The organism is Pseudomonas bubulae, assembly GCF_900618535.1.
In the GTDB taxonomy this organism is placed as follows: Bacteria; Pseudomonadota; Gammaproteobacteria; order Pseudomonadales; family Pseudomonadaceae; genus Aquipseudomonas; species Aquipseudomonas bubulae.
In genome coordinates this window covers 575361-633031 of sequence record NZ_UYJA01000001.1, presented here as the reverse complement: position 1 = coordinate 633031, position 57671 = coordinate 575361, and the positions used below count along the sequence as shown (strand labels likewise).

Sequence of the window (57671 nt, the reverse complement as noted above, 5' to 3'; positions counted from 1 at the left end):
GTTGGTACAAAAGACATAAATTGGGCGCAACCTATGACCGCGCCTGGGGTCATACTGGCAGCGATGGCATGAATTAAGGTTTCCTATGAGTGAAGATGCGCAAGATGTTGTTTTGATTGTCGAAGACGATCCTTCAATCCTGATGGTCCTGAGCGCCTATCTGTCGGGCGAGGGCTACAGGGTCTTGCAGGCCGAAAACGGCGAACAGGCGTTCGAGATCCTGGCGAGCAAGCCGCATCTGGACCTTATGGTTACCGACTTCCGTTTGCCGGGGGGGATTTCCGGGGTACAGATCGCCGAGCCTGCGCTCAAGCTGCGCCCGGACCTGAAAGTCATTTTTATCAGCGGTTACCCGGCCGAGATCCGCGACACGGGCAGCCCCATTACCCTGACGGCGCCGATCCTGGCCAAGCCGTTCGACCTCGACACCTTGCAGGCGCAGATCCAGAAGCTGCTGGCCTGAGCATCTGATTCATGCCGAAACCTGTGGGAGCGGGCTTGCTCGCGATGGCATCACCCGCGCCCCTCAGACAGGCCGGCTTGCCTGCATTGCGAGCAAGCCCGCCACTGCAGGTTCAGTGCTTCACAAGCCCTGTTGCAACGCCGGGTCATCCGGGTTTTGCTGCTCCAGTTGCGCGAGCAGCACCTGCACATTCTGCAATTGCCCGGCCTCCTTCCAATAGCGAATCAACAACACGCGAGCCTTGCGATTGGCAGGCTGGCGTTGCAGCAGCTCTTCGAGCTGACGTTGCGCGGCTTCCAGTTGGTCGAGGTCGTGCAGGGCTGTGGCCAGTTTGTAACGGTAATCACTGTTGTCGGGCTCCAGCTCAACGGCCCTGGCCAGGCCAAGCAGGGCGTACTCGGTCTGGCCGTGATTGAGCAGCCAGATGCCCAGGGCATGCTGCAGATAGGCTGAGTCAGGATGGGCTTGAAGTTGTCTGGCCAGCAATTGCCGGGCCTGGTCGGCTTTACCGCGCTTGTCCAGCAGTTCGATTTGCGCAACGACGGCCTTGAGGTTGTCGGGGTCCAGGCGGGTGACTTGTTCCAGTGCAGCCTGGGCGTCGTCCAGCTGGCCTTCATGCAGGTACAGCCGGGCAAGTTGGCCTTGAGCCTGCGGATCATTGGGGCGGGTCTTGAGGTCGCGTTCGAACTCGTCGACCACTTGCTGCAAGGGGCCGAGGTACAGCCCCTGTTCATCTGGCGACAGACCAAGCAGGGCATTGGCAGCCGCAAAACGCACACTCTGTTCACTGTCATCGAGCAATGGTCCCAGCAATAGCGTGCGCTGGGCGTTGGGCACCAGCCCGACTATGCTCTGGATCGCGGCTTTGCGTACCAGGGGTGAAGGATTATGCAAATCGGCGTCGGCCAGCTTGAGCGCTTGCGGGCTCGGGTAGTTGGGCAGTTCGGCATGCAGGCCCGCGCGGCGGGTATCGGTCAAGTCGGTGCGAGCCAGTTGCTGGTAAAGCACGCGGGCGGCACCGGGTTTGCCGTTATGGGCCATATCCAGTGCGATGGAGTAGCGCTGGTTTACCGAAGGAGTAGGGGCGGCAGGATCAGGGCGCATCGAATACCAGAGGCCGCCGGCAACAAGTGCTGACACAAGGCTGATTACGAGGTAACGGCGGGGCTGGGTCATCCAATATCCAGAAACAGGCATGCATATGGGGTGCAAGAGTGGGTGACTCGGGAGCTTGAGTCAAATCGCCATGGCCACCCTCACCCTGAGGGCGAGGGTGCGGCTTTCACACATGCGGCGTGGCATGGCCCTTGACCTGCGGGCTGGCGTACTGCGGCTTGAGCAGGCCCTGGTTGTCCAGCAACCAGGCATCCATCACCTTGCGCACCACCGGGCCGGCCACCCGGCCACCGGCTTCGCCGTTCTCGATCATCACCGAAATCACGATCTGCGGATCTTCCGCCGGGGCAAAGCCAACAAACAGGGCGTTGTCCCGATTGCGCTCGGCGGTCTTGAGGCGGTTGTAACGCTCGCCCTGCTTGATTGCCACCACCTGCGCCGTACCGCTTTTGCCGGCAATCCGGTATTGCACGCCCTGGGCTGCTGCCCGGGCAATACCGCGCGGGTCGTGCATCACCAACTGCATGGCGTGATTGACCTGATCCCAGTCCCGCGGATCACGCAGCACCAGATTGGGGATCGGGTGTTCATCCACCGGCGGCGTACCGTCCACGGTCCTGGCCAGGTGCGGACGGTTCCATACGCCCTTGTTGGCAATCAGCGCGGTGGCCTGGGCCAGTTGCAGCGGGGTAACCTGCATATAACCCTGGCCGATGCCCAGGATCACTGTTTCGCCAGGGAACCATGCTTGACGGCGGGTGCTGCGCTTCCACTCGCGGGACGGCATCAGGCCAGATGACTCTTCAAACATGTCCAGCGAGACTTTTTGCCCCAGCCCGAATTCGGCCATGTAATCGTGCATGCGGTCAATGCCCAGCTTGGATGCCAGGTCGTAAAAGTAGGTGTCGTTGGAGCGCATGATCGCCGCGTTCAAATCCACCCAGCCGTCACCACTGTGGTTCCAGTTGCGGTATTTGTGGTCGACATTGGGCAACTGGAAATAGCCGGGGTCAAACACCCGGGTCGAGGCGGAAATTACGCCGCTGTCCAGCCCTGCAATCGCCACTTCGGGCTTGATGGTCGATCCCGGTGCATACAGCCCGCGCAGGGCCCGGTTGAACAGCGGTTTGTCGATGGAATCGCGCAAGCCCGAGTAGTCCCTGGAGCTGATACCGGTCACGAACAGGTTGGGGTCGAAACTCGGTTTGCTGACCATCGCCAGCACCTCGCCGGTTTTCGGGTCCAGGGCAATGATCGAGCCACGGCGGTCGCCCAGGGCATCCTCGGCGGCTTCCTGCAATTTGATATCCAGGCTCAGCACGATGTTCTTGCCCGCCACCGCATCGGTGTGGCGCAGCACGCGCATGACCCGGCCCTGTGCATTGGTTTCGACTTCTTCAAAACCGACCTGGCCGTGCAGTTCGTTCTCATAGAAGCGTTCGATGCCGGTTTTGCCGATCGATTGGGTGCCACGGTATTGAGTGGCATTCAGCTGCTTGGCTTCTTTCTCGTTGATGCGCCCGACATAACCGACTGAGTGGGCAAAGTGATCGCCCTGCGGATAGTGGCGTACAAATTGCGCCTCGACATCGATACCTGGCAGGCGGAACTGGTTGACGGCCAGCAGGGCGATCTGATCTTCCGTCAGCTCGTACAGCAGGGTTGAAGGGTCAAACGGGTGGCGCGCCTGTTTCATCGCCTTGGCAAATACGGCGCGATCTTCTTCGGGCAAGTGCAGGATGCTGATCACTGAATCCAGCACCTTGGCGGTATCGCCAGCCCGCTCGCGGGTGATGGTCATATTGAAGCTGGGCTGGTTATCGGCCAGCAGCACGCCGTTGCGGTCATAGATAAAACCGCGCTCCGGGGGGATGGGCAACACGTGCACCCGGTTGTTCTCTGAGACCGTGGAGTTGTAGTCGAACTCGGTGACTTGCAGAAAATACATGCGACCGATCAGGGCGCAGCTGATAGCCAGCACCAGCGCCGCACAGGCGATCAGTCTTTTATTGACCAGCCGTTTTTCGGAATCGTGATCTTTAAGAGGGATCGGCTCAGGCATATCCGGGGTGTCTCGCGTCAGAAAACAGATAGCAGCAGCCAGCAGGTCGTTAGCTGGCTACGAAATTCGGCGCACACCTTACCAAGAAGCCTGTGCTTGAGTCAGTTTATTGGCCGAAATGTGGATGAAAGCCGACGGGCAGTGGGCCTGCTGAGTGGCTTTGGACTCCGACCAAGAAAGCGTGTAGTCCTCTCCTCCCTTCGAGCGAAAAGGACTACAGCCAAGCCACGCTTAAGCTGGCGGGGATACACGTGCCCGCAGACTGTTAATACATTTATTGAAATGTATCAGCCACTGTAAACGGGATATCCAGTTGGGCACCCCAGGCAGGTAACTTCCAATCCCTTGCAGCGAGTTGAATACGGCCTCTTAGGTTGCCTTTAAGCCCAGGATTGTCTTGAGGGTGGTATTCGATGTTCCAATAGCTGTAACCCGGTTGAGCACAGCCAGTCGCGGAGTTTAAAGAGCGTTTTGCACAGCCCCCGTTGCTGCGTGTGCCCCGGAAAGTGAGGTAACTGATTTTATTTGATTGATCCCAGGCAGGCACGATCAGCTTCGTGTAGTTGGAGTCTGCCCATGTCAAGTCCACAGGGCCTTCATTGATGTTGTATGCGACGTATGCAATATTTTTTGCACTACCATCCTGCATCTGGCCATGTGTTGAACTTGCACTGTTTGCCGCGATAGCCCAGTTATTGCGGGTGTCAGCTCCTACAGGTTGTAAAGGTTGTGCCAGTTCCATGTTTGCGATGGTCTTGCTGGCTTCGGCTGAGTAAGCCACCCCCCATTTGTCGAAAAAGCTTCTTAGGTCACGGCCGGAAAAACGACTGGCATTGACAACGAACCAATCTTTTTTCTTGGCGTTGGTATTGAAAGCAGTCGCGTTGTCTGCATAGTTGAACTCTTTACGAAAAGCTTTTCCAAGTTGGGGGTAAAGGTTCTCATAGGAGGCCGCCAATTGGTTGAACATGACCGAGCGATTAAAGTCTCCTCCTTCAATTGCGCCGTCAAAGTTATAAGCCTTGCCTGATTTTAAATAGTTGCCCACGGATTCCCGATCCCAGGTTTTGTCCGAGTAGGCAGCGCCCGGATGACAGTCCTTCAATTGATACGACCCTTGAAGGCGACGGCAAGCGGCGACTGAGTAAAGGTTGACCGTAACTTCCGAGAGCCCCCCCCACGTCCATCCGACCTGATTCATGTGGCCGTATTCATGCCAGTAACCCCATGAGGTGGGAACGGCAGCTCCGCCAAAGTTGATCTTGATGAGTCCCTGGCCACCTGATGCACTGCAACATGCAGCATAAGAAGCATTGATCAAGCCTGGCGTGGGCAAGTCGAGCGGGGCCGCTATCGACTGACTGTCAAATCCATTGAGCCGGTCGTTTACCAGTGTCATGAGCAGGTGCTCGCGCATTAACCGCATAATGTCAATGTTCTTGTTGCGGTTAGCGACTTTAGCTGGCATGTAGAAGCGGGTCCGCCCGTCGAATAACAGCACCTCTCCTGATGGATTGGGCTGTTGGCTGAGGGTTGTTTTCCATTCTTCTTTTGTTGTTATGCCAAAAATAAACATCGGTACATGTTGTGCATTGCCCTTGTTGACGTGTAGGGGAATCATTTTTCCGGCGTTCTGCATGTCGCGTGTCGGGTCTTGGCACGAAAGCAGCAGAGTCCCATTTCTGGAGGCTGTGTAAGTGACCGTGTACTCGGTCGGGGCAGCAGGGAGCCTGAGCTCATCATGTAAACTTGAAGGCACATTGAAGTCTGGGATGGTCCAGGCACTGCAAGTTATATTGCTGTCGGATGGGGTTCTTGTGATTTCTACAGACTGTGAGGTGCTCAAAAATACAGGGGTAGTAAAAAAACCATGCCTGCCATGCATGCTTGTCCTGTTTCGTCCATTAGTATGACCTTCGGTTACAGGTACTTTGTAATTTCCTGAGGTGTCGCCAGTATATTGCTCTAGTGTTTTGCGGATCCAGTAGAGGGGTGTCAGAGGATCATTGCTGTCTGTGAGGGCCTTGTCGGGATCGCTGTTCAATAATTGTGGTGAAAGGTTGAATTCTGCCAGGGCTTCGACGAATCCGGGCTTTGACTCGTGACTTCTCCACCACAGTGTTTGCTCCTGCGCTAGAGCAGGGGTGAATGCACTCAAGGAACATAGGCTGCCAAGTAACATTGCGCTAATACAGTTGATGTTCATATCTTTCGGTCTTTTCATAGTTGTTTGTAGGGAAAGATACCGGCGTAGTCTGCCAGCTCCCTCAGATTGCATGAGCTTGGTCTTGGGAAATAGAGTTTTTTTCTTGTGATTTAGTAGGCATTTTAATGTTGTAGTCGTAAGTTGTAGGTAAAGTTAGCCAGGCTTGATATGTAAGCGGCCTGTATCAAAAAGCATGTTGAATACGGGGCAATGAAGTAAAATCCCTGTTTTTAGAGGAAATCGACCCTTAATGCTGTCTCTGATCGACTGGTACCCTCATGCACCTTTGCAGCCTTTAAACGTAGAGTGGCTGCAGCAGGCCGGGATCGAAGCAGCCGTATTGCGGCTGGACCTTATTGACCCGCTGATCAGCGGCAACAAGTGGTTCAAGCTCACTGACCATTTACGCAGGGCACGGGCAGCAGGGGCTGACGGGCTGATCAGCCTGGGCGGCGCCCATTCCAATCATTTGCATGCCCTGGCAGCTGCCGGCAAGCGTTTTGGCTTTGCCACCGTGGGGCTGTTGCGCGGTCACCCTCAACAAACCCCCACCACGCTCGACCTTGAGCGCTTTGGCATGCAACTGCACTGGCTGGGATTTGCCGGGTATCGGGCGCGGCATGAGCCGGACTTTTGGCAACCGTGGCACGCCCTGTACCCGAACCTGCATCAGGTGCCCGAGGGGGGCGGCGGGCTGGCGGGTGCCCTGGGTTGCATGCCGTTGGTAAGCAGGGTGCGCGAGCAATTGGCGACTATAGGTTGGCAAGATTACGACGCTTGGTGGCTGGCCGCGGGGACCGGCACCACCCTGGCCGGGCTGGTGCTGGGCGAGGAGGGTAGGCGTCGGGTATATGGCGCGCTGGCGGTTCCCGAGGACCACGGCGTGGCCCTGCAGGTTGAGGCCATTTTGCAGGCTGGCGGGCTGCAGGAGCGAAATTTTGAGCTGGTCGATGCCAGTCGTGGCGGTTTTGCCAAGGTGGACGACGCCTTGCTGGCGTTTATGCGGGCCAATGAAGTGGCCAGTGGCATGCCACTGGAGCCGCTTTACACGGCCAAGGCTTTGATGGCACTGGCCCAGGCGGTTGAAAAGGGGGTTATTACACGGGGAATGCGTGTGGTGTTTGTTCACACCGGCGGCCTGCAAGGCCGCCGGGGGGTTGACCTGGGGCTTTAAGAACGCCCGGGCAACATGCGCAGCAAAGTGTTGTCCTTGATCAGATAGTGATGCCCCAGACCGGCCACGGCATGCAGGCCGATCAGCCAGTAACCGATGGTACCGCCCAGTTCATGCCAGCTCTTGATCTGCTTGGCGAAGTCCGGGTCCTTGGCGGTCAGGGGCAGGATATCGAAACCATAAAAGTACACCGGCTTGTCGTTGTAGCTCAGCACCAGGTAACCCAGCACCGGCATGGCGATCATGAACAGGTACAACGCCCAGTGCATCAAAGTGGCCAGAGCGGTCTGCCAAGCGGGTGGTGTCGGGGTGATTTTCGGCGCAACGCCCAGGGTTCGGGCCAGCAGCCTTAGCCAGACCAGTGCAAACACCGTCAACCCGAGCATGAAGTGCGCATCCTTCATCAGGTTGCGCCCGTCGCTGTCCTTGGGGAAGATCCCGCGAAACTCGATCGAGGCGTAGATCAATATAAACAGCAGCACCATCAGCCAGTGCAGGGCGATGGACATCCGGCTGTAGTGATGGGCGGTGCTTTTCCAGGTCATGGTGGTTCCTCACGGTTCAGGTCTAAAGTCCCCGTTCTTGTTGACGGAGTTCCTTTACTCTAAGTGGCCTGAGCAATCTTGCACTTGAGATGTGTCAGTTTTCAGGGCTTCCCGGCACATTAGGCCAAAGATCGGAAACCAGAAACAGGCGTTCAGCCTCTTCCCAGTCGCCCTCATCGTTTTCAGTCAGGCGAACCAGCAGCTGCGCCGGTGCTTGCGGGTGCAGTTCTGCCAGCCAGATATCCAGCTGTTGTGCCGCCCATATCCCCTCAGGAGCATAGCGCGCCGGAGCCAGCCAGGCATGCCGGGGCAGGGGTTGCCAGCAACCGGTGGCGCTCTGGCGGATAAACGCCGGCCAGTCGCGCTGATGCAACCAGCGCCCGCGCAGGTGTTGCGGGTTGGCACCGGCTGGTGGTCGGGCCTGCCCTGGCCACGGATACAGCAGGTAGCCGCCAAGCCACAAATGAGCGCTGAACGCCTGCACATCCAGCCCGGCCAGCACTTCACGGCTTTCCGGGCGGCTGGACATGGGTAGCTGGTGCTGGCAGAAATGCTTGAGCTTGCGGTCCAGGCGGTCATTGCTGCCGGGGCCTAGCCATTGCGCAGGGTCTGCGCCATCACCGTCCTGGGGGCCGAGGTAGAGTTTGATCGCCAGTTCCAGATGATGCACGCCGTCGCGGTCTCGCAGCACTAAATCGAGCTCACCCAGGGTATGCCCGCCCAGGCGGATCGGCAGGTTCGCGGCAATCAGCTCGACGCCCGGGGCATGCTGCACTGCAAACTGCCACAAGCGCTCGTAATAGCGCCCCAGGCGTCGGGTGGTGGCCAGTTCGAGCCAGTGCAGGAGTGGTTGGCAGTTGCGGTCCAGCTCGCGCAGCCAGTGCTCCAGTTGCTCCGGCGCCTGGACCCAGTCGCTGCCTGCCAATGGATGGCGTTGGGGCCAGGGGGTGTGGGTCAGCATCGGTGGTGCGAGGATCACCCACGCCAGATCGCGCACCTCGGGGTGGCGCAATTGATGGGGCAGGTTGAGCAAGTCGGGGAAGAGGGTCATTGTGCGAGCATAGCCGTTCACGGGGCTGAAAGGGTTTTGTCTATCGTCGTCTTTCGCCCATAATCGTTATTTTCGCACGCATAGAATCCCGCAGGAGCCCCATGGAGCAATTTCGTAATATCGGCATCATAGGTCGTCTGGGCAGCTCGCAAGTGCTCGATACGGTTCGCCGACTGAAAAAATTCCTGCTCGAGCGGCATATGCACGTGATCCTTGAAGACACGATCGCCGAGGTGTTGCCCGGTCACGGCCTGCAAACTTCGTCACGCAAAATGCTTGGCGAAGTCTGCGACATGGTGATTGTGGTCGGCGGCGATGGCAGTTTGCTGGGCGCCGCCCGCGCGCTGGCCCGGCACAATGTACCGGTGCTGGGTATCAACCGTGGCAGTCTGGGCTTTCTGACCGATATCCGTCCCGATGAACTGGAAGTCAAAGTTGCTGAGGTGCTTGACGGCCACTACCTGGTTGAAAACCGTTTTCTGCTGCAGGCCGAAGTGCGCCGTCACGGCGAAGCCATCGGCCAGGGCGATGCCCTCAATGATGTGGTGCTGCACCCGGGCAAGTCCACGCGCATGATCGAGTTCGAACTGCATATCGATGGCCAGTTCGTCTGCAGCCAGAAGGCCGACGGCCTGATCGTGGCCACGCCCACGGGCTCAACGGCCTATGCCATGTCAGCGGGCGGCCCGATCATGCACCCCAAGCTCGACGCGATCGTGATTGTGCCCATGTACCCGCATACCCTGAGCAGCCGCCCGATCGTGGTCGATGGCAACAGTGAGTTGAAAATAGTGGTGGCCAAGGACATGCAGATCTACCCGCAGGTTTCGTGTGACGGTCAAAACCACTTCACCTGTGCGCCGGGCGACACCATCAACGTCAGCAAAAAAGCGCAAAAACTGCGCCTGATTCATCCTTTGGACCACAACTACTACGAAGTGTGTCGGACCAAGCTTGGCTGGGGTAGCCGACTGGGCGGCAGGGCTGACTGATGCTCGATCCAGCGCGCAGTTACGATCTGATCGGTGACGTGCATGGCTGTGCTCATACCCTTGAGCACCTGCTGGAGCGTCTGGGCTATCGAAAACTCGCCGGTATCTGGCGACACCCGCAACGGATGGCGGTGTTTCTGGGTGACATTATTGATCGCGGCCCGCGCATTCGCGAGTCGCTGCATATTGTCTACGACATGGTACGCAGCGGTCAGGCCCTGTGCCTGATGGGTAACCATGAATTCAACGCGCTGGGCTGGTGCACACCCGCGCCAGCCGGAAGTGGCAAGCAGTTTGTGCGCGAGCACACGCCGCGCCATGCCCGGTTGATCCACGAAACCCTCGAACAGTTCGACAAGTATCCCGCTGAATGGCGCGAGTTTGTGCAGTGGTTTTACGACATGCCGCTGTTTGTCGATGCCGGGCGCTTCCGGGTGGTACATGCCTGCTGGGACAGCGAAGTGATCGCCACCCTGCGTGCGCAATACCCCGACGGCTGCATTGACGAGGCCTTCTTGCAGGCCGCGGCGGTGTCGGACAGCTTTGCCAGCCTGAGCTTCAACCGCCTGTTGCGTGGCACTGACATGCGCCTGCCGGGGGGCATGACCCTGACCGGTGGCGACGGCCTGACGCGGGCATTCTTTCGCACCAAGTTCTGGGAAGACGACCCCAAGACCTACGGCGATATCGTTTTCCAGCCGGACGCGCTGCCTGAACGGGTGGCACAGCAGCCGCTGTCCTCCACTGAAAAAAGTGCCCTGTTACGTTACGGCATTGATGAACCGCTGTTGTTTGTCGGGCACTACTGGCGCAGCGGCCGGCCCGCGCCGATCCGTCCGAACCTGGCGTGCCTGGATTACAGCGCGGTGTTGTACGGCAAACTGGTGGCTTATCGCCTTGACCAGGAAACCCGGCTCGATCCGGACAAATTTGTATGGGTGAATGTAGATCGCCCTGAGGCCATTCAATGAGTGTTGTAGCGGTATTGCGTTTGCCGTTGTCTGTGGACCTGAGCGGTTTTGTTGCTTTGCTGCGGCGCATGCAGGTGCCCCATCGGGTCAGTGAAGAGGCAGGCGAGCAGGTGCTGTGGGCACCTGAGTCCATTGCCGATGACGTGCGCAGCCTGTACCAGCGTTTTCCGCTGGGTGACCCCGATCACGCCTTACCCGTTGTCGAACGGCCGCAGGCCATGGCCCGCCCGGGTTTTGCGCAGCAGCTGCGCGATAGCCCGGCCACAGCCATCGTGTTGCTGCTGTGCGTAATCGTGGCTGCGGTGACGCAACTGGGTGACAATTTGTCGGCCCTGAGGTTTTTCACGTTTCTGGACTTCAGCATTTATGGCCAGTACATCGACTTTGTCCCCTTGTCTGACAGCCTGGCGTCCGGGCAGTGGTGGCGACTGTTTACGCCGATGTTGATTCACTTCGGTTTCCTGCATATCGCCATGAACGGCATGTGGTACTGGGAGCTGGGGCGGCGCATTGAAATGCGCCAGGGCAGCGTCAACCTGATCGGCCTGAGCCTGTTGTTCAGCCTGGTGTCCAACTTCGCCCAGTACCTGGTGGGCGGCCCGAGCCTGTTTGGCGGGTTGTCGGGGGTGTTGTACGGGCTGTTGGGGCATGTCTGGATCTATCAGTTGATGGCGCCAAACCCCCTGTATAACCTGCCGCGCGGTGTGCTGGTGATGATGCTGGTGTGGCTGGCATTGTGCATGTCGGGGCTGGTGTCGATGATCGGCTTTGGCCAGATCGCCAATGCCGCCCATGTGGGCGGACTGGTCATCGGTTGCCTGACCGGCTTCCTGGGCGGGCTTTGGGCGCGGCGCAGGCAGGCTGTATAAAGTTTCGAATTGTCGCGTGGGAGCGGGCTTGCTCGCGATGGGTTCAACCCGTTGATTCAGATGCACCGAGTTGCCTGAATCGCGAGCAAGCCCGCTCCCACAGATAGAAATGCCATCTGATTTTTAAAGAGCGGAAACAGAACCATGTCCTCTTTCAACGAAATGATTCAAAACATCACCCCCGAGATCTACCAGAGCCTGAAACTGGCCGTGGAAATCGGTAAATGGGCGGACGGCAACAAACTCACTGCCGAACAGCGCGAGCTGTCGTTGCAGGCGATGATTGCCTGGGAAGTGCAGAACCTGCCTGAAGACCAGCGCACCGGTTATATGGGCCCGCAGGAATGCAGCTCGAAATCGGCGCCGGTGCCCAACATCCTGTTCAAGTCGGATGCCATCCATTGATTGAGATTGGTCGCGGTGCAATCAGCAAGATGTCGGCAAGCCTGGAAACGCCGACCGTTCAATATGCGTTCCGTTTGGGCGATACCGAGGTGCCGGTCAATCCCTTGATTGGCACTAAACTGCGTCTGGAATACCTGGGGGAGATCAACTGCTCTCACTGCGGGCGTAAAACCAAGAAGAGCTTCAGCCAGGGCTACTGCTACCCGTGCATGACCAAGCTGGCACAATGTGATGTGTGCATCATGAGCCCGGAGCGTTGCCATTATGACGCGGGCACTTGCCGTGATCCGTTGTGGGGCGAGCAGTTCTGCATGACCGATCATGTGGTGTATCTGGCCAACTCCTCCGGGGTCAAGGTGGGCATTACCCGTGCCACCCAGTTGCCGACCCGCTGGCTCGACCAGGGTGCCAGCCAGGCATTGCCGATCGTGCGCGTGGCGACCCGTCAGCAATCGGGGTTTGTCGAAGACCTGTTCCGCTCGCAAGTGGCTGACCGGACCAACTGGCGTGCACTGCTCAAGGGCGACGCAGCGCCGGTAGACCTCGCCGCAGTGCGTGCGCAACTGTTCGAGAGTTGCGCCGAAGGCCTGCACACCCTGCAGGAGCGTTTCGGCCTGCAAGCGGTACAGCCTTTGCATAGCGTCGAGCCCATCGAGATTTGCTACCCGGTCGAGCAGTATCCGACCAAGATTGTCAGCTTCAATCTGGATAAAGATCCGATCGTCGAAGGCACGCTGATGGGGATCAAGGGCCAATACCTGATCTTTGACACCGGCGTTATCAATATCCGCAAATACACGGCCTACCAGCTGGCCGTGCATCAGTAAAAGGACTCCAGCATGCGCACCGAACAACCGCAAATGATCTACCTGAAGGACTACCAGGCGCCCGATTACCTGATCGACGAGACGCACCTGACCTTCGAGTTGTTCGAGGATCACACCCTGGTTCATGCGCAACTGCTGATGCGCCGCAACCCGGCCCGTGGCGCCGGCCTGCCGGCTCTGGCGCTGGATGGCCAGCAGCTGGAGCTGCTGTCGGTCAGCCTCGACGATATCGAATTGACCGCCGAGGATTATCAGCTCAGCGACAGCCACCTGATCCTGCACCCGACCAGCGAACAGTTCGTGGTCGATACCAGCGTGCGCATCCACCCCGAATCCAACACCGCGCTGGAAGGCCTGTACAAGTCCGGCGGGATGTTCTGCACCCAGTGCGAGGCCGAAGGCTTTCGCAAGATTACCTATTACCTCGACCGCCCGGACGTGATGAGCAAGTTCACCACCACCGTGGTGGCCGAGCAGCACAGTTACCCGATTCTGCTGTCCAACGGCAACCCGATCGCCAGCGGCCCCGACGAAGACGGCCGGCACTGGGCAACCTGGGAAGACCCGTTCATGAAACCGGCGTACCTGTTTGCACTGGTGGCCGGTGACCTGTGGTGCGTCGAAGACACGTTCACCACCATGAGCGAGCGCAGCGTGGCGCTGCGCATTTATGTCGAGCCGGAAAACATCGACAAATGCCAGCACGCCATGACCAGCCTGAAAAAATCCATGCGCTGGGACGAAGAGACCTACGGTCGTGAATACGACCTGGACATCTTTATGATCGTGGCCGTCAACGACTTCAATATGGGCGCCATGGAGAACAAGGGTCTCAATATCTTCAACTCCAGCGCCGTACTGGCCCGCGCCGAAACCGCCACCGATGCCGCGCACCAGCGGGTCGAAGCCATCGTTGCCCACGAGTACTTCCACAACTGGTCGGGTAACCGCGTGACCTGTCGCGACTGGTTCCAGCTGTCGCTCAAGGAAGGCTTCACGGTGTTCCGTGATTCCGAGTTCTCGGCCGACATGAATTCGCGCACCGTCAAGCGCATCCAGGACGTGGCCTACCTGCGCACTCACCAGTTCGCCGAAGACGCCGGCCCCATGGCCCATGCCGTGCGCCCGGAGAGCTTTATCGAGATCTCCAACTTCTACACCCTGACCGTTTACGAGAAGGGTTCTGAGGTGGTGCGCATGATCCACACCCTGCTGGGCGCCGAGGGTTTTCGCAAAGGCAGTGACCTGTACTTCGAGCGTCATGATGGCCAGGCGGTGACCTGCGACGACTTTATCAAGGCCATGGAAGATGCCAATGGCGCCGACCTGAGCCAGTTCAAGCGCTGGTACAGCCAGGCAGGTACACCGCGGCTGGCCGTCAGCGAGCACTACGATGCGCAACAACACACCTATAGCCTGACTTTTGCGCAAAGCTGCCCGGCAACTCCGGACAAGATCGAAAAACTGCCGTTCGTTATTCCGGTCGAACTGGGCCTGCTGGACGCCGGGGGTAGTGAAATTGCCCTGCAACTGGCGGGCGAAGCTGCGGCCTCGGGCACCAGCCGCGTGCTGTCAGTGACTGAAGCCGAACAGACCTTCACCTTTGTCGGCATCAACGAAAAACCGCTGCCGTCCCTGTTGCGCGGGTTCTCGGCACCGGTGAAGCTGAGCTTCGATTACAGCCGTGACCAGTTGATGTTCCTGATGCAGCACGACAGCGACGGGTTCAACCGTTGGGATGCTGGTCAGCAACTGGCGGTACAGGTGCTGCAAGAGTTGATTGCGCAGCATCAGCGCGGTGAAGCACTGGTCATGGATCAGCGTCTGGTCGAGGCGTTGCGCACGGTGCTGGGCAATGAGCAACTGGATCAGGCAATGGTGGCAGAGATGCTCTCGCTGCCGGGCGAAGCCTATCTGACCGAAATCAGTGATGTGGCCGATGTCGAAGCCATCCACGTTGCCCGCGAGTTCGCTCGCAAGCAACTGGCAGACAGCCTGTTCGACGCCCTGTGGACGCGTTACCAGGCCAACCGCGAAGTGTCCAAAGCCACGCCTTATGTGGCTGAAGCCGAGCACTTTGCCCGTCGCGCACTGCAAAATATCGCGCTGTCCTACCTGATGCTCAGCGGCAAGCCGCAAGTGTTGGCGGCGGCGCTGGAGCAGTTCGAGCACAGCGACAACATGACCGAACGCCTGACGGCGCTGGCCGTGCTGGTCAACTCGCCCTACGAGGCGGAAAAAGCTGCGGCGTTGGCCAGTTTTGCCGAGCAATTCAAGGACAACCCGCTGGTCATGGATCAATGGTTCAGCGTGCAGGCGGGCAGCACCTTGCCCGGCGGTTTGCAGCGCGTGCGCGAGCTGATGCAACATCCGGCGTTCACCATCAAGAACCCGAACAAAGTGCGGGCCCTGGTGGGTGCCTTTGCCGGGCAAAACCTGATCAACTTCCATGCTGCGGACGGTTCGGGCTATCGTTTCCTGGCGGACCTGGTGATCGAACTGAATGGTTTCAACCCGCAGATTGCCTCTCGGCAACTGGCGCCGCTGACCCGCTGGCGCAAGTACGACGCTGCGCGACAGGCGCTGATGAAGGCAGAGCTTGAGCGCATCCGCAGCTCGGGCGAACTGTCCAGCGATGTGTTTGAAGTGGTCAGCAAAAGTCTGGCGTAACGCCTGGACGTAAAAAAGGCGCTGTCCGAGTGATCGGGCAGCGCTTTTTTTTATGGTTTTTTGTCGCCCAGAGTGATCAAGCGTGACACAGGCACTTTATCAATCACTGCCGTGTAATTGACTGGCCCTTTGAGTTCCTTGATGTCGTTGTCGATATAACCACGCCGGGAGTAGTCGACAGAGGCGATTTGCTTGCCATTGCGATAAATGTGCACGGGCTTGTCTGCGCTGCCATCGCCATTCCAGGTCAGATTCACCTGTGCCGCATCAGGCGCTAACCGGGCAGTGAATAGCCTTGCACCCAGAGGCCCGGTCAGGGGCAGACCGTCCATGGCATGCCGGGCAGGTACGGGCTCGATGCCAAAATGGGCCAGCAGGGTCGGAGTAATATCCGCCTGGCTGGCAAAGCCGTAGAGGTTGTCGTGGCCCGGATTGTCCGGATTGGTGATGGGGCGGGTAAGTTGCTCGTTGGCGGGTTTGTTGAGTGCGATAAACGTGGTTTTCTCGCTCAGGGTTTGGGCGCCATGATTACGCCCATCGGGCAGGCGCCGGCCATGATCAGTTGTCACCAGTACTAGCCAGTCTTCATCGGGGTTGCTTTGTTTACGGCGCTTGAGTGCCGACAGTAACTGGCCGACCTTGTCGTCGACGCCCTGGATTGCGGTCTGATAGCGGGTTGAAAAACCGTATCTATGGCCGACATTATCAGGCTCGTCGAAGTGCGCGAAAACCAGGTCCGAGCGACCATATTCAAGCTCATAGCTGGCCTTGTCGGCGACGCATTGATCGACGTCGGAGCATTTGATGGCAAGGTCGATAAAGCCTTGGGCAATATCATCGGCGAAGTTGTTGTTGATGGTATTCCAGCTGACAATGCTGCTCGTCTTGCGTTCAGGATCCGCCTGCTTGAGTTGCTTGAACAGGCTGGGCGCTTTGTTGCGCCATGCGTTGTTGTTGGAGGGGACTTTATGTCGGTCTACCCAGGTGCCGGTCAGTATTGTCGTCCAGCCCGGGCCGCTACCGGTAGTTTGCTCTGTCGCAGTTCCGTCAATCCCTCCGATGTAACTTTTGGCGGGGTTCAGGCCGGCAATATGGGGGGCCATATTATTTTGAATGGCTTGCTGAAGTTTTTCGTATTGCATGCCGTCGACACCAATCAACAAGGCCTTGTGGCTTTTGTAGTTTTGGGCGTCGGAGGTATCAGGGGGCGCGGCATGGGACAACATGACGGTGAATGTCAAACCCAGGCCGGTAGCGATAGATAAAGCAATATGGGTATGGCTCATGGCAGATCTCACTCAGTGAGTTGAACACGAGACGAATATGTAAGGGCTGTATGTCACTGACATTACGTTATTGCCAGCTTTAAATGCAGGATATTTCAGTACCCCGCACGTTCATACGCAGTTCATGTCGGGCCAGGGGAACTGGCCCGGCACTTCATCAGAACTTCCAGCTCACCGATGCCGTGACGTTGCGCGGGGAGCCGTAGTTGCTTTGCCCGTAACGTACGCTTTGCAGGTATTTCTCGTTGGTCAGGTTGTCGAGGTTGAGCTGGGTGCTCCAGTGCGGGTCGATATCATAGCTGGCCATCAGGCCCACCAGCATATAGGCAGCCTGGTTTGCTGCCGGGGTGTCGTCGTTCTCGACCTTGCTTTGCCACTTGAGGCTGCCGCCCACTTTTACCTGCGGTGCCATCGGCAGCTTGTAGGCCATGGAGGTGGTCAGGGCATTGCGCGGTATAAACTTGCGCCCGCGGTTGTTGTCGGCATCGGTGATATAGACGTAGGTATAGCCCCCGCTGATTTGCAGGCCCGGCGCCAGTTCGCCCGAAGCTTCCAGTTCTACACCGCTGCTCTTATACGACATGCCGTCATACAGGTAACCGCCCAGGGAAGGGTTGAAACCTGAGTAGGTGGCAACGTTATCCTGCTTGGTATGAAATACCGCTGCCGAAACGTCCAGTTTCTTGTCCAGCAGATGCCCCTTGATCCCGGCCTCGTAGCTCTTGCCTTCCAGCGGGTCGAGCACCTGGCCCTGGGTATTGAGGTAGTACTGCGGGTTGAAAATCTTGGTGTAGCTGGCATACAGCGAGTACTGCGGCGTCAGGTCATAGACTACGCCAGCGTACGGGGTGACTTTGCCATGAATGCTCACGTCCCGCCCCGAACCGTAGTTTTCACCGTCGCTGTCGGCACTGAGCATGCGCGCACCGACGATCAGGTGCAGGTCGTCGGTAAGGCTCAACCGTGTACCGGCGTAGAGACTCTTCTGGCGGTCGGTGTAATTGGAGGTCGCGTCGGCATTGGCCATGTTGTAAGCAGGCTTGGGGATGACGCCGTTGAGGGCATCTTCCAGCGACACCGGGGTGTAGTACGAGGAGGTGCCGTACAGCGAGGTTTCCTGGGTACGGGAACGGGCCACGTTGGCGCCGAAGGTCAACTGGTGCTCGCGGCCGCCCAGGCTGAAAGGCCCGCTGAACGAGAGGTCGCCATCCAGCTCGCGGGTCTTGCCTTTGTAGTTGGAGGCCAGCCCGGTATAGCCGGTGCTAGAGGCGCTGTTGGCATAGATGTAGAACATGTCGGTGTCTTCGCGATGCTCCATGGCGGTTACGGTCAGCGTGGACTTCCAGTCATTGGCGAAGTGGTGCTGCCACTCGGCGAAGGCGCGACTGGTGCGTACATCCCAGTACACCCAGGGCTGGGCAATGTTGGCACTGGTGCTGCTGTAGTGCAGGGCGTTGCCGCTGCTGTCGGTCAGCGGCAGGGAGCCCCAGCTGGCACCGTTGGCATTGCTTTTCTGGTCTTCATAACCGACGGTCAGCGTGTCGTCGTCACTCAGGTCGAAGGCGAGCATGCCACTGAAGATGTTCTTTTCCCGGGAATAACGATCCAGATAAGAGTTGCCCACTTCGTTGGCATAGATCACTCGCCCGCGCACATTGCCCGAATCGGTCAGCGGCCCGGAGACGTCGAGATCGACCCGGCGCTTGTCCCAGGAGCCGGCGCTGACGCTGACCTTGGCCTCAGGCTCATAGGTGGGGCGTTTGCGGATAAAGTTAACCGTGGCCGACGGGTTGCCAGTGCCGGTCATCAGGCCGTTGGCGCCGTGCAAGACATCAACCTGCTCGTAGGGTGCGGTGTCGATATCACCCACCAGCACGCCGCCGGTGAGCCCCATGCCCATGCCGTCGTACTGGAAGTTGGTGATGTCGAAACCGCGGGCAGTGAAGTAAGTCCGGTCGGTCTCGACCTTTTGCACGTTGACTCCGGGGGTACTGTCCAGCACATCGCGAATACTGTTGAGCTTGAAGTCGTCAAGTTGCTCGCGCTTGATGCTGGTGATGCCCTGGGGTGTTTGCCCGGCGGTGAGGTTCAATCGCGTCGTAGTGGCGGCGGGTTTGGCTTGATAGCCCGGTGGTGCATCTTCACTGTCGGCGGTGCCGGTGACGCTGGTGGAAGGCAGGTTCAAGGTGTATTCGTCGGCTGATGCCGAATTGAGCATGCCCAGTGCGACAAGTGTAAGGGCGGACGTCGGAAGGCTGAACAGTGAGCGCATGATCTGCGGATACTCCGGGCTGGAACTGCGTAAACGAGAATTAGTTACAAAGTTTTACATTTGTGCAAATGATAATCAATGCTCTTAACTATTCTTTACGCATTGTTGCAAAATCCTTGCTGCGGTCTTTTTATCGGGCACCTCGGCGCCTCGACCAAACGCCGCCTGCCGAGTATCTGCAAAATCTCGCCAACGGCTCTGCGTGAAGGCTATAAACTGTCAGCCTGTGTGGTTCCGGCTTGAAGCGTCGGAGCCGGTTCATCATCGATAGCGAGTAGTGCATTCATTAAATGAGCAACCCCACCTCTACCTCTAAAGCCAACTGGCAGCCTGTAATCGCGCTGGCGCTGGCCGCTTTTGTGTTCAATACCACCGAGTTTGTGCCGGTGGGGCTGCTGAGTGCGATTGGCGCAAGTTTTGACATGGCCACGGCCAGGGTCGGGCTGATGCTCACCATCTATGCCTGGGTGGTTTCGCTGGCTTCCTTGCCGATCATGCTGGTGACGCGCAACGTTGAGCGGCGCAAGTTACTGCTGGTGCTGTTCGGGTTGTTTATCGCCAGTCATGTACTGTCGAGTCTGGCGACCAGCTTCGGCATTTTGTTGCTTAGCCGGATCGGCGTGGCGCTGTCCCATGCGCTGTTCTGGTCGATAACAGCCTCTCTGGCGGTGCGTCTGGCGCCTGAGGGCAAGCAGGTGCAAGCGCTGGGGTTGCTGGCCACCGGTACTTCGCTGGCGATGGTGATGGGGGTGCCCCTGGGCCGTTTGCTGGGCGAGGCCATGGGCTGGCGTACCACTTTTCTGGTGATCGCAGCGCTGGCGGTGTTGCTGGTGCTGTGGTTGGCGCGCACTTTGCCGTTGCTGCCAAGCCAGAATTCCGGCTCGCTCAGAAGCTTGCCGGTGCTGTTCAAGCGCCCTGCACTGGTGGCTGTGTATCTGTTGACGGCGGTGGTGATCACGGCGCAATTTACCGCGTACAGCTATATCGAACCCTTTGTGCAGAACGTGGCGGGTATGAGCGGCGCTACCGTGACCCTGATCCTGCTGCTCTTCGGCGGTGCGGGGATTTTCGGTTCGCTGTGTTTTAGCTGGTTCCACAAATACAGCCCGCTGGGCTTCCTGCTGACCGCTGTGGGCCTGATCGCGCTGAGCCTGCTGTTGCTGTTGCCGGCCAGCAACTGGATTGAATCCCTGGGGGTGTTGAGCATCATTTGGGGGATGGCGATCATGGGCTTTGGCCTGGCGATGCAGTCCAAAGTACTGACCCTGGCGCCGGACGCGACGGATGTGGCGATGGCGATGTTTTCCGGTATCTACAATATCGGCATTGGCGGCGGGGCATTGCTGGGCAGTTCGGTGGGCAGCCATTTCGGTTTTGCCTGGATCGGGCTGGCAGGTGGTTCGCTGGCGGGGCTGGCGTTGGTGTTCTACGCCTGGACCATGTACCGGCTAAACCGCAGCGCCGCACAGGCCTGACATACCGGGGCTTTGGCGCAAGGCTAGAGCCCCGGCAGGTTTACACGATGATCAGCACCCTCCCGATCGCAGCCTCGTTCCACTCGTCAACGACTACAACATGGAGTAGGTGGCGAGGCAGAAGAGACAACCCCTGATCTCAGGATTCAAACCTTTGAATCCTGAGATCGGCAGAACCTGAACAAACACGCTGTCGAGATGCTCCAGGCCATAGAGTGCAGCCTGGAGTTACTTGTCAGCGGCCACAAAGTCCCGGTTTCAGGCTTGCACTTTGATTGGCACGGGTAATCACCGTGATGACCGCCAATGCCGCAATGACCAGTCCCGGTGAAGTCGCCAGCAGCACCCCGGTCGTTCCGGCCCCGGCGGCGAGGATCTGACCTGCTGCCAAGGGACCTGCAACCGAACCCAGGCGCCCGATAGCGACTGCAGCGCCGACGCCGGTTGCCCGTACGGCTGTCGGATACAGCGGCGGAGCCATTGCATAGAGCACCAACTGCGCCGCCATTACAAACAGGCCCACGGCAAAGCCTGCAGTGGCCACGGGCACAATCCCTACCGAAAAGCCGATCCCGGCCAGTGATGCGAGTAGCCCGGCATAGACGCCCAGAACCACCTTGATCGGGTTGCAGCGGTCCAGCAGCAGGCCACCGAGCAAGGAGCCCAAAGCACCGCCTATGTTGAACAGCATTTGCACCATGCCCGCTTGCGGCTTGGTGAAACCCTGGGCCAGCAGCAGTGTGGGCAGCCAGTTCAGCAACATGTACATCACGGTCAGGGTAAAGAAGTAACTGAGCCACAACGCCAGGGTCGAACGGCCACGACCTTCACCAAACAGTGCCTGACCCGTAGACACGCGCAAAGCCTGGCTGGCGTCCTGGCGGAAAACCCGGGACTCGGGCAGCAGGATGATCATCAGCGGCACGACAAGCAACGGGGCTAGCCCGCCGATGATAAAGGTGGTTTGCCAGTGGTCATGGGAGAACATCGCCACTACGGCTGCCATTGCGCCACCCAGTGGCACGCCGCAATACATGATGCTGATCGCTGTGCCACGACGGCGTTCGTCTACCGCTTCAGCACATAGGGCGATCAGGTTGGGCAAGGCAGCTCCCAGACCAAGGCCGGTCATGAATCGCACCAGCAGCAAGTGGTAGTAGCTGTCTACATAGGCGGTCAGCAGGGAGAAGACGCCAAACAGGATGACCGCGCCGATGAGGATCTTTTTACGGCCGACTCGATCGGCAATCCAGCCGCCGAAGAATGCACCGGGCAGCAGGCCGATGATCCCGACACTGAACACCCAGCCCATCATTTTCGGGTCCAGGTCAAAGGTTTGACGCAGGCCGGCGGCGGCAGTGCCCGCGGCTTGCAGGTCAAACCCTTCGATAAGCGCAACGATAAAGCACAAAGCGATTGTCAGCGTCGAACGATGCTGTGGAGTGTTCATGGACGAACCTCGTTATTGTTTTTGTAGGGGGGCTTTCAGCGAGCCAAATAAAGATTAACAAAGATAACTAAAAAAAGAAGCTGCGAAGGTATTTGCTAAAAAATCAGCTTAAACGTGTTTAAAACAGGCTTTTAGCCAGTGCGTGCCTGTAATTATCAAAAATAGATAAGAAACATAATGTTCGATTATCGATCATTTAAGATTGACGTTGCTTTGACTTGTTTCCATTCTCTGGCCCAGGAAACGCCATGAGAGCGTTCTGGTTCTGTCAAAAACAACAATAAATGGACATTCAATATGCATACGCTCAACCAAGGCGCCCTGCGCTTGTTCCCGCTTTCGTGCATTGCCCTGTGCCTGCTCAGTACCCCTGTTTGGGCCCAGGGATTTATCGAAGACAGTCACGCCACCCTGACCTTGCGCAACTACTACATGGACCGTGATTACAAGGACGATGGCGCCAAGACCGCAGCGCGGGAATGGGCCCAAGGCTTCATTGCCAACATGGAGTCGGGCTTTACCGAGGGCACGGTCGGTTTCGGGCTGGATGTGCGTGGTCTGCTGGGGGTCAAGCTGGACTCTTCGCCTGACCGCAGCGGCACCGAACTGCTGCCGGTCGATAGTGACAAACAGGCTGCGGATGAGTACTCGCGACTGGCCTTCACCGGCAAGCTGCGTTATAGCCAGACCACGCTCAGGACCGGTGATGTGTCGATTTTTCTGCCGTTTGCCTTTGCCAGCCCGTCGCGGCTGTTGCCCCAGACCTTTCGCGGGACCACCGTCAGCTCCAAAGAAATTGACGGCCTGAACTTCAACACCGGATATATCGACGCGATCAACAAACGTGACTCCACCAACTACCAGGCCATGACTATCGCGTCGCCCAATGGCCGATTCAAGGGCTCGGCTGAAACCTCGCACCTGGCTTACGGCGGTGGTGATTATCAGGTCAACAAGAACCTGAGCGTGCGCGCCTACCATGTCGAGGTGGCGGATTTGTACAAGCAAAGCACCCTGGCATTGCTGCACGATCTGCCCCTGGGTGATGGCGTGCTGACCACCGACCTGCGCAGTTTTTTCAGTGACGAGGCGGGCAGTGCCAAAGCAGGCAAGGTCGACAACATCAACGCATCGGCGCTGTTGGGGTATCGGCTGGGAGGGCATCGTTTAAGTGTGGGCTACATGCATTCCAGCGGTGATACGGCGACGCCTTACATCTCGGGTACAGAGTTGATGGGCATGAGCGAAATGACCATGAGTTCGGATTTTCTCAATGCCAAGGAGCGCACCTGGCAGGCCATTTACGACTACGACTTCACGGCGGTGGGGGTAGTGGGATTGAAAGGGCGGTTGCGTTATGTGCGCGGTGACAATATCGAACTGGTGTCCTTGAATGCGGATGATCGCAAGGAGCGCGAGTTTCAGATGGAGCTGGGGTACGTGATACAGAGCGGGCCGCTGAAAAACCTGGGCCTTTTGGCGAGGAAGTCTATTTACCGCAATGACTTCCCGGCAGGTGCGGCCTTTCGCGACGAAAACCAGACCCGCTTCCTGGCCATCTATACCTTGCCGATCTGGTAGGGCCAATTGTCTATTTGCTGGAGAGCCGTGCGAGGCCCTGCGCGTGTTGCGGTTTTGCGACCGCTTCACGCTCGAACGTAGCCTCGTTCTACTCGTCAACTGCTACGCAGTGGCATGAGTTGTGAAAATCGTAGCAGCTGCCGAGCCGTGCGAGGCTGCGTTCGGCTGCGCAGCAGTCGTGAAATCAGCTTTCACTATTGATCAGGCACTGCGCATGTTGCGGATTTGGTAGCTACAGCGCTGGGCTATTCCTGATACACCTTTTTCAGCAGGCGCAGCAGTTCTTCACGCTCGGCGCTATCCAGCGCCGAGGTCGCGTCGATGTCGCTTTGCGCAGCAATAGCCTTAAGCTCTTTGAGCAGGGCTTCGCCGGTCTTGCTCAGGAATATGCCGTAGGAGCGTTTGTCGGGTTTGCAACGAACCCGTACCGCCAACGCCCGACTCTCCAGCTTGTTCAACAATGGCACCACTTGCGGGGGCTCAATCGCCAGCGCCCGGGCCAGGTCCGCCTGCATCAGCCCGGGATGCTGGTCAATGATCGCCATTGCCGAAAACTGCGCCGGACGCAGGTCGTGGGTCGACAGCCGGCTGATCAGGTTCTGGAAAAGCTTGAGCTGGGCGCGGCGCATGGCATAGCCGATCAGTTCGTCCAGCGCGGTGTCCAGAGGAGCCTGTACGTCCGGGCTTTCAGGCATGGCCTCTTGGGCGACGACAGGGGTGGCTGGCTTGGCCATAAATAGAGGGGTCCTTGCTCGAATGAAGTTAATAAACGTATCTAGTTTGCCGCGGTTGCTGGTTGATAGCCATCGCTGCGTTATTTTACGAGCGTTTGCCGCAAAAAAAATTGGTTAATTTAATTAATGGTTAATTGACATAACTAATTATGCCGGTTAGTTTTCACTCATCTTCAAGCGAACAACAAGAGAGCAATCGCTATGAGCCAATACGAAGGCCGCTGGAAAACCGTCAAAGTCGAAATCGAAGACAGCATCGCCTGGGTGATACTCAATCGTCCGGAAAAACGCAATGCCATGAGCCCGACCCTGAACCGTGAAATGATCGACGTGCTGGAAACCCTCGAGCAGGACCCGCAGGCGGGTGTTTTGGTGTTGACCGGCGCGGGCGATGCCTGGACGGCGGGCATGGACTTGAAGGAGTACTTTCGCGAAGTGGACGCCGGTCCCGAGATTCTTCAGGAGAAAATCCGCCGTGAAGCGTCGCAGTGGCAATGGAAGTTGCTGCGCATGTACGCCAAGCCAACGATTGCCATGGTCAATGGCTGGTGCTTTGGTGGTGGTTTCAGCCCGCTGGTGGCGTGCGACCTGGCCATCTGCGCTGACGAGGCAACGTTCGGCCTGTCGGAAATCAACTGGGGCATTCCACCGGGCAACCTGGTCAGCAAGGCTATGGCAGACACCGTAGGCCATCGCCAGTCGCTGTACTACATCATGACCGGCAAGACCTTCGACGGGCGTAAAGCCGCCGAGATGGGCCTGGTCAATGAGAGCGTACCGCTGGCGCAGTTGCGTGAAGTCACCATTGAGCTGGCGCGCAATCTGCTGGAGAAAAACCCGGTTGTACTGCGTGCGGCCAAGCATGGCTTCAAGCGTTGCCGCGAACTGACCTGGGAGCAGAACGAAGATTATCTGTACGCCAAGCTCGACCAGTCGCGACTGCTGGATACCGAAGGCGGGCGTGAGCAGGGCATGAAGCAGTTCCTCGATGACAAGAGCATCAAGCCAGGCCTGCAAGCCTACAAGCGCTAATCTCGCTGTTCAGGGTGCGCCGGGCGCACCCTGTAAATGAATTCCCGATAACGACAATAAAGAGGAATCACCATGTTGGACGTGCCCCTGCTCATTGGCGGAAAGTCGTGCCCGGCCCGTGATGGTCGAACGTTCGAACGCTGCAACCCGGTGACGGGTGAGGTGGTGTCACGCGTGGCCGCCGCCACCCTGGAAGATGCCGATGCCGCAGTTGCCGCGGCTCAGGCTGCTTTTCCCGTGTGGGCCGCGTTGGCGCCCAATGAACGGCGTACCCGGTTGCTCGCTGCTGCCGAGTTGATGCAGGCACGGGCGAGCGAGTTTATCGAGGCAGCGGGTGAAACCGGGGCTATGGCCAACTGGTACGGGTTCAACGTCAAGCTGGCGGCCGGCATGCTTCGTGAGGCCGCCTCCATGACCACCCAGATCAACGGCGAAGTAATCCCCTCCGATGTGCCCGGCAGTTTTGCGATGGCCTTGCGCCAACCCTGTGGCGTCATCCTGGGCATCGCGCCCTGGAATGCCCCGGTGATTCTGGCAACCCGTGCTCTGGCCATGCCGCTGGCGTGCGGCAACACCGTGGTGCTCAAGGCTTCCGAGCTGAGCCCGGCAGTTCACCGGCTGATTGGCCAGGTATTGCAGGACGCGGGACTGGGCGATGGCGTGGTCAACGTGATCAGCAATGCTCCGGTAGATGCGCCCGCGATTGTAGAGCGACTGATCGCCAATCCGGCGGTGCGTCGGGTCAACTTTACCGGCTCAACCCACGTGGGGCGCATTGTTGCCGAGCTGGCAGCCCGTCACCTCAAGCCGGCCCTTCTTGAGCTGGGGGGCAAGGCGCCGTTTCTGGTACTGGATGACGCTGACCTTGACGCCGCAGTCGACGCCGCAGCCTTTGGCGCTTACTTCAATCAGGGCCAGATCTGCATGTCCACCGAGAGGCTGATCGTGGACAGCAAGGTGGCGGATGCCTTTATCGACAAGCTGGCAGCCAAGATTGCCACCTTGCGCGCCGGTCATCCCCAGGCGGACGACTCGGTACTCGGTTCGCTGGTGGACGCCAGCGCCGGTGTGCGGATCAAGGCGCTGATCGACGATGCGGTCGGTAAAGGCGCGCGGCTGGTGGTGGGTGGTCAGGTCGAAGACAGCATCATGCAACCAACGTTGCTCGATGGTGTGACCCCGAGTATGCGCCTGTACCGCGAAGAGTCTTTTGGCCCGGTTGCCGTGCTACTGCGCGGGGACGGCGATGAGGCCTTGCTGAGTCTGGCCAACGATTCGGAGTTCGGTTTGTCGGCGGCGATTTTCAGTCGGGACACCGGGCGTGCCCTGGCACTGGCCCAGCGGGTCGAATCGGGCATTTGCCATATCAACGGCCCTACGGTCCACGATGAAGCGCAAATGCCCTTTGGTGGGGTCAAGTCCAGCGGTTACGGCAGTTTTGGCGGCAAGGCGTCGATCGAGCAATTCACCCAGTTGCGCTGGATCACCTTGCAGAACGGGCCGCGCCACTACCCGATCTGATTGTCTGCACAAGGCATAACAATAATAAGGAGTCATGCCTGCGCCATGCCGCTTAAGTGTCGGACGGGCCGCGCATGCCTTGTTGGAGGAGCATGACGTGAGTATCGAATTCAAATCCCCGGCCAAGTCCCCTACGTCCCCGGCACGTTATCGCGAGGTGGCCATCGGTCACCCGGCGGTCGAAGTGCTTGAGGTCGGCGGCATCTTGCACATGCGCTCCCTGGAAACCCTGGAGCCGATGCCCGAACGCTTGCTTGATCGCCTGGTGCACTGGGCGCAGGTCCGGCCCGAGCACACCTTTATCGCTGCACGGGACAGTGATGGCGAGTGGCGTCGCATCAGCTATGCCCAAATGCTGGAGGACGTTCGCGCCATTGCGCAAAGCCTGCTGGTGTATGGTCTGGGGGCAGAGCGTCCGCTGGCAATCCTGTCAGGCAACGATATTGAGCATTTGCAGATGGCGTTGGGGGCGATGTACGCCGGTATTCCTTACTGCCCGGTTTCACCTGCCTATTCGTTGCTGTCCCAGGATTTTGCCAAGTTGCGCCATGTCTGCGACCTGTTGCAGCCAGGCCTGATCTTTGTCAGTGATGCGGCGGTCTATCAACGTGCCGTGCACGCAGTATTGCCCGCAGGGACGCCATTGGTAGCGGTACGTGGCGAGATGGCGGGGCGGCCCCAGGTGAGCTTTGCCAGCTTGCTGGAGCAGGCGGGCGGCGCCGAGGCCCAGGCTGCGTTCATGGCGTCAGGCCCGGACACCATCGCCAAATTCCTCTTCACTTCAGGCTCTACCAAACTGCCCAAAGCGGTGATTACCACCCAACGCATGCTCTGTGCCAATCAGCAAATGCTGTTGCAGACCTTTCCGGTATTTGCCGAAGAGCCCCCGGTGCTGGTGGACTGGCTGCCCTGGAACCATACGTTTGGCGGCAGTCATAACCTCGGTATCGTTCTGTACAACGGCGGTACGCTGTACCTGGATGGCGGTAAACCAACGGCTCAGGGCTTTGCCGAAACCCTGCGCAATCTCAAGGAAATCTCGCCGACTGCCTACCTCACCGTGCCTAAGGGCTGGGAAGAGCTGGTCACTGCGCTGGAAACTGACAGCGACTTGCGGGCACGATTTTTTGCCCGCATCAAACTGTTCTTTTTCGCCGCAGCGGGCCTTTCGCAAAGTATCTGGGACCGGCTCGACCGGGTTGCCGAGCAACACTGTGGCGAGCGCATCCGCATGATGGCCGGGCTGGGCATGACCGAGGCTTCGCCTTCATGCACCTTCACCACCGGGCCGTTGTCGATGGCCGGTTATATCGGTCTGCCGGCGCCGGGCTGTGAGGTCCGGCTGGTGCCGGTGGACGGCAAGCTGGAGGGGCGCTTTCGCGGCCCGCACATCATGCCCGGTTACTGGCGCGCCCCCGAGCAGAGTGCCGAGGCGTTTGACGATGAAGGCTTTTACCGCTCAGGTGATGCCATCAAGCTGGCCGATCCTTGCAACCCGCAATGGGGGTTGATGTTCGATGGACGACTGGCCGAGGACTTCAAATTGTCCTCCGGGGTATTTGTCAGCGTGGGGCCGCTGCGAAACCGGGCCGTGCTCGAGGGTTCGCCCTATGTTCAGGATCTGGTGATCGCAGCGCCGGATCGCGAGTGTCTTGGTGCGTTGGTATTTGCCCGTCTGTACGAGTGCCGACAGTTGTCGGGCTTGCCTGCGGACGCCAGCGATGCGCAGGTGTTGGCCAGTGAACCGGTACGCCAGTGGTTTGCTGACTGGTTGCAGCGGCTCAATCTCCAGGCCAGTGGCAATGCCAGTCGCCTGGAATGGATCGCGCTGCAGGATGAGGCCGCGTCGATCGATCGCGGTGAAATCACCGACAAGGGTTCGATCAATCAGCGTGCAGTGCTGCAATGGCGAGCGGCGCATGTGGAAGCACTTTATCGCGGGCAGGCGCCTTCGATCCTGCGTGCAGGCAAGCCGTCGTGAGCCCTGGAGGGCAGTACTCGGCATTCACCGATGTCGCCATTCTTGAGGCGGTTCGTACACCATGGGTCGACCTGGGTGGGGCATTGGCCCAGGTTTCACCGATTGATATGGGAATCAAGGTCGCCCGTGAAGTGCTGGCCCGTGCCGGGCTGGGCGGGCAGGCAGTGGACTCGGTACTGGCGGGTTCAATGGCTCAGGCCAGTTTTGATGCGTACATGTTGCCGCGTCATATCGGCCTCTACAGCGGTGTGGCACAACAGGTGCCTGCCCTGGCGGTGCAGCGTATTTGCGCCACAGGGTTTGAACTGTTGCGCCAGGCTGCCGGGCAGTTGCATGACGGCATGGAACTGGCGCTGTGTGTGGGCACCGAGTCCATGTCCCGCAACCCGATTGCCGCCTACACCCATCGTGGTGGATTCCGCCTGGGGGCGCCGGTCGAGTTCAAGGATTTTCTCTGGGAAGCGCTGTACGACCCGGCTCCCGGCGTGGACATGATCGCCACGGCGGAAAACCTGGCCAAGGATTATGGCCTGAGCCGTGAGGCAGTGGACGGCTATGCCCTCAATAGTCACCAGCAGGCACTTCGCGCCCAGGCCAGCGGCTGGCTGGGGGATGAAATCGTCACCCTGCGCAATGAAGTGTTTGAACTGGAGGGCTGTCAGCCGCGTGGTATCAGCCTGCCGCGTCGATGTGAGTCTGTCAGCCTCGACAGTCATCCGCGTGCCACCGACGCCGTGGTCCTTGCCAGGCTGGGAGCCATTCACCCTGATGGTGTGCAAACGGCGGGTAACAGTTGCGCAGTGGTGGATGGCGCCGCTGCCGCGCTGGTCGCCCGTGCATCGGCGGGGCAGCCGGGCCTGGCAAATTTGCTGGCGACGGCGGTGGTCGGTGTTGCGCCACAACGGATGGGTATCGGCCCGGTACCTGCGATCCAGTTGCTGCTCAAGCGCAGCGGTTTGGCGCTGGACGCGATTGATCTGTTTGAAATCAACGAGGCGCAGGGCGCACAGATTCTGGCAGTGGCACAGGCACTGGAACTGGACCGGCAAAAACTCAACTGCCGTGGCGGCTCCATTGCTCTGGGGCATCCCCTGGCTGCCACCGGCCTGCGCCTGGTGCTGACCCTGGCGCGGCAGCTGCGCGAGCAGAATCTGCGTTATGGCATTGCCGCTGCGTGTGTCGGGGGTGGGCAGGGCATGGCGGTACTGATCGAGAATCCGCATTTTTCCAAGATTTGAGGTTTTCCCATGTGGCAATACCAGGCACCGCTGCGCGACATGCAATTTGTCATTGAACACTGGCTCGAGGCCCCGCAGGCCTGGGCACAAACAGAGCGATTCCAGGATCTCGATCTGGCGCTGGCCCGCCAGGTGCTTGAAGAAGCCGGGCGGTTCAGCTCCCAGGTGCTTGCGCCGATCAACAGCAGTGGCGACCGCCAGGGGTGCAGCTTCGAAGCGGGCCGGGTGACAACGCCAGCTGGCTTTGTCGAGGCGTATGTTGCCTACACCGAAGGCGGGTGGTCAGCCCTGGCCTGCGATGAGGCCTACGGCGGTCAGGGCTTGCCACAGCTACTCGACGCGGCGCTGCAGGAGATGCTCTATGCCAGCAACCATGGCTGGGCCATGTACACCGGCATCGCCCACGGTGCCTATCTGTGCCTCAAGGCCCATGCCCCGCAGTGGATCAAGGCGCGTTATTTGCCGCAGATTGTCAGCGGTGAAGTCTTGCCCACCATGTGCCTGACCGAACCGCAGGCAGGCAGCGACGTCGGCCTGCTGCGCTGTCGTGCCGAACCGCAAGACGACGGCAGTTATCGGGTAAGCGGCAGCAAGCTGTTTATCTCTGGTGGCGATCATGACCTGAGCGCAAATATCCTGCATCTGGTGCTGGCACGATTGCCCGGTGCGCCTGCTGGCAGTCGGGGCATTTCGCTGTTTCTGGTGCCCAAGCTGCTGGACCACCATCAGGTCAACAGCGTGCGTTGCGACGGTATCGAACACAAGATGGGGATCAAGGGCAGCGCGACCTGTTCGCTGGTGTTCGAGCAGGCACAAGGCTGGCTGATTGGTGAGGCCAACCGAGGCTTGGCGGCGATGTTCGTGATGATGAACTCGGCGCGGCTGCATGTGGGGCTGCAGGGGTTGGGGCACGCCGAAGCGGCGTGGCAGAACGCTCGCGACTATGCCCTGGAGCGCAAGCAGATGCGTGCGCCGGTTCGGCCTGCCGGGATCAGTGCTGACGCCGCCGACCCGATCCATTTTCACCCGGCCATGCGTCGTACCTTGCTGGAGTTGCGCGCCTGTACCGAGGGCATGCGGGCCGTGGGCTATTGGGTGGCGCATCTGCTCGATGAGGCAGAGCACCTAGGGAGCCAGGCTGACCGTCAGCACGCCCTGCAGCTGGCAGAAATGCTGACGCCAGTGATCAAGGCGTTTTTCACGGATCAGGGGTTTCGCCAGGCCAGCAACGCTTTGCAGGTGTTCGGCGGCTACGGCTATGTCAGCGAATTCGCTATCGAGCAAACCCTGCGCGACAGCCGTATTGCGATGATTTATGAGGGCAGCAACGAGATCCAGGCCAATGACTTGCTGTTGCGCAAAGTGCTGGGCGATGACGGTCGGGCGTTTGCCGCGTTGCTGGCGGTGATGCGCCAGGAGTCCGCGCTGGCCCTGGACGCCTCGGAGTGTGCCGGTTTTGCCGCTGAGCTGGAGCGACTGTGCGACAAGCTTGAAGCGGTGGTGGCTGCAGTTCGTGAGCGCGCTGGCGAGGACGTCGAGTATCCCTATCGGGTTGCCGGGGACTTTCTGCGGTTGTGCGGGGTGGCCCTGCTGGGGTTTGCCTGGGTACGAGGGGCGCGTGTGTCCCGTTTGCTGCCCGACAGCGACCCGGTACGGGCCAGTAAACTACAGACTGCGCAGTTCTTTTTTGCTTATGTATTGCCAGAAGCCGACTACCGCATTGCCTCCATCCGTGGCGCAATGGCGAGGCTGGCGTTTGTCGAGTGATACCCGGAACGCATGGCCTCAGTGGATCCAATAAGCGGTTTTTAGAGTGAGTAATAATGGGTTTCTGGCCAGAGAAGATTTCTGGCCACGAGATTGGTCGATAATCGCACCCTAAAGTTTAGCTGGTCCTGATTCGCTAACACATTGAATTCAAAAGATAAAAACAATTTATATGTGTTGGTTTCTGTATCTGATGGACCGAATTATTGAGATTCTGACAAACCCTCATATTGCCTGTGGATCCATTAACGGGTTGACTAGCGCCCTGGCGTTGGCTGGATTTCTTCCTGACCGTCGCCCATAAAAATTACAAAAAAGGGTCTCGTCATGAAAGGCTTATCCAGAGCACAGAACTGTCACAGTTCTGTCCGCTTTATGTCTGCGCGTACTGCCGTGTTTTGCGCTTGCCTTGCCCGGGTTGCTTGCGACAGGCAGGTGCAATGATGGATATCAATCTGAAAGCTCGCGTTGATAACGGTCCGATGGTGCGATTTCAATGGCTCGCCATCGGGATCTGCATTGTTTTGAACATGATCGATGGCTTTGATGTGCTGGTGATGGCGTTCACGGCGGCTTCGGTGTCGGCCGAGTGGGGCCTGAGTGGAGCGCAGATCGGCATGTTGCTCAGTGCCGGGTTGTTTGGCATGGCGGCGGGTTCACTGTTTCTCGCCCCCTGGGCGGATCGCATTGGTCGACGCCCATTGATCCTGTTGTGCCTGGCGGTCAGCGGCACGGGCATGCTGCTTTCGGCATTGAGCCAGACACCGGTGCAGTTGGCGTTTCTGCGCGGGCTTACGGGGCTGGGGATTGGCGGGATTCTGGCCAGCAGCAACGTGATTGCCAGCGAGTATGCCAGCAAGCGCTGGCGTGGCCTGGCAGTGAGTCTGCAATCCACCGGCTATGCCCTGGGCGCAACGCTGGGGGGGTGCTGGCAGTCTGGTTGTTGACCCATTGGGGCTGGCGTTCGGTGTTTGTTTTCGGCGGGGTTGTGACCTTTGCGGTGATCCCGCTGGTGCTGTTGTGGCTGCCCGAGTCGCTGGACTTTTTGCTTGCGCGCCGCCCGGCCACGGCCTTGCAGCGTATCAATAGCCTGGCCCGGCGCCTGGGGCAGCCAGTCTTGAGCCAGATGCCTGCTGCAGTGGTGAATCCGGCGGGTCACAGTACCGGCCTGAGCAAACTTCTGGCGCCTGCCTTGCGCCGCACTACGCTGCTGATCTGGCTGTTGTTCTTCCTGGTAATGTTCGGCTTTTACTTTGTGATGAGCTGGACGCCAAAACTGCTGGTCTCGGCCGGGCTTTCGGCGCAACAGGGCATTACCGGTGGCGTGCTGTTGAGCGTTGGGGGGATCTTTGGCGCGGCGCTGATCGGCGGCTTGTCATCGCGCTGGCCGCTGACCCGGGTATTGTCGCTGTTCATGCTGATTACCGCGGGCTTGCTGGTGCTGTTTGTCGGCTCGGGGTCTTCGGTCATGGCCGCGTTGGGGCTTGGGTTGCTGATCGGGCTGTTTTCCAACGGCTGCGTTGCCGGGCTCTATGCATTGTCGCCAGTAGTGTATGACGCATCCGTACGAGCGACGGGGGTGGGCTGGGGGATCGGCATTGGTCGTATCGGCGCTATCCTGTCGCCCATTGTGGCCGGTTTTCTGCTGGATGCCGGCTGGCAGCCCCTGCACCTGTATGGCGTGTTTGCAATCGTCTTCGTGATCGCGGCCGGTTGCTTGCTGCTGCTCAAGCCGTCTACTTCGCAGGCCCAACCGGCGCTGGCGCAGGCCTGATTCAACCTTCTGATCAAAGCCCGGCCTGGCCGGGCGCATTCCCATGTCTATCTATCTGTCTGGGCGGGCTGTGTCCGCTGCGGGGAGCGGCTGCGCCCAAAATTCGGAGAACAATAATAATGAAGATGCTTACAGGTGTGCTGTCGTTGTCTGTTTGTGCCTCGGCAATGGCCGAGGGTGAAGGTTTTTTTGACGGTGCGAAAGCAGATTTGATGTTGCGCAACTACTACTTCAATCGAGATTTTCGTGACCATAGCGCAGGCAAAAGCAAGGTGGATGAATGGGCGCAGGGCTTTATCCTGAAATTCAGCTCCGGTTACACCCCAGGGCCTGTGGGTTTTGGCCTGGAAGGGATTGCCATGCTTGGGATCAAGCTCGACAGCAGTCGCGTGGCCAGGGGTTCAGAACTGCTGCCGGTGAACAGCGATGGTCGCGCGGCCGATAACTTTGGCCGGGCAGGGCTGGCGGCCAAGGCGCGTTTTTCGCAAACGGAAATGAAGGTTGGCGAACTGCTGCCGGATGTTCCGGTGTTGCGTTACGACGATGGGCGACTGCTGCCGCAGACCTTCCGTGGCGCCATGCTGGTGTCCAGGGAGATTGAAGGCCTGGGGCTGCAGGCAGGGCAATACCGGGCCGTGAGTTTGCGCAATTCTTCGGACATGCAGGATCTCGCGGCGTGGGCTGCGCCGGGTGTGACCTCGGACCGATTCAACTACGCGGGGGCTGAGTACCGTTTCAATGAACAGCGTACCCAGGTGGGGGCGTGGCATTCGCAGTTGGCGGATATTTATCAGCAGAGCTATTTCAATCTGCTGCACAAACAGCCGGTGGGTGACTGGGTGCTGGGCGCCAATCTGGGGTACTTCATTGATAAGGACGATGGCAGCGCGCGTATCGGTCGGGTCAGCAGTCGCACAGCGTACGGATTGTTCTCGGCGGCTACGGGCGGACACACGTTGTACCTGGGGTTGCAGAGGGGCAGCGGGGATAGCGGCTGGATGTCGGTGTACGGCAGTAGCGGGCGCACGCTAGGCAACGACATGTTCAACGGCAACTTCAGCAATGCCGACGAGCGCTCCTGGCAAGCGCGTTACGACTACAACTTTGCCGCGCTCGGGGTGCCCGGGTTGCTGGCGATGGTTCGCTATGGTCATGGCGACAACGCCACCACCAAACAGGGGGCTAACGGCAAGGAGTGGGAGCGCGATACCGAGGTTGGCTATACAGTCCAGAGCGGCACGCTGAAGAACCTCAGCTTGCGCGTCAACAACGCCACCAACCGTCGCAGCTTCAACAGCGACTTCGACCAGACCCGTGTGATCGTGAGTTATCCGTTGTCGATGTAGGGGGGGCTGCGATGCAGGCAGCTCGGAATGTCTGCCGAATTGCGTCGATGCCCTCGCGAGCAAGCCCGCTCCCACAATGAGGTGTGCCAGGCAGTAGGTTTTGAGAGCGGCGCACTGCCTGTGGGAGCGGGCTTGCCTGCGATGGCGTGCTCGCCAGGGCCGATTTGTGCGCCGCTCAATCTCTATAGCTGCTCATGCGTTACTATGGCCGCTCATGTTTTCTGGATGCTGCCTGGATGAGCAAACCCGGTCAATTGGTGCTGATTGCACTGCGCAAGATGATTGCCTCAGGCGAGCTTGCCGCTGGCGAACGCCTCATGGAAATTCCCACTGCCGAGTTGTTCGGCGTCTCCCGCATGCCGGTACGCATGGCCTTTCGCACGCTTGAGCAGGAAGGCTTGCTGGTGCGTTTCGGCGGGCGCGGTTTTCAGGTGCGTTCGGTCAGTGCCAATGATATCGCCGGTGCGGTGGAGGTACGCGGGGTGCTTGAAGGTCTGGCGGCACGTTTGACGGCTGAGCGCGGGCTGTCGGGAGATGCGCGGGCCGCCCTGGAGTTGTGCCTGCTGCAGGGGGATGAGCTGTTCGATAAAGGCTTCGTCACCGAGGACGATCTTGAGATCTATCACGACCTCAATATGCGTTTTCATCAGGTTATCGTTGAGGGCAGTCACAACCCGGCCATAGCCGATGCCCTGGCACGCAATGATCATTTGCCGTTTGCATCAGTGACGGCGCTGGCGGTTGATCGCAAAGACATGGTCCGTGAATACCGTCGCTTCAACTATGCCCATATGCAGCATCATTCGGTGTTCGATGCGCTGGTCAGTCGTCAGGGCGCTCGCGCCGAAGCCATCATGCGCGAGCACGCCAACGCGACGTTGCGTTATGCCGAAATCTTCGGTTCGGCCACCGCCAATGAGCGGATGAAAGTGATCCACCGCTCCGATTGACGCTTAGATATCCAGCACCAGCAGGGGCGATTTCGAGCGCGAACAGCACGGAGTGAACTGATCGTTGCAGGCTTGCTCATCTTCGGTAAGGTACATGTCGCGATGATCCGGAACGCCTTCCAGCACGCGAGTCAGGCACGTGCCGCACACCCCTTGCTCGCACGACATGGGTATATCGATGCCATGACTTTCCAGGACCTGGACCACGGTTTTGTCCGCCGGTATATCGAAGACCTGACCGGTGCTGCCCACCTTGACCGAAAAGCTGCCATCGTTGCTGCTGTCAATCGGGGCGGCGGCGAAGTACTCCCGGTGCAGGGCGTGCTCCTGCCAATCCTGGGCGCGCGCACTGTCGAGAACATGTTGCATGAAACCACCGGGGCCGCACACGTACAAATGGGTGCCGGGCTGCGGGTTGGCCAGTACCTGGGCTGCATTCATGGCGGTCTCAGGCTGCTCGTCGAAGTGCATAAACACCCGGTCAGCAAAAGACGAGTTGCGCAGGCGTTCGACAAAGGCCGCTCGCTCGCCGGACCGTGCGCAGTAATGCAGTTCGAAATCTGCGCCGTTGTGGGCCAGACGCTCCGCCATGCACAAAATCGGGGTGATCCCTATGCCCCCTGCAAACAGCAAACTGCGCCGGGCTTCGTGGGCCAGCGGAAACAGGTTGCGCGGTTCACTGATGCGCAGGCAATCGCCACTATTGATCTGTTCATGCAGGCTTTGCGAGCCGCCCCGTGAGGCTGGATCCTTGAGCACGCCGATCAGGTAGCGATGCTGTTCGTCAGGATGGTTACACAGGGAGTATTGGCGAATCAGTCCGCCGGGCAGGTGCACATCAATGTGCGAGCCTGCACTGAAAGCGGGCAGGGCGCTGCCATCGGTGCTGGCCAATTCATAGGTGCAAATGCCCTGCGCTTCGTTGTTGCGAGATACCACCACCACATCAATCATGCTGCTTCCTCAAAGCGTTGCCATTGAGGGGGCTGGCCCAAGTGTGCTCGCCCCCGTGCGGAAATTACTGCGCAGTGGCGATCAGTTGTGATTCGGGCGTGCGTTCGCTGGCGATGATGCGGTCCAGGACGCGGCGTGACTGCACGCCACCCGAGTCGATATTGAGCTTGAGCAGTGCGCGTTGCGGGTGGTCCAGCAGGTTTTGTTGCTGTTGTTCGAGCATCTCCAGGTCTTCGCTGAAGATTTTGCCCTGGCCCTCGCGGATGGTCGCGGTAAGCGCATGATCCTGCGGGTTGAAGTTGCGTGCCATCCCCCAGAAGTACCAGATCGAGGTGTCTGTTTCGGGGGTGATGAAGTCGACCACGATGCTCGATGCCTTGAACTCGGGAGCTGCGTGATAGCCGCCTTTGCCCGCGTGAGCGACCCCGACTTCGATCAGGACGTGGCTGGGTGCAGAAAAGCGGCATATCTGCCAGCGGTCTACCGGCACATCGTCAGCCAGATTATTGCCGCGCAATGCCATGCGCCAGAACGGCGGAGCCATGATGTTTTCCATGTGCCGCGCCGTGATGACTTCGTTGCCTTCAACCGTGGTGTTCGGTGCGACTTCGTCGATTTCCTTCTGGCCAATGCTGGAGGCGTGTACGTAGGTTTCGTGGGTCAGGTCCATCAGGTTGTCGATCATCAGGCGATAGTCGCAGCCGATATGAAACAAGCCGCCGCCATAGGCCCATTCATCGCTCACCGCCCACTCCAGGTGGTGGATCAATGCAGGATCGGCTTGATCCTGATCACCGGGCCATACCCAGATAAAGCCGTAGCGTTCGACTACGGCATAGGTTTTGTTGCACGGGAAACCGCGTACCCGTTGTCCGGGCATCTCGACGGTTTTGCCGTCGCAGCCCATGACCAGGCCGTGATAGCCGCACACCAGGTTGCCGTTTTCGACATAGCCCAATGACAGAGGGGCGCCGCGGTGCGGACAAAAGTTCTCGACAGCGGCGACCTTGTTTTCATGGCCGCGATAAAAAACCATTTTCTCGCCGCAAATCTGCCGGCCTAAAGGCTTGTCGGTGATTTCATCGGGGGTGCATGCGACATACCAGGTGTTTTTTGGGTACATGACCAATCTCCAGATCAGGTGTTATTGCTCTTATGGATCCATTAGGCGGTATAGGGATCTTTCAAGTCAATTTTGCTCTGGAGTAATATCGGGTTTTAATAGGGTTTTTGGCGATTACCGAACACAAAATGCAAAGGTGGTTGCTGATAGTGGATCCATTAAAGGTTTTGATGGCGTGCATGATGCCTGCGGCGCTATATGGGTGACCGCCAGAATTCAGAAGGAGTGTTGTGAGGGCTTGTCTTCAAGTTTGTCTTCATCGGGCTTCACCCCGTTGTAGATCATGGACAGGCCCAGGTCCAACAGGTGCAGGAAAGGTAAAAGGGTATATTTTTCACTGCTGGTTCGTACCCCTTCGGCAGCAGCTACGGGGGATTGTCAGGCCGATGTGCTGACCATCGACCCCGAACTGCCACTGCCCTGGGCCGTCAATGCTTGCAGCAAGGCTGCCGTCGCCGCCTGCAGCGCTGCTGCTGTCGCAGTCACCTGGGCCTGGGCTCCGGCCACGGCGGCGGCTTTACTGGCTTCGTTCTGGTCGCTGGCCTGGATGCTTTGCAGGGCCTGCATCTGCTGCTGAAGCTGCTTTTGCAGCTGTGCGATCTGTTTTTTCAGCTGCTTGACCGTGTCCGAACTGTCGTCATCACTGTCAGCCGCAGGCGCCGCATTAGCGTCTCGGGCCGCCCGTGGCTTGACCTGCTCGGTGGCCGTCGCGCCGGCATCACTCACGGCTGTGCTGTCCGTGGCCTTGCTGGCCGTGGCGGCGGGGGTGCTCTGAATATTCAGGCTCGATGCCAGGGGATTGATGCTGCCAACCATGTCGATGCGTCCTTTAGACTCGTTGTCCTACAGGACATCGGCAGGTTGCGCTGGCTCTTTAATAGCGCGGCGGAAAAAAGCCGGGCAAGCGCTCATATGCTTATGCAATAAAAGTATTTAAATTTAATTTCTTATATCTATAAAGTCATACCCCTGCGTACAGGTCGACCAATCGACGCGCCGCACGAAATGAACCAGCACGGGTCCACCGTGAGTTTCTGATCGATCTGCGCGCCATTGGGCGTGCCCTGCGTGGGAGTGATTTATGTCTGCACCGTCTGCCTCTGGGATTGCCGCGAGCATCGCGCCTCAAGCCTTTGAAATCCTTCCTTTCAGCGGCGCCGTGGGTGCCGAAATCATGGGTCTGGATCTGGCTTTGCCGGTCAATGACCAGGACTTTGCGCGTATCCATCGTGCTCATCTGCAGCATCACGTGGTGGTGTTTCGTGATCAGTGCATTACCCCGCAGCAACAGATCGACTTCAGCCGTCGCTTCGGCATCTTGCAGATCCATGTGCTCAAGCAATTTCTGCTGACCGGTCACCCGGAAATCCTTATCGTCTCCAACATCATCGAAAACGGCCAGTCCATTGGTCTGGGCGATGCAGGCAAGTTCTGGCATTCGGACCTGTCCTATAAAGAGCTGCCAAGCCTGGGCTCGATGCTGCATGCCCAGGAGCTGCCTGCCGAGGGCGGCGACACTCTGTTCGCCGATATGCACAAGGCCTGGGATGGCCTGCCTCAGGCCTTGCGCAAGGCGGTTGAAGGGCGTTCGGCTGCACATTCCTATACGGCGCGCTACAGCGAAAGCAAATTCGAGGGTAACTGGCGTCCGACCCTGACCCCGGAGCAACTGGCACAGGTGAACGAGGTGGTGCATCCAGTGGTGCGTACCCATCCGGAAAACGGCCGCAAGGCGCTGTTTGTCAGTGAGGGCTTTACCACTCGCATTGTCGGCCTGCCCGAGGACGAGAGCCGGCAGTTACTGGCCGAGCTTTACGCCCATAGCGTGCAGGAGCAGAACATCTATCGCCATCAGTGGCAGCCCCATGACCTGGTGTTCTGGGACAACCGTTCGCTGATCCATCTCGCCGCCGGATGCCCAAGCCATCTGCGCCGCAAGCTGTATCGCACCACCATCCAGGGCAACGCGCCTTTCTGATTGACTCATTTCAAGGAGCATTGCCATGCCCGCATCCATCAAAACCGTGGCCGCAAGTCTGGGCCTGAGCCTTAGTCTGCTTGCCGGCAGCCTTGTGGCACCGAACGTCGCCCATGCCGAAGGCGAAATCCGTATCGCCGAGCAGTTCGGCATTGTTTACCTGTTGCTCAACGTGGTGCGCGATCAAAACCTGATCGAGAAGCACGGTAAGGAGGAGGGCATCGATATCAAGGTCGACTGGACTCAGTTGTCAGGTGGCGCGGCAGTCAATGATGCCTTGTTGTCCGGCTCCATCGATATTGCCGGGGCCGGAGTCGGCCCGCTGTTAACCATCTGGGACCGCACTCATGGCAGGCAGAACGTCAAGGCCGTGGCCTCGCTGGGCAACTTCCCGTACTACCTGCTGAGCAATAACCCGCAGGTCAAAACCATCGCCGACTTCACCGAAAAAGACCGTATCGCGGTACCGGCCGTGGGCGTTTCAGTGCAGTCGCGCTTCCTGCAATACGCCGCTGCCAAACAGTGGGGCGACAAGGACTTCAACCGTCTGGACAAGTACACCATCGCCGTCCCGCATCCGGATGCCACCGCTGCGCTGATCGCAGGTGGTACGGAGCTGAGCGGGCATTTTTCCAACCCGCCGTTCCAGGATCAGGCGCTAAAAAATCCAAATGTGCATGTGGTGCTCAACACCTACGACTTGCTCGGCCCCAATTCCCCAACGGTGCTGTTTGCCACCGAGAAGTTCCGTAGCGACAACCCGAAAACCTACAAGGCCTTTATCGAGGCCCTGGCTGAAGCCGCCGAGTTTGCCCAGAACGACAAGGGCGCGGCCGCTGACACTTATATCCGCGTGACCAAGGCCAATATCGACCGCGCCGAGTTGCTTAAAATCATCGACAACCCGCAGTACGAGTTCAGCGTAACGCCGAAAAATACCTATCCGCTGGCCGAGTTCTTGTACCGCGTGGGTGCGATCAAAAATAAACCTGACTCCTGGAAGGATTACTTCTTCCAGGACGCAAAACCGTTGCAGGGGAGCTGACAATAATGAATGCCTCGGTGCAAGGCCACACGGCCAGCCACTTGAATGCAACAGGGCCAGCCCTGTTGTCGGTCGACCAGGTCAGCCTTGAATACCGCACGCCGCAGCGTGTGGTGCGGGCGACTCATCAGGTCAGCTTTGAAATTGATCCGGCCGACCGTTTCATCCTGCTTGGACCTTCGGGATGCGGCAAGTCGACCTTGCTCAAGGCTGTGGCCGGTTTTCATGCCCCCTGTGAAGGGCAGATCCGCCTGCAGGGCCAACCCGTCACCGCCCCGGGGCCAGACCGCATGGTGGTGTTCCAGGAGTTCGACCAGCTGCCATCCTGGAAAACGCTCAAGCAAAACGTGATGTTCCCGTTGCTGGCGTCGAAAACCTTGCCTCGGCGCGAGGCCGAGGAGCGGGCCCTGCATTATCTGGACAAGGTCGGTCTGGCGGCATTTGCCGATGCTTACCCGCACACCTTGTCCGGTGGCATGAAGGCCCGGGTGGCGATTGCCCGTGCCCTGGCCATGCAGCCGAAAATCCTGTTGATGGACGAACCCTTTGCAGCTCTCGACGCCCTGACCCGACGCAAGATGCAGGAAGAATTGCTGCTGCTCTGGGAGGAGGTGCGCTTTACCTTGCTGTTTGTCACCCACTCGATCGAAGAGGCACTGGTGGTCGGCAACCGTATCCTGCTGCTGTCGCCGCATCCGGGGCGGGTGCGGGCCGAGATCAACAGCCATCAGTACAACCTGCACAGCCTTGGCGGTGCGCAATTTCAGCACGCGGCGCAGCGCATCCATCGGCTGCTGTTTGATGAAGCGCACGCCGGTACCGACGAACAACCGCTGAATTTCGCCGATATCCGTATCGCTTATTGAGCTGTGGAGGATTGTCCGATGAATCAATCATCATCTGTACGCCAGGAATATGAAGTGGTCCTGGAGCCGCTGCTAAGTGTGCCGCTGGAGCGCCAATTGCCGTTGAGCCAGCGTCTGTGGCAGCAGGGCTGGTTACGTAAAAGTCTGATCCTGATTGTGCTGGCTGTGCTTTGGCAACTGGTGGCGCGCTATCAGGACAACGACCTGCTGCTGCCGACGTTTTTGCAAACAGCCAGTGCGCTGTATGACGGCCTGATCAGCGGCGAGTTGCTGAGCAAGGTGGGTATTTCCCTGGTGGTACTGCTCAAGGGCTATCTGATCGGCATCGTGCTGGCGTTTGCCCTGACCACGCTGGCGGTTTCGACTCAGTTGGGCCGTGATCTGCTGAGTACCCTGACTTCGATGTTCAACCCGCTGCCGGCGATTGCCCTTTTGCCGCTGGCGCTGCTGTGGTTCGGCCTGGGGCAGAACAGCCTGATTTTCGTGCTGGTGCATTCGGTGCTCTGGGCCCTGGCCCTGAACACCTATGCCGGGTTTCTCGGGGTGTCGGAGACCCTGCGCATGGCCGGGCGCAATTACGGGCTGAAGGGAATTCGCTTTGTGCTGTTTATTCTTATTCCGGCGGCGCTGCCTTCGATCCTTGCCGGTCTGAAAATCGGCTGGGCCTTTGCCTGGCGCACGCTGATCGCCGCCGAGCTGGTGTTTGGTGCCACCAGCGGCAAGGGCGGCCTGGGCTGGTATATCTTCCAGAACCGCAACGAGCTGTACACCGACAAGGTGTTCGCCGGGCTGGCGGTGGTGATTCTGATCGGCCTGCTGGTGGAGAACCTGGTGTTCGATACCCTGGAGCGCGTCACGGTCAAGCGCTGGGGCATGCAACGCTGACCAGCAAAACCGAGTGGGAGCGAGCCTGCTCGCGAACGACCTTCGCGAGCAGGCTCGCTCCTACAGGAGGGCCTGATCGTCAACCGAGTTTCTACAGGCTCAGCCCCACCCCGCGCAATATTACCGAGGTGATGGTCTGTACCGCCTGATGGTATTGCTGGTCGGACAGCGGCTGATGGCCGTTGAGTGCGCAGACCTGATAGTCGAAGTCGGCATAGTGCTGGGTCGAGGCCCAGATCATGTACAACAACGCTGAAGGCTCCACCGGGTTGATGCGTTTTTCGTCCACCCACTGGCGTATTTTCTGCTCCATGAGTTTGGCGCCCTTGGCCATATGCTCATCGAGCATGTCCTGGAACATCGGTGCACCGCGCATGATTTCGTTGGCCCACAGTTTGGATCCGTGAGGCCGGGTACGCGAATGGTTCATCTTTTCCATGATGTAGCTGGTGAGCACCACCCGCGGGTCGTCGAACTTTTCGAAACAGGCACCTTCCAGCCCCCAGGTGTCCAGCAGGTTGACCAGAACTTCGCGGTACAGCTCGTCCTTGGTGGAAAAGTAGTAGTGCAGGTTGGAGCGCGGCAGTGCGGCTTGCAGGGCGATATCGGCCATCTTGGTCCCGGCATAGCCTTGTTCGGCGAAGACTTTCTCTGCGGCCAAAAGGATTTTTTCGACGTTTTTGCGGCGGATCTTTACTTTCGGGTTGCTCATCGAGTACCTGATTTATCACGACAGGAGAGGGCTGCGGCTGACGACACAGCATAGGTCAATTGCCAGGGGGCGCTGTGCGGAAAATCTCGGCGTACAACGGCCAGTGATCCGATACGCCCTGGGCATGACGGGCGCCATCGAAGCGTGCCGGGGTGCCCCAGCGGTTGACCTGATAAGGGCTGCTGTACACCAGGCGAATGCTCTGCGGATCAACCTGCCAGCCATTGAAACCGCTGGCAGCGGTCATCTGTGGCGGGAACAGAAGCATGTCGAAGAACGACCACTCGCGTTTGCTGTGGTAGTAGTAACTGCCTTTGCAGCCCGCGCAGCCGATGAACTGGGACACCGCCCAGGTGCTGGCCAGGTCTTTGGCGATATAGCCGTGCTGCTGTTCTTCGCCGGCATTGATATTGAAGTCGCCGCCGACAATGGGCAGTACATCGTCCGGCAGTTCGCGCTTGAGCCGGGCCAGGTAGGCGACGGCCTGCTGGCGCAGGTAGCCCGGGGCACCGCCTGAGGGCAGGTGCAGGGAGAAAATCGCCGCTTTCTGGCCATCAGGCAACAACAGGCGAACTTCGAGAATGCCCCGGGTTTTGCTCACCCGTGCCGGGTCATCATTCCCCAGCGCCTGGTAGGGCACTGGATGCAGGCGGGCGGTGTCCCATTGAGGCAAACGGCTGAGTACTGCGGTGTCGATACCGCGCTCGTCCCAGCCCTCGATCAGTACGCGGGTCTGGTAGCCGGACGTGTTCAGGCGGGCATTGAGTAGCTCGACAACCTTGATGTTCTCAACTTCGTTGAGCATCAGGATATCCGGCCCGCGGCCTTGATTGATCTGTTTGATCACGGCGCTGAGGCGCTTGAGCTTTTCATCGAGCAAAGTCGGGGTCCAGTCGTTTTCTTCACACTCCTTGCGCCACGCCGGGACTTCGATTTTTGTGCAGCTGGCCAGGTACTCCGGGTGCGCGCGCTTGACGCTCAGGGGCAGGTAGGCGAAGTCGTCCTTGCCGTTGTCGTGCTCGGTGTCGAACAGGTTTTCGACGTTCCAGGTCATTAGCGAGACCCGGCCAGCTTCAGGCTCGACATGATTGGCGCAGGCGGTCAGCAGCAGGGTGCAGACGACGATCAGTAAATGGGTACGCAGCAGTTTCATTGGCAGTCTATCCAGGCATAAAGGTCTGTGAGGGGGGATGCAGGCTTGTTTATGGGGGCGGGCTTCACAGGGAAATAAACACCCCCGCCAACGCAGCACTCATCAGATTGGACAGGGTTCCGGCAATTACTGCGCGCAGGCCCAGGCGGGCGATATCCTGACGCCGCGAGGGCGCCATGACGCCCAGGCTGCCGAGCAGGATGCCGATCGACGACAGGTTGGCAAAACCGCACAGGGCAAAGGTTACGATCACCTGGGTGGGCCCCGACAGTACCTGGATGCCTTTGGCAGCGGCTTGGACCGGGTCAAGATAGGCCGCGAAATCGACATAGGCGACGAACTCGTTGAGCACCAGTTTTTCGCCGATAAAACTGCCTGCCGTCATGGCCTCGCTCCACGGTACGCCGAGGACAAAAGCCAGTGGCGCAAACACATGGCCAAGAATCAGTTGCAGGCTCAGGTGGGCAAAACCGAACCAGTTGCCCACCCAGCCCAGGATGCCGTTGAGCATGGCTATCAGGGCAATAAAGGCCAGCAGCATCGCGCCCACATTAAGGGCCAGTTGCAGGCCGTTACTGACCCCCAGTGCGGCGGCGTCGATGACATTCGCCGGTTTATCGTCGGGGTATACCTCGATGTCACTGAAGTTGTCGCGCGGTTCAGCGGTTTGCGGCTCCATCAGCTTGGCCATCAGCAAACCGCCGGGGGCAGCCATAAAACTGGCGGCAATCAGGTATTTAAGCTCCACGCCCAGGCTGGCATAGCCGATCAGCACCGAACCTGCGACCGAAGCCATGCCGCCGACCATCACCGCGAACAGTTCAGAGCGGGTCATACCGTCCAGAAACGGGCGCACCACAATGGGCGCTTCGGACTGGCTGACAAAAATATTCGCCGTGGCCGACATCGACTCGGTACGGCTGGTGCCCAGCACCCGCTGCAAGCCGCCGCCAATCACGCGGATCACCACACTCATGATGCCCAGGTAGTAAAGGATGGCGATAAAGCTGCTGAAAAACACAATCAGCGGCAGCACCTTGATCGCAAAAACAAAGCCCTGGCTGCCAAACACTTCGCTCATTTTGCTACCTGCCAGAGGGCCGAAAACAAAGCTGATGCCTTCATTGCCATAGTCTTGCAGCAGGGCAACCGAATCGCTGATCGCAGCCAGCGTTGCCTGGCCCCATGGCACATAGAGGGCGAAGGCACCCAGGCCTGCCTGCAATACAAATGCCCCGACTACGGTCTGCAACTTGATTGCCCGGCGGTTGCTGGACAGCAGCACCGCCAGGAGAATCAATACCACCACTCCAACGAAACTCATTGACCAGATTTCCGTATGTCACGCATCAAGATCGCACCGGTTCAGAAACCGAAGGCACCGGGCAGCAATTGCTCGACCGTCCACTCGCGGGCGGCCGCCGCTTCGTGGCCGACGCAATACACCACGCAGTGAGGGCTCATCAGATCGTGCATGACCTGACGGCAGGCGCCGCGCGGGGAGATCAGCGCCACGTTCGGGGCATACACCAGCATCGCCTTGAAGCTGGCAGGTGCATGGCCCTGGGCAATGGCGCTGAACAGGGCGCCGCGTTCGGCACAGTTGGTCAGGCCGTATGAGGCGTTCTCGACGTTGCAGCCGCGAATGATCCGGTCATCGGCGGTGAGCAGCGCCGCACCCACCGGGAAGTTCGAGTGCGGACACCAGGCCGCTTTCGCTGCGGCGATCGCTTCAGGTAACAGGCGCTCGTACTGCGCCTGAGCTTCGGGGCTGCGGTTCATGGGGCGTTGCTCGCGGTGACGTCAGCCAGGGGCTGGGCAACTTTTTCAATCCGTTGTTGTGGCGTGCTTGCTCCCGCTGGCTGCCCGGCGCGGTCCTGGGCTTGCAGATGATCGACCAGTGCCTGGAGATCGTTGAGGCCGGTATCCACCCGCTGGCTGGCTTGGTTGAGTACGCTGAAGTTGTCACCGCCCCCGGCCATAAACGAGTTGACCGTGATCCGGTAGCTCTGCTCGGGCAGCACCGGTTTGCCATCGATTTTCAGGCTGTCGGCGATGATCCGCTGGCCCTGGGGCCTGCTGGCATCCCAGCGATAGCTGAGGGTGGCCGATGGCTGCAGGGGATAAAAACCGAAGCCGTTGTTCTGCCATTGCTGCTCCAGCAATTGCTTGAGCTGGGCACCGCTGAGGGTAAGGATGTTCAGGGTGTTGTTGAACGGTTGTACGGAGGCTACCTGGCCATAGGTCAGGTGCTGCTGGCCGGGTTCGAGCATCAGGTCGGTGCGGATGCCGCCCAGGTTGGTCAGTGCCACCTCGGCGCCCAGGGCGCGGGTGGCGTGCAGTTGTGCATCGGCGATCAGGTCGCCCATGGCCGATTCTCCAGCGTCGTTGAGGGTGCGGTTGATTTCGCGGGTGGCGATACGGGCCACGGGTTTGTTCAGGTGTTCGTTGCTGCGCGCTTCAATATCGGCCTGCAGCGCGGCAATTTCTGGCAGCGGCGTGTAGCGCGCGGGGTCAACCACGATGTTTTGTGCCTTAGCATCGAGCAGTTGGTGGTTGACCGGGTCCACGGTGAGGGTGATATGGGTCAGCAGGCGGCCGAACGAGCTGCCCTGGGTGATCAGCTTGTCGCCCAGGCGGCACAGGTAGCCCTGGTGGGTGTGGGCGGTGACCACCACTTTGATTTGCGGGTCCAGACGCTCGGCCACATCGACGATATCGCCCTTGAGCTGGCTGCAATCCTGCTGGTCGAAGCGTTCGGTGGTTTCACCGCCCTGGTGGATCACCGCGACCACGGCATCCACCCCTTGTTTGCGCAGTTCGGGCAGTTGCGCGTTGATCGCCTCGGCCTCGTCAATGGTGTACAGACCGTCCATGCTCTGCTGGCTTACATAGGCCGGGAGGTCGCGCAACACCGCGCCGACAAAGGCGATTTTGGCGCCGTTGGCCTGCTCGATACGGTAAGCAGGCAGCAGTGGTTTGCCGGTTTGCGCGTCGATCAGGTTGGCCGCCATATAGGGGAAGCGCGTGCCGCTGTAGTTGTTGTCAAACTGGCAGGCCTTGTCCGGGCGCGGCGACACGCAGCCGCCATTGATCTGGCGTTGCAACTCCAGTTTGCCCAGATCCAGTTCATGGTTGCCAACCACACTGAACTTCAGCCCCAGTTCGCCGAGGGCTTCGAGCGTCGGCTCATCGGCCCACATCGAAGACATCGGCGGGCTGCCGCCGATCATGTCGCCCGCGCCAATCAATAGTAGTTGCGGGTCCTGTTTGCGCAGTTCGCCAACCACGCCGCTCAGGGCGTTGATACCCCCCGCCTTGAGCGACACTTTGCCAGCCGGTGCCGTGGCATCGGTGTAGGTGAACGGGGTGGCGGCCAGATTGCCGTGAAAATCGTTGATCGCGGCAATATTGATAGCGACCGGCTTGACCGGTTGCTGGCAGGCGGCCAGCACCAATGCTGCCGGGATGACCATACTGGCACTGCGCAGACGCGAGAGAAGATTCGACATGCAAGCTCCTTGGTGCCGGTCAGGCGGTACGTGGCTGGCCAGCAGTGGCGGCGGCAGGTGCTGACGAGGTGACGTATTGCGTGCCCAGGCCTGCGCGCAGCAAAAGCATCTTGAGGTGGTCGTTGATCAGTTCAAGGCGATCTTGCAGATGGCTATTGAAGACCATGCCCACTAGCGCGATGGAGATCCCCAGTGCGGTGGCGTACAGCGCCGTACCGATGCCACGGGACACTTCGCCCGGGTCGGAAACACCGGCCTCGGCCAGTGCCTTGAAGGTGTCGATGATGCCCATGATGGTGCCGAGCAGGCCCAGCAGCGGCGCACCGGCGACCACGGCTTCGAGGATCCACAGGCTGTGGGACAGCTTGCCGCGCATGGAGATGTAAATGGCCTGGCCGAGGTCTTCAAGCTCCTGGTGCGAATGCAGTTGGCGACGGCCGTCGTAGATCTGCGAGAGCAGTTGCAGGGGCAGGCTGTCGCGTGCGGTCAGCCCGGCAGGCAGGTCGGCGATGCTGCGGACTTTGCCATTGACCGCAGGCACCAGCTGACGCGCCTTGCGCAGCGAGTAGCTGAAGAAGATGCAGCGTTCGACGACCACAAAAGCGGCCAGGGCTGCGGCGCCGTACATGACGTAGAAGGTGATGTCGTGGAGCAGATTCATGTTCATTCGGGGTGTCCTCTAAATACGTTCATGACCCGGGCCTGTCGTGCTGGCAGGCCCGGGTGCGGGGGTCAGAAGCTGGCTTCGAAAGAGACCATGGCAGTGCGTTCTTCACCGACGTTGTAGTAAGGCGTGGCGGCGCTGACGCCGTTGACCGGTGCAGCGTTGAGCACCACGGTGCGCGCCGATGACAGGTACTCCTTGTCAAACACGTTGAGCATCGAAACGCGAATGGCCGCCGACTTGAGGATCTTCTTGTCCACCGGCAGGCGCACCCCGGCGTTGATATCGAAGGTGGTACGCCCGGAGATTTCCTGGTCGTTGGTCAGGTCGCCGTAGTAGCTGCCCACATACTTGGCGGCCACGTTGCCGTAGTAGCGCTTGTTGTCGTAACCCAGGCTGGCGTTGAGCATGTTTTTCGGCACGTTGGCCAGTTGCTTGCCGGAGGTGGGCAGTTCCTTGTTGCGTGTGGTCACGTCATCCTGCTGCTCGGCGCTGGTATAGGTGTAAGAGGTGTAGTAGTTGAAGTTGTAGGGCAGCAGGCCGCTCCACTCCAGTTCCAGACCCTTGTTGACCACGCTGCCGACGTTGAGCATTTCGTAGTCACCGTCCGCATTGGTGGTCGACAGCTGACGATCCTTGTACGAGATATGGAACAGGGTGGCGCTCAGCAGCATGTCGTCCTGGGTGAAACGCCAACCCAGTTCCTGGTTCCAGCTCAGTTCCGGGGCCAGGCTGATGGAGTCGCCGGCGTTGTAAAGCACGTAGTTGGGCGGCGTACGCATATTGCGGGTGACGTTGTAGAACGCCTGGTGCTGCTCGTTGATCTGGTAGCGCGCACTGAAGTTGGGCAAAAACTCGTGGTACCTGGCATCACGCTTTTCGGGAGCGCTGTACAGGCTGCCGAGGTTGTTGCCATCGCGTTCGACGTACTGGTAGGCAATGCCGCCGGTGAGGGTCAGGTCAGGGGTGACCGTCCACACGTCCTGGGCCCAGATTTTCTGTGCCGGGGTGACGGTGTACTGGTGACGGCCCTGTACCGTGGCGCCATTTTTGTCGGTGAGCTGGTTGCCACTGTTGTAGTCGCCCCAGATATCATCCGGCGTACCGTTTTCGGTGATGCTGATAAAAGGCTGGGTCTGGCGCTGGCGGGCACGTTCATACCAGTAACCGACATCGATGCTGTGGGCTTCGTTGAAGTCCCATTTCAGTTTGGTGGTCACGCCAGGGCGCCAGCTCTCGGTCCATGATGGGCGGTAGTAGGTGTCGTAGGCCAGTCCGCTGAGGTCAAAGTTGCCGGCCTTGTCGCTGGTCGAAGACAGCCCGGTCGCCGATTGGCCGCTGAAGCTGCCGCCATTGGACCAGAAGTAGTAGGGTGCGATGGTCAGCGCCAGGTCGTCACGCAACTGAAAGCGCTGGGTCAGGGTGGCTGATGCGTTTTCAAACGGGTTGCGGTTGATCTTGTAGTACTGGGTCAACTTGCCGCTGCTGTTGTAGATCGGGATTTCGGCATAGTCCAGGCCACGGCCCGACTTCTGAAACTGTGCCTTGCTCAGGGTGTTGTAGTTGTAGTTTTCCTGGGTGCTGTATTTGAAGATGGCATTGGTCGAGTTGCCGTTGCCATCTTCGAACAAGGTGTTCCACTCAACTCTGTCGGCGCGTACGGTGCCTTTGCCGCGCCACTTTTCGCCTTCTGTATGGGACGCCGAGACAAAGGTTTTAAAACCATTCAAATCGCCGGTGTTAATCCGCGCGAATGATTTGTTCAAACTGTTGGAACCGACCGACTGTTTGACAAAGACGCCGAAGTCCTTGGTCGGGCGCAGGGTCACCAGGCCAATGTTGCCGCCACTGGAGCCGATATGCGGGCCGTCGATTTCCGAAGAACCCTGGGTGACAAAGACTTCGCCGAGGTTTTCCGGGTCGCCGAGCAGGTTGGCATACACCGCATAGTCCCCGGAATCGTTGATCGGGATACCGTCCGAGGAGACGCCGACCTGGTCGGAGTTCATCCCGCGCATGGTGAAGCTGGTGCCGCTTACCCCTGATGCGTCGGTGCTGGAAACGTTGATGCCGGGGGTGTACTTGAGCTTGTCGATGGCGTTGGCAGTCGGTGCCATTTCGTCCATCGCTTCCTTGGTTACGGTCGAACGGCCTTTGGCGCTGTCTTCTTCGACCATAAGCCCATTACCCAGACTCTGTCCGGTGACATTAACCTTGCCTATATCAACGGTGTCTTCTGCGAGCGTTGATAACGTCCAGCCGCCAACCCCAACGGCAAGTAGCGTTGCGAATAAAGTATTGAGTTTCAAAACAGTTTCCCCTAAGCGTAAGTGTCAGAGCTGACGTGCTTTAGTTATGGCTCTGTGTTGTATACAAGCGTGGCGCTGAAACGGTATTTATCCTTGCCCGAGAAACTTTCCTCGGGGAAGGGCACAACTTTATCGAGGCGTTGCAAGCTGGTTTGTGCGGCGCGATTGAGCAGCATATTGGTCGCCTTTTTTTCAATGCCCGAGTCGAGCACCTTGCCGCTACGGTCAACCAGCAACCACACCACCACATTGCCTTGCGGGCGTTGCAGTGAAGCCTCGCGACCTCGCGGGTATTGCTTGTATTTCTCCAGCTCCGCCAGCAGCCGGGCGATATAGCGGCTCTCCAGGTCTGCCGGGTTGGCGCGCGGGGCCTGGGCAATCGGTCTGGCTGGCGCTACAGGGGGGGCCGTAGCGGGTGCAGGCGTGGGCGCTTGCAGCACAGGCTGAGGCCTGGGTGGTGTCGGTACGGCCTTGACCACCTGCGGCTTGGGCTTGGGTGGCGGCGGCCTGGGAGCTGGCGGTTTGGGTTTGGGTGGTGGGGGAGGCGCGATTTCCACGGCTTCGACCACTTCCTCCTCCGGTGGTGGCAACTCGGCGACCTGCTCGGGCTCCGGTTCAGGCTCGGGAGGGGGAGGCAGCAGTTCATCCAGATCTATCAGGGCCACTTCGACGCTGCTGTCGTCGTATTTGGGCGTGATTTTCAGGTCCGTGTCCATGCTGCTATGGACGGCCACCGCCAGCAGGCAGATGGCCGGCAAACAGGCGATGGCTTTGCGTGATTTGAAAAAAACCGACATGGCCTACAGCTTCCGCGTCGCAATGGAGACAGACGAGAAGCCGCTGCCCTTGAGCACATCCATCACGCTGACCAGACGCGCCACCTCAACACCTGCATCGCTGTTGAGGATGATCACCATTTTTTCGTCAGGGTTTTCCATGGCCTTGAGTTGAGCCACCAGATCGCTCTGGTTCAGATCCTTGCCATCCAGTTGCAGGCGCTCGTCCAGGCCCAGGGTGATGACCGCCTTGTTTTGCGGCTTGAGCTGCTGCGCATGAGCGGCACCTGGCAACTGGGTCTTGATGCCGAGTGCGGGTATCACGTTGAGACTGATCAATACAAAAAACACCAGCAGGAACATCATCACGTCGATCATCGGGATGATTTCGATATGCAGACGCTTTTTCTTGGGTTCTTCCCAGCTTCGCATTGCGTGTACTCCAATCCACAGAGGGGATCAAAAAGCTGAACATCCGTTCAGGTTTTCACTTGCGGTTTGCCAGGACGCAGAAGAAATGCCCAGAACCTGTCTCAAGTGACAGGTTGCAAAGGTAGAGGGGGGCTGTTTCATTTTGATTTCAGATTTTGTGTATTTTTTTGTTTTTTTTAATATCGAAACTAAACTGATTTTTGTGGTTAAAAGTGCCGTCTTTTCAGGATTTTGCAGGCATTTGCTTGAAATAGTATTTCGTTGCAGGGTGGCCAGGATAAATTTTTATAAACTTGACAGGCCTGTCAGCTTATAGATTTGGCATCAGGAATCATTCGCCATAACGCTGTTTTTCCACGGTTTTGGCTGTGCAGATGTCAAAGTGCTACTAATCTATTGTTGTTATGCAAAGGCATTGGCATGATGATATTAATCTGAAGTGCCGGCTGTTGAGATCAAGGGTTTAGCGGAGCGAACGCCATGCAGTTATTCAAAAAGCTGTTGAATATTTTGGGGCAGGCTGAGCGCAGCCGTGCTCACGTGGATAACCCTTTTCTGGTACCGCTTGAATTTGAAAGCCTCAAGCGTGAGCTGAATATCGTCGAGCAAGCCCGGCGCCATGGCGAGCAGGGCTATCCCCCCGTGGAAGCCACCCGGCTGACGGCCATTGAAGAACAGATCCGCACGACCCTTGAGTCAGAACGGCACAAGGTGCTGGCCTGGGCCGAGGCGCGCATCGCCCTGGTGCAAACCCGCCTGACAGCACTGGATATTGTTGGCACGGTAAAACGTTGCGGCGAATTTGATCAGGCGTTCGAGCGGGCGGCACAGGACCTGCTGAACAATTACGCCGTACGCCTGCAACGTCTGGAATACCGCGCACGGGAGCGCGAGGCTGAATTGTGCGCCTTGCGTGCGCAAAATCACGCCGGGTATGGCAAACAGCAGAAGCGTCGCAACGAAGCACTGGGTGTGTACCAGGACGAAATTGCAGATGTACGCAACGAACTGATGGCACTCAAGCATGAGTTCCTTGAACAGTTGGAGTCCGATGTGCTGGCCTGCAATGAGCAACTGGTGAGGTATCAGTCAGTTCTGGACGAAAAACGCAATCTGAAACCGCGCCTGGCCAGTGGCCTGAACAAGGCCGAAATGGTCATGGCGGGGCTTGTGCAATGCTATCGCGCCGAAAACCAGCTGCACCGTAATGGTCGGCGGGTGCCGGCTTACTTCAGTGACAGTATTGTGTTGCAGTCGCTGGCACTGCCCGACAGCAATACGGCCGAGGATGAAGTGAACCTGGCTTTGCAACAGCAGGCACTGACGCAGCTGATTGAGCAGCTTGAGCCGATTCGCGGGCGGATCCAGTCCTCGTTCTTTCAAAAGTACAATCAGCTGATGCCCCTGTCCTGGCTGCCTGAATACCCTCCGGCCATGGAAAACCGCATCGCCGCAGAGCCGGTTTGACACCCCGCAGGCTGGTTGTCTAGGACCAGCCCAGGGTTGCCGCGGTCAGTAGCAGGTACCGGGTACCTTTGGCCAGGGTGACGATCAGCACGAAACTCCACAGCGGTTCGCGCATGACCCCGGCGATCATGGTCAGCGGATCGCCGATAATCGGCATCCAACTCAGCAGCAGTGACCAGCGCCCGTAACGCAGATAGAACTGCTGGGCCCTGTCGAGCTTTTGCTCGCTGACCGGAAACCAGCGCTTGTGCCGAAAGCGTTCCACCGAGCGGCCCAACAGCCAATTCAGTACCGAGCCCAGCACATTGCCCAGGGTGGCGACAGCCAGCAGGGTCAGGGCTGCATATTTGCCTGACAGCAGCATGCCGACCAACACGGCTTCCGACTGCATGGGCAGCAGCGATGCTGCGCCAAAGGCGGCGAGGAACAGACCCAGATAGCTGGTTAATTCAAACACGTAAACTTCCAGGGTAGATGGACACCGCCGCATACCTTGTGGGAGCGGGCTTGCTCGCGATACAGGCGCTGCAGTCTGCCAGACCAACCGAGGCGCTGCCATCGCGAGCAATCCCGCTCCCGCAAAAGTTGGCTGGGCTGGCAGCGGCTAAAAGTTTTGCAATACCCGCCGCAGCGAAGCCGGCAGGGTTTCGCCGTGGCTCATGCCGTCGAATGTCTGATAGTCAACCGCCAGTCCCGGGATATCACTCAGTTCACCCGCCAGTTGGCGGATCAGTCTGTCTGGCTCGCCGTCGCTCGGGCCGCGCGGGTTAGCGGGTTCGGCCGTGCCGCGCATCAACAGCAAATCGGCCTTGTGCCCGTTCATGCGTTGCTTGAAGTCCGCGCCGGGGTGGATGTCGGCCCACCACAGCGACGGGCTGGCCGCTGCGTAACGGGAAAATTCTCCGGGGCGGGTGAGCAGGGCGTGCAGCACCAGCAGGCCGCCATAGGAATGGCCCCATAAGATTTGCTCCTGCAGGTTGATCGGTGCCTTGGCCGCCACCGCCGGGCGCATGCGCTCGCGCAATAGGTCCAGGAAGACATCCGCACCGCCACTGGGCAACCCGCTCAGCGGGTCGATTTGCACGGTCAGGCCAGGCCTGTTCGGGGTGTAGTCGTAAATGCGGGCAGTGCGCTCGATGCGCAGTGGTGTCTGGTAGCCGATGGCGACCAGTAATGGTGCCTTGCCACGGGCAAGATCCCGCAGCAGGTCGGCATCCAGTGCGCCGATGGCGGCATTGCCGTCGAGCATCCACAGCACCGGGAAACCGTTTTTCGGCGGCGCGGCATTGGGTCGACCGATCCATAGCTGATAATGGCGCTGGCCATCGGCGGAGTCGATCAGCAAGCGGCTGAAGCGGTAGTCCATATCTGTACGCTGCAGCAGGCGGGTGTCCATCAGCTGGTCAGGCGCGGGCCGGGCCTGGGCGGCTTGCCCGGGGAGGGCCAGGGCAAGCAGCAGCGTCAATGGCAGGGTCAGGTTTCTCATCAGGCGATCTCGTTATGCTTTAAAACGACGCGGTCAGGCTGGTGTAGAGCGTACGCCCCGGCTCGTTGTAAGTCGCCGCCCCGGCCCCGGCGATATTGGTCACACCCTGGGCGTTGCCCTCACGGAACAGGCGCTTGTCGAACAGGTTATCGATACCCGTGGTCAGGCTCAGGTTGGCGGTAATGGCGTAGGTACCGCTGATGCCGGCAATGGCATAAGGCGAAAGCTGGTTGTTGGCGGTGCCGGTGACGCGGTCGCCGTGGTAGTCGAATTTTTTCGGTGTCTGTTTGCCGTACCAGGCCACGCTCGCTTGCAGCGACAGGTCATCGGTTGCCTGCCAGTCCAGCATGGAGTTAAGGGTGTAGCGCGGGGTGACGGACAGGGCGTCACCGGTCTGCTTGTTTTTCGATTGCAGCATATAGGTGAAGTTGTTGGTCCAGGTCAGTTGCGGCGCCAGGGGCAGGGTAAGGGTGCCTTCAAGGCCTTCGACCAGTGCCTTGGGTACGTTTTCCCACTGGTAGATCGCGGCATTGGCATAGGTGCCTGTTCCGCCCACGGCATTGCCGATGGGGCTCATGCCGGATTCGATCTTGTTTTTGTAATCGTTGCGAAAGTAAGTCAGGCCCGCGACGACGCCGTTTTCCTTGTACTCGATGCCCAGTTCCTTGTTGACGCTGGTTTCGGCTTTCAGGTCGGCGTTGCCTTGCAGGTAGCAACTGGTGCTCTGGCCATAGCAACCCTGGCCGCGGCTGTAGAGCAGGTAATCGGGGTTGAGCTGGTACAGGTTAGGCGCTTTATAGGCGCGGGCGATGCCGGCCTTGAGGGTGACTGTTTCGGTCAGGGCATGGGACAGGTTAAGCGACGGGCTCCAGTTGTTGCCGACCACGCTGTGGTGGTCCAGACGCAGGCCGGGGGTGAGCATGGTGCCGGGTAGCAGCTCGATATTGTCGGCGGCAAACAACGAGAAAATCTGCGCCGAGGAGGTGGTGCTGCGATTGCTGCTGCTCAGGCCGCTGACCGAACCGCCTTCGCTGGTGGACTGGGTGTTGGCGCTGGGGTCGTCGAGCTTTTGCTGGGTCCATTCGCTGCCCAGGGTCAGGGTCTGGTCGAAACCTGCGTGCAGCGGCAGATTGACCTCGCCGTGGGCGGTCAGGTCGCGCAATACCGCAGTATAGAAATCACCACTGCTGAAAATGCCTTCGGTGCCGCCTGCCAGGCCTTCGTTGATCCGCGTATTGCGGGTTTTTTCGTATTGCAGGTAGGCCATGCTGTTACCAAAGTCCCATTCACCACGGTGGGTCAGGGCATAGGTTTCGCGGTAGGTACGGTTGGTCTCGTGGCCCAGCAGGCTTTTGACGTAGGCGTTGCTGTTGGTGTTTTGCGTATCGCCGGTATAGAGGTTGCCCTGACGGCTGTAACCAGCCTCGAAGTCGAGGGTCTGCTGCGGGGTCATGCGCCAGCTGAGCAGGCCGTTGACATCCTTGTTGCGCACGCCTTCGCGGCCAGCGGGCAGGGTGCCGGCCTGATTGCCGGTGCGCTCTGATTCATGGCCTGAGTTGATGTCCCAGTCATCGGGGTCGGTCTTGGCGATATTGCCGTATACGCGATAGCTCAGGTTGTCGGTGAGCGGGCCGTTGAGGCCGAAACTCACGCGTTTGCTGGCGCCTTCGTCCTTGTGGGTCGTGAAGTTGGAATAGACCGTGACGTCGCCGTGGGTTTCGGCCCCGGCCTGCTTGGTGATGATATTCACCACGCCGCCAGCCGCGCCGTTGCCGTAGAGGGCGGCGGCCGGACCGCGCAGTACTTCGATGCTCTCTACCTGATCGGCAGGTACCCAGTTGGTATCGCCACGGCTGTCACGCTCGCCGCGCCAGCCGTAGCGCACCGAATTGCGGCTGTTGACCGGTTTGCCGTCGACCAGGATCAGGGTGTTTTCCGGGCCCATGCCGCGGATGTCGATCTGACGGTTGTTGCCGCGCTGGCCGCTGGTGGAGTTGCCCGTGAGATTGACCCCGGGCATGGTGCGGATGATCTGCGACAGATCGTTGGACGGTGGGCGTTTCTTGATGTCCTCTGCGGTGATCACCGAGACCCCGGGTGCCTGTTTGGTTTCTTCCAGGGCGGTGGCAACCACGTTGGTGTTTTCCAGCTCCAGCGCGGCAGCGGCATGCACGGAGCTGGCCAGCAAGCAGCAGCCGGACAGAACGAAGGGAGCGATAGGGCGCAGCGCATGTTGCAACATCGGGTGATCTCCGGGACAGCCTGATACAGGAAGATCACGAATGATAATGACTGCTAATTGAGAGTAAAGCGCATTAACTTTCTAAACACTTCACTGTGGGAGCGGGCTTGCCCGCGATGGGATCGCCGCTGTTTGTCTGTTGAACCGAGTTGGCGGCATCGCGGGCAAGCCCACAGGGTTTTCTGTTTCAGTCAGGAGGACGCGCCACCGGCAACAGCACATGCATGCACAGCCCCGGCTGGCCATTGCTGGCCCACAACCGGCCCTGTTGCAGTTCAATGGCACGTTGGGCGATGGCCAGGCCCAGGC

General features: G+C 59.1%; 48 protein-coding genes and 1 pseudogene (2 of these 49 cut by a window edge). 24 read left to right on the top strand and 25 right to left on the bottom strand.

The window, feature by feature from the left end:
* On the top strand, positions 1-19 hold the final stretch of the coding sequence (locus PPTH39_RS02730; protein WP_095000638.1) for a hybrid sensor histidine kinase/response regulator. The gene continues 1175 nt to the left of window position 1, outside the view; only the last 19 of its 1194 coding nucleotides appear in the window; the start codon falls outside the window, past its left edge; it ends in the stop codon at positions 17-19.
* 66 nt (positions 20-85) lie between these two features.
* On the top strand, positions 86-463 hold the full coding sequence (locus PPTH39_RS02725) for a response regulator (protein ID WP_095000393.1): 378 nt from the start codon (positions 86-88) through the stop codon (positions 461-463).
* Between the two features lie 120 nt (positions 464-583).
* On the opposite strand, the gene PPTH39_RS02715 is transcribed toward PPTH39_RS02725, so the two are convergent.
* The 3 genes from PPTH39_RS02715 to PPTH39_RS02705 all read right to left on the bottom strand — a co-directional run bounded on the left by PPTH39_RS02715 (position 584) and on the right by PPTH39_RS02705 (position 5847).
* Positions 584-1639 (bottom strand): tetratricopeptide repeat protein, encoded by a 1056-nt coding sequence (locus PPTH39_RS02715; protein WP_130871549.1) that lies wholly within the window; start codon positions 1637-1639, stop codon positions 584-586.
* A 106-nt stretch (positions 1640-1745) separates the two neighbouring features.
* Positions 1746-3641: a penicillin-binding protein 2 gene (gene mrdA / locus PPTH39_RS02710; RefSeq protein ID WP_095000391.1), complete on the bottom strand. Its 1896-nt coding sequence runs from the start codon at positions 3639-3641 to the stop codon at positions 1746-1748.
* Between the two features lie 274 nt (positions 3642-3915).
* Entirely contained in the window at positions 3916-5847 is a 1932-nt protein-coding gene (locus PPTH39_RS02705; protein WP_165446474.1) for a M60 family metallopeptidase, read from the bottom strand.
* Positions 5848-6097: 250 nt separating this feature from the next.
* Here PPTH39_RS02705 and PPTH39_RS02700 point away from each other — a divergent pair, with 250 nt between their 5' ends.
* A complete protein-coding gene (locus PPTH39_RS02700) occupies positions 6098-7021 on the top strand; it encodes a 1-aminocyclopropane-1-carboxylate deaminase/D-cysteine desulfhydrase (protein WP_130871547.1) in 924 nt (307 codons plus the stop codon).
* On the opposite strand, the gene PPTH39_RS02695 is transcribed toward PPTH39_RS02700, so the two are convergent.
* The gene (locus PPTH39_RS02695; RefSeq protein WP_095000388.1) at positions 7018-7566 is read right to left on the bottom strand and encodes a cytochrome b; all 549 of its coding nucleotides are present in this window, start codon (positions 7564-7566) and stop codon (positions 7018-7020) included. The genes PPTH39_RS02700 and PPTH39_RS02695 overlap by 4 nt on opposite strands.
* A gap of 94 nt (positions 7567-7660) precedes the next feature.
* A complete protein-coding gene (locus PPTH39_RS02690) occupies positions 7661-8617 on the bottom strand; it encodes a DUF1853 family protein (protein ID WP_095020022.1) in 957 nt (318 codons plus the stop codon).
* A gap of 101 nt (positions 8618-8718) precedes the next feature.
* On the opposite strand from PPTH39_RS02690, the gene PPTH39_RS02685 reads away from it, so the two are divergent.
* The 6 genes from PPTH39_RS02685 to pepN all read left to right on the top strand — a co-directional run bounded on the left by PPTH39_RS02685 (position 8719) and on the right by pepN (position 15351).
* Positions 8719-9609: an NAD(+) kinase gene (locus tag PPTH39_RS02685; protein ID WP_095000386.1), complete on the top strand. Its 891-nt coding sequence runs from the start codon at positions 8719-8721 to the stop codon at positions 9607-9609.
* Entirely contained in the window at positions 9609-10580 is a 972-nt protein-coding gene (locus tag PPTH39_RS02680; RefSeq protein ID WP_095000385.1) for a metallophosphoesterase, read from the top strand. Before PPTH39_RS02685 ends, PPTH39_RS02680 begins: the two co-directional genes overlap by 1 nt.
* The gene (locus PPTH39_RS02675) at positions 10577-11449 is read left to right on the top strand and encodes a rhomboid family intramembrane serine protease (RefSeq protein ID WP_130871546.1); all 873 of its coding nucleotides are present in this window, start codon (positions 10577-10579) and stop codon (positions 11447-11449) included. Before PPTH39_RS02680 ends, PPTH39_RS02675 begins: the two co-directional genes overlap by 4 nt.
* 144 nt (positions 11450-11593) lie before the next feature.
* Positions 11594-11854, top strand: a complete 261-nt coding sequence (locus tag PPTH39_RS02670; protein WP_016780738.1) for a YeaC family protein — start codon at positions 11594-11596, stop codon at positions 11852-11854.
* Entirely contained in the window at positions 11851-12681 is an 831-nt protein-coding gene (locus tag PPTH39_RS02665) for a DUF2797 domain-containing protein (RefSeq protein ID WP_095000383.1), read from the top strand. Before PPTH39_RS02670 ends, PPTH39_RS02665 begins: the two co-directional genes overlap by 4 nt.
* Positions 12682-12693: 12 nt before the next feature.
* Positions 12694-15351: an aminopeptidase N gene (pepN, locus tag PPTH39_RS02660; RefSeq protein ID WP_095018021.1), complete on the top strand. Its 2658-nt coding sequence runs from the start codon at positions 12694-12696 to the stop codon at positions 15349-15351.
* Positions 15352-15401: 50 nt separating this feature from the next.
* Here the strand turns inward: pepN and PPTH39_RS02655 are convergent, their stop codons facing one another.
* Complete coding sequence (locus PPTH39_RS02655; protein WP_130871545.1) at positions 15402-16637, bottom strand: alkaline phosphatase family protein; 1236 nt, start codon at positions 16635-16637, stop codon at positions 15402-15404.
* Between the two features lie 157 nt (positions 16638-16794).
* Positions 16795-18909 carry a TonB-dependent siderophore receptor gene (locus PPTH39_RS02650; protein WP_095018019.1) on the bottom strand — a complete coding sequence of 705 codons (2115 nt, stop codon included), beginning with the start codon at positions 18907-18909 and terminating at the stop codon, positions 16795-16797.
* A 290-nt stretch (positions 18910-19199) separates the two neighbouring features.
* Here PPTH39_RS02650 and PPTH39_RS02645 point away from each other — a divergent pair, with 290 nt between their 5' ends.
* The gene (locus PPTH39_RS02645; protein ID WP_095000379.1) at positions 19200-20384 is read left to right on the top strand and encodes a sugar transporter; all 1185 of its coding nucleotides are present in this window, start codon (positions 19200-19202) and stop codon (positions 20382-20384) included.
* A gap of 235 nt (positions 20385-20619) precedes the next feature.
* Here the strand turns inward: PPTH39_RS02645 and mhpT are convergent, their stop codons facing one another.
* Positions 20620-21834, bottom strand: a complete 1215-nt coding sequence (gene mhpT, locus PPTH39_RS02640; RefSeq protein WP_095000378.1) for a 3-(3-hydroxy-phenyl)propionate transporter MhpT — start codon at positions 21832-21834, stop codon at positions 20620-20622.
* Positions 21835-22131: 297 nt separating this feature from the next.
* On the opposite strand from mhpT, the gene PPTH39_RS02635 reads away from it, so the two are divergent.
* Complete coding sequence (locus PPTH39_RS02635; RefSeq protein ID WP_095024733.1) at positions 22132-23415, top strand: OprD family porin; 1284 nt, start codon at positions 22132-22134, stop codon at positions 23413-23415.
* Between the two features lie 245 nt (positions 23416-23660).
* On the opposite strand, the gene PPTH39_RS02630 is transcribed toward PPTH39_RS02635, so the two are convergent.
* Complete coding sequence (locus PPTH39_RS02630) at positions 23661-24149, bottom strand: MarR family winged helix-turn-helix transcriptional regulator (RefSeq protein ID WP_095000376.1); 489 nt, start codon at positions 24147-24149, stop codon at positions 23661-23663.
* A gap of 201 nt (positions 24150-24350) precedes the next feature.
* Between PPTH39_RS02630 and PPTH39_RS02625 the strand changes: the two genes are divergently transcribed.
* The 8 genes and pseudogenes from PPTH39_RS02625 (at position 24351) to PPTH39_RS02590 (ending at position 35758) form a co-directional block, all read left to right on the top strand.
* On the top strand, positions 24351-25181 hold the full coding sequence (locus tag PPTH39_RS02625; RefSeq protein WP_019822412.1) for a p-hydroxycinnamoyl CoA hydratase/lyase: 831 nt from the start codon (positions 24351-24353) through the stop codon (positions 25179-25181).
* A gap of 72 nt (positions 25182-25253) precedes the next feature.
* The gene (locus PPTH39_RS02620; protein ID WP_130871544.1) at positions 25254-26702 is read left to right on the top strand and encodes an aldehyde dehydrogenase; all 1449 of its coding nucleotides are present in this window, start codon (positions 25254-25256) and stop codon (positions 26700-26702) included.
* Between the two features lie 97 nt (positions 26703-26799).
* Positions 26800-28683: a feruloyl-CoA synthase gene (locus tag PPTH39_RS02615; protein WP_095026478.1), complete on the top strand. Its 1884-nt coding sequence runs from the start codon at positions 26800-26802 to the stop codon at positions 28681-28683.
* Entirely contained in the window at positions 28680-29921 is a 1242-nt protein-coding gene (locus PPTH39_RS02610; protein ID WP_130871543.1) for a thiolase family protein, read from the top strand. Before PPTH39_RS02615 ends, PPTH39_RS02610 begins: the two co-directional genes overlap by 4 nt.
* 9 nt (positions 29922-29930) lie before the next feature.
* Positions 29931-31688: an acyl-CoA dehydrogenase gene (locus PPTH39_RS02605; protein ID WP_095020012.1), complete on the top strand. Its 1758-nt coding sequence runs from the start codon at positions 29931-29933 to the stop codon at positions 31686-31688.
* Positions 31689-32131: 443 nt separating this feature from the next.
* Positions 32132-33462 (top strand): annotated as a pseudogene (locus PPTH39_RS02600) (MFS transporter).
* A gap of 119 nt (positions 33463-33581) precedes the next feature.
* A complete protein-coding gene (locus PPTH39_RS02595; RefSeq protein ID WP_130871542.1) occupies positions 33582-34808 on the top strand; it encodes an OprD family porin in 1227 nt (408 codons plus the stop codon).
* Positions 34809-35044: 236 nt separating this feature from the next.
* Complete coding sequence (locus PPTH39_RS02590) at positions 35045-35758, top strand: GntR family transcriptional regulator (protein ID WP_095000370.1); 714 nt, start codon at positions 35045-35047, stop codon at positions 35756-35758.
* 3 nt (positions 35759-35761) lie between these two features.
* Here the strand turns inward: PPTH39_RS02590 and PPTH39_RS02585 are convergent, their stop codons facing one another.
* The 3 genes from PPTH39_RS02585 to PPTH39_RS02575 form a co-directional block, all read right to left on the bottom strand.
* Positions 35762-36712, bottom strand: a complete 951-nt coding sequence (locus PPTH39_RS02585) for a PDR/VanB family oxidoreductase (protein ID WP_130871541.1) — start codon at positions 36710-36712, stop codon at positions 35762-35764.
* Positions 36713-36776: 64 nt separating this feature from the next.
* Entirely contained in the window at positions 36777-37835 is a 1059-nt protein-coding gene (locus PPTH39_RS02580) for an aromatic ring-hydroxylating oxygenase subunit alpha (protein WP_130871540.1), read from the bottom strand.
* Positions 37836-38213: 378 nt separating this feature from the next.
* On the bottom strand, positions 38214-38651 hold the full coding sequence (locus tag PPTH39_RS02575; RefSeq protein ID WP_095000367.1) for a hypothetical protein: 438 nt from the start codon (positions 38649-38651) through the stop codon (positions 38214-38216).
* A 265-nt stretch (positions 38652-38916) separates the two neighbouring features.
* On the opposite strand from PPTH39_RS02575, the gene PPTH39_RS02570 reads away from it, so the two are divergent.
* Genes PPTH39_RS02570 through PPTH39_RS02555 form a run of 4 tightly spaced genes read left to right on the top strand, consistent with a single transcriptional unit; the run spans position 38917 to position 42609 of the window.
* Positions 38917-39813 (top strand): TauD/TfdA dioxygenase family protein, encoded by an 897-nt coding sequence (locus PPTH39_RS02570; protein WP_130871539.1) that lies wholly within the window; start codon positions 38917-38919, stop codon positions 39811-39813.
* Positions 39814-39838: 25 nt separating this feature from the next.
* Positions 39839-40858: an ABC transporter substrate-binding protein gene (locus PPTH39_RS02565; protein ID WP_095024728.1), complete on the top strand. Its 1020-nt coding sequence runs from the start codon at positions 39839-39841 to the stop codon at positions 40856-40858.
* A 5-nt stretch (positions 40859-40863) separates the two neighbouring features.
* Positions 40864-41724, top strand: a complete 861-nt coding sequence (locus PPTH39_RS02560; protein ID WP_130871538.1) for an ABC transporter ATP-binding protein — start codon at positions 40864-40866, stop codon at positions 41722-41724.
* An 18-nt stretch (positions 41725-41742) separates the two neighbouring features.
* Positions 41743-42609 carry an ABC transporter permease gene (locus tag PPTH39_RS02555; RefSeq protein ID WP_095000363.1) on the top strand — a complete coding sequence of 289 codons (867 nt, stop codon included), beginning with the start codon at positions 41743-41745 and terminating at the stop codon, positions 42607-42609.
* A gap of 91 nt (positions 42610-42700) precedes the next feature.
* On the opposite strand, the gene PPTH39_RS02550 is transcribed toward PPTH39_RS02555, so the two are convergent.
* The 9 genes from PPTH39_RS02550 to PPTH39_RS02510 form a co-directional block, all read right to left on the bottom strand.
* Positions 42701-43321, bottom strand: a complete 621-nt coding sequence (locus PPTH39_RS02550) for a TetR/AcrR family transcriptional regulator (protein WP_095020006.1) — start codon at positions 43319-43321, stop codon at positions 42701-42703.
* 55 nt (positions 43322-43376) lie between these two features.
* A complete protein-coding gene (locus tag PPTH39_RS02545) occupies positions 43377-44474 on the bottom strand; it encodes an endonuclease/exonuclease/phosphatase family protein (RefSeq protein WP_130871537.1) in 1098 nt (365 codons plus the stop codon).
* A 64-nt stretch (positions 44475-44538) separates the two neighbouring features.
* Complete coding sequence (locus PPTH39_RS02540; RefSeq protein ID WP_095020004.1) at positions 44539-45798, bottom strand: NupC/NupG family nucleoside CNT transporter; 1260 nt, start codon at positions 45796-45798, stop codon at positions 44539-44541.
* Positions 45799-45839: 41 nt separating this feature from the next.
* A complete protein-coding gene (locus tag PPTH39_RS02535; RefSeq protein ID WP_130871536.1) occupies positions 45840-46256 on the bottom strand; it encodes a cytidine deaminase in 417 nt (138 codons plus the stop codon).
* Positions 46253-47986, bottom strand: a complete 1734-nt coding sequence (locus tag PPTH39_RS02530) for a bifunctional metallophosphatase/5'-nucleotidase (RefSeq protein WP_130871535.1) — start codon at positions 47984-47986, stop codon at positions 46253-46255. Before PPTH39_RS02530 ends, PPTH39_RS02535 begins: the two co-directional genes overlap by 4 nt.
* A 19-nt stretch (positions 47987-48005) precedes the next feature.
* The gene (locus tag PPTH39_RS02525; RefSeq protein ID WP_095000357.1) at positions 48006-48653 is read right to left on the bottom strand and encodes a MotA/TolQ/ExbB proton channel family protein; all 648 of its coding nucleotides are present in this window, start codon (positions 48651-48653) and stop codon (positions 48006-48008) included.
* A gap of 65 nt (positions 48654-48718) precedes the next feature.
* Positions 48719-50959, bottom strand: coding sequence for a TonB-dependent receptor family protein (locus PPTH39_RS02520; protein ID WP_095018009.1), 2241 nt, complete (start codon positions 50957-50959; stop codon positions 48719-48721).
* Positions 50960-51003: 44 nt separating this feature from the next.
* Positions 51004-51756, bottom strand: a complete 753-nt coding sequence (locus PPTH39_RS02515; protein ID WP_095018008.1) for an energy transducer TonB family protein — start codon at positions 51754-51756, stop codon at positions 51004-51006.
* A gap of 3 nt (positions 51757-51759) precedes the next feature.
* On the bottom strand, positions 51760-52167 hold the full coding sequence (locus PPTH39_RS02510; RefSeq protein WP_095000354.1) for an ExbD/TolR family protein: 408 nt from the start codon (positions 52165-52167) through the stop codon (positions 51760-51762).
* 480 nt (positions 52168-52647) lie between these two features.
* On the opposite strand from PPTH39_RS02510, the gene PPTH39_RS02505 reads away from it, so the two are divergent.
* Complete coding sequence (locus PPTH39_RS02505; protein ID WP_095018007.1) at positions 52648-53634, top strand: hypothetical protein; 987 nt, start codon at positions 52648-52650, stop codon at positions 53632-53634.
* Between the two features lie 19 nt (positions 53635-53653).
* On the opposite strand, the gene PPTH39_RS02500 is transcribed toward PPTH39_RS02505, so the two are convergent.
* The 4 genes from PPTH39_RS02500 to PPTH39_RS02480 form a co-directional block, all read right to left on the bottom strand.
* The gene (locus tag PPTH39_RS02500; protein WP_095031618.1) at positions 53654-54091 is read right to left on the bottom strand and encodes a YqaA family protein; all 438 of its coding nucleotides are present in this window, start codon (positions 54089-54091) and stop codon (positions 53654-53656) included.
* Positions 54092-54238: 147 nt separating this feature from the next.
* Complete coding sequence (locus PPTH39_RS02490; protein WP_130871534.1) at positions 54239-55120, bottom strand: alpha/beta hydrolase; 882 nt, start codon at positions 55118-55120, stop codon at positions 54239-54241.
* A gap of 19 nt (positions 55121-55139) precedes the next feature.
* Positions 55140-57362, bottom strand: coding sequence for a TonB-dependent siderophore receptor (locus tag PPTH39_RS02485; protein WP_130871533.1), 2223 nt, complete (start codon positions 57360-57362; stop codon positions 55140-55142).
* 187 nt (positions 57363-57549) lie between these two features.
* A protein-coding gene (locus tag PPTH39_RS02480) for a HAMP domain-containing sensor histidine kinase (protein WP_130871532.1) crosses the window boundary here: on the bottom strand, positions 57550-57671 show its 3' portion. The gene runs 1225 nt beyond the window's last position; 122 of the gene's 1347 nt are visible here — the last part of the coding sequence; its start codon lies beyond the right edge, outside the window; it ends in the stop codon at positions 57550-57552.

Coding starts and splice junctions, on each gene's coding strand:
- PPTH39_RS02725 (WP_095000393.1), top strand. CDS start 86: ATGAGTGAAGATGCGCAAGATGTTGTTTTGATTGTCGAAGACGATCCT.
- PPTH39_RS02715 (WP_130871549.1), bottom strand. CDS start 1,639: ATGACCCAGCCCCGCCGTTACCTCGTAATCAGCCTTGTGTCAGCACTT.
- mrdA (WP_095000391.1), bottom strand. CDS start 3,641: ATGCCTGAGCCGATCCCTCTTAAAGATCACGATTCCGAAAAACGGCTG.
- PPTH39_RS02705 (WP_165446474.1), bottom strand. CDS start 5,847: ATGAACATCAACTGTATTAGCGCAATGTTACTTGGCAGCCTATGTTCC.
- PPTH39_RS02700 (WP_130871547.1), top strand. CDS start 6,098: ATGCTGTCTCTGATCGACTGGTACCCTCATGCACCTTTGCAGCCTTTA.
- PPTH39_RS02695 (WP_095000388.1), bottom strand. CDS start 7,566: ATGACCTGGAAAAGCACCGCCCATCACTACAGCCGGATGTCCATCGCC.
- PPTH39_RS02690 (WP_095020022.1), bottom strand. CDS start 8,617: ATGACCCTCTTCCCCGACTTGCTCAACCTGCCCCATCAATTGCGCCAC.
- PPTH39_RS02685 (WP_095000386.1), top strand. CDS start 8,719: ATGGAGCAATTTCGTAATATCGGCATCATAGGTCGTCTGGGCAGCTCG.
- PPTH39_RS02680 (WP_095000385.1), top strand. CDS start 9,609: ATGCTCGATCCAGCGCGCAGTTACGATCTGATCGGTGACGTGCATGGC.
- PPTH39_RS02675 (WP_130871546.1), top strand. CDS start 10,577: ATGAGTGTTGTAGCGGTATTGCGTTTGCCGTTGTCTGTGGACCTGAGC.
- PPTH39_RS02670 (WP_016780738.1), top strand. CDS start 11,594: ATGTCCTCTTTCAACGAAATGATTCAAAACATCACCCCCGAGATCTAC.
- pepN (WP_095018021.1), top strand. CDS start 12,694: ATGCGCACCGAACAACCGCAAATGATCTACCTGAAGGACTACCAGGCG.
- PPTH39_RS02655 (WP_130871545.1), bottom strand. CDS start 16,637: ATGAGCCATACCCATATTGCTTTATCTATCGCTACCGGCCTGGGTTTG.
- PPTH39_RS02650 (WP_095018019.1), bottom strand. CDS start 18,909: ATGCGCTCACTGTTCAGCCTTCCGACGTCCGCCCTTACACTTGTCGCA.
- PPTH39_RS02645 (WP_095000379.1), top strand. CDS start 19,200: ATGAGCAACCCCACCTCTACCTCTAAAGCCAACTGGCAGCCTGTAATC.
- mhpT (WP_095000378.1), bottom strand. CDS start 21,834: ATGAACACTCCACAGCATCGTTCGACGCTGACAATCGCTTTGTGCTTT.
- PPTH39_RS02635 (WP_095024733.1), top strand. CDS start 22,132: ATGCATACGCTCAACCAAGGCGCCCTGCGCTTGTTCCCGCTTTCGTGC.
- PPTH39_RS02630 (WP_095000376.1), bottom strand. CDS start 24,149: ATGGCCAAGCCAGCCACCCCTGTCGTCGCCCAAGAGGCCATGCCTGAA.
- PPTH39_RS02625 (WP_019822412.1), top strand. CDS start 24,351: ATGAGCCAATACGAAGGCCGCTGGAAAACCGTCAAAGTCGAAATCGAA.
- PPTH39_RS02620 (WP_130871544.1), top strand. CDS start 25,254: ATGTTGGACGTGCCCCTGCTCATTGGCGGAAAGTCGTGCCCGGCCCGT.
- PPTH39_RS02605 (WP_095020012.1), top strand. CDS start 29,931: ATGTGGCAATACCAGGCACCGCTGCGCGACATGCAATTTGTCATTGAA.
- PPTH39_RS02595 (WP_130871542.1), top strand. CDS start 33,582: ATGAAGATGCTTACAGGTGTGCTGTCGTTGTCTGTTTGTGCCTCGGCA.
- PPTH39_RS02590 (WP_095000370.1), top strand. CDS start 35,045: ATGAGCAAACCCGGTCAATTGGTGCTGATTGCACTGCGCAAGATGATT.
- PPTH39_RS02585 (WP_130871541.1), bottom strand. CDS start 36,712: ATGATTGATGTGGTGGTGGTATCTCGCAACAACGAAGCGCAGGGCATT.
- PPTH39_RS02580 (WP_130871540.1), bottom strand. CDS start 37,835: ATGTACCCAAAAAACACCTGGTATGTCGCATGCACCCCCGATGAAATC.
- PPTH39_RS02575 (WP_095000367.1), bottom strand. CDS start 38,651: ATGGTTGGCAGCATCAATCCCCTGGCATCGAGCCTGAATATTCAGAGC.
- PPTH39_RS02570 (WP_130871539.1), top strand. CDS start 38,917: ATGTCTGCACCGTCTGCCTCTGGGATTGCCGCGAGCATCGCGCCTCAA.
- PPTH39_RS02565 (WP_095024728.1), top strand. CDS start 39,839: ATGCCCGCATCCATCAAAACCGTGGCCGCAAGTCTGGGCCTGAGCCTT.
- PPTH39_RS02560 (WP_130871538.1), top strand. CDS start 40,864: ATGAATGCCTCGGTGCAAGGCCACACGGCCAGCCACTTGAATGCAACA.
- PPTH39_RS02555 (WP_095000363.1), top strand. CDS start 41,743: ATGAATCAATCATCATCTGTACGCCAGGAATATGAAGTGGTCCTGGAG.
- PPTH39_RS02550 (WP_095020006.1), bottom strand. CDS start 43,321: ATGAGCAACCCGAAAGTAAAGATCCGCCGCAAAAACGTCGAAAAAATC.
- PPTH39_RS02545 (WP_130871537.1), bottom strand. CDS start 44,474: ATGAAACTGCTGCGTACCCATTTACTGATCGTCGTCTGCACCCTGCTG.
- PPTH39_RS02540 (WP_095020004.1), bottom strand. CDS start 45,798: ATGAGTTTCGTTGGAGTGGTGGTATTGATTCTCCTGGCGGTGCTGCTG.
- PPTH39_RS02535 (WP_130871536.1), bottom strand. CDS start 46,256: ATGAACCGCAGCCCCGAAGCTCAGGCGCAGTACGAGCGCCTGTTACCT.
- PPTH39_RS02530 (WP_130871535.1), bottom strand. CDS start 47,986: ATGTCGAATCTTCTCTCGCGTCTGCGCAGTGCCAGTATGGTCATCCCG.
- PPTH39_RS02525 (WP_095000357.1), bottom strand. CDS start 48,653: ATGAACATGAATCTGCTCCACGACATCACCTTCTACGTCATGTACGGC.
- PPTH39_RS02515 (WP_095018008.1), bottom strand. CDS start 51,756: ATGTCGGTTTTTTTCAAATCACGCAAAGCCATCGCCTGTTTGCCGGCC.
- PPTH39_RS02510 (WP_095000354.1), bottom strand. CDS start 52,167: ATGCGAAGCTGGGAAGAACCCAAGAAAAAGCGTCTGCATATCGAAATC.
- PPTH39_RS02505 (WP_095018007.1), top strand. CDS start 52,648: ATGCAGTTATTCAAAAAGCTGTTGAATATTTTGGGGCAGGCTGAGCGC.
- PPTH39_RS02490 (WP_130871534.1), bottom strand. CDS start 55,120: ATGAGAAACCTGACCCTGCCATTGACGCTGCTGCTTGCCCTGGCCCTC.
- PPTH39_RS02485 (WP_130871533.1), bottom strand. CDS start 57,362: ATGTTGCAACATGCGCTGCGCCCTATCGCTCCCTTCGTTCTGTCCGGC.